Origin of the sequence: Priestia endophytica DSM 13796 (assembly GCF_900115845.1) — a bacterium.
Classification (GTDB): domain Bacteria; phylum Bacillota; class Bacilli; order Bacillales; family Bacillaceae_H; genus Bacillus_I; species Bacillus_I endophytica.
On the sequence record NZ_FOXX01000001.1, the window covers coordinates 576,715 to 634,385 of the forward strand.

Sequence of the window (57,671 nt, forward strand, 5' to 3'; positions counted from 1 at the left end):
TGTCTGTCTTTTACCATCATCAGCTCGACTTATTCCAATTTTCAATGCTTCTTCTTCCCCACATAGAATAAGAAACTGTTTACTTCTTGTGATAGCTGTATAAATTAGATTGCGTTTTAACATTCTATAATAGCTTCTTACAACAGGCAGTACAACGATTGGAAATTCGCTTCCTTGTGATTTATGAATAGAGCAGCAATAGGCATGAGTAATTTGGTTAAAATCCGCTTTTGTATATGATACTTCATTTCCATCAAAAGAAATAACAAGCATATCTTGTTTTTCTGTATTTTCTTTTGCGTAAAAAACAGATACAATTTCTCCAATATCTCCATTAAATACATTGCTTTCTGGCTGATTAACAAGCTGCAATACTTTATCTCCAACGCGATATGAAACACTTCCATATTGAATTTCCCGTCTTTTATGGGACGAAGGATTAAAAAGCTCTTGAAGGGCCACATTGAGATGATCAATTCCTGCATTTCCTTTATACATAGGAGCTAACACTTGAATATCTCGAGCTGTAAATCCCTTCTTAATCGCATTCTGACATACTTGTTTAACAACTTCGGTAATTTGTCCTTGATGACAGGTTAGAAAGGACCGATCTCCTTGTGGCTTACGAATATCATCAGGCATTTTTCCATCTTTAATCATATGAGCAAGCTCAATAATTGAAGATCCTTCCTCTTGTCTGTAAATATCGACAAGACGAACAACGGGTACAATATCTGACGTTAGCAAGTCTGTCAATACTTGCCCAGGACCAACTGATGGAAGTTGGTCTTCATCTCCAACAAGAACTACTTGCATATCTTCTGGAAGAGCACGGAAAAGCTGGTGAGCGAGCCACGTATCTACCATTGAGACCTCATCAACAATGAGAAGACGACCTTTAATTGGATCTTCTTCATCATGATCAAATCCTTCTTGTCCATTCCATTTTAAGAGTCGATGAATCGTAACAGCAGGTAAACCTGTTGCTTCGCTCATCCGCTTTGCGGCTCTACCTGTTGGGGCTACAAGAAGAACGGGAAAAGGTTCGTCTTTTTTATAACTAGTTGGATCAAGAGAGCATCCATGAAGTTCAGCATACAGTTCAACAATCCCTTTAATAACCGTTGTTTTTCCTGTTCCAGGGCCTCCTGTGAGAACCATCATTGGTGACATCAGCGCTTTTTGAATTGCTTCACGCTGAGACGGCGCGTATTGGATGTCTAAGCGTTCTTCAAGTTCACCAAGCGCTAGTAGAAACTCCGACTCTGGGAATTGATCTTCGTACTGAGTTTGAGCTAAAAGATCCTCAATAACGTTTACTATTCCTTTTTCCGCATAGTAGAGGGATGGAATGTAGATTCTTTCTTCTTTTACAAAAAGCTTCTTTTCTTTTGTTAATGCTGCGAGACCTTGTTCTAAATCCTCTTCCTTGATTTCCTCATCTGAACGAAGAAGTTCAACAGTCCAATCAAAAAGCTGTGTTTGAGATAAATACGTATGCCCATCTTGTACACATTGTTTTTCAACTACAAAAGCAAGACCTGCTCGAATCCGGTCTGGATGAGCTCCTTTAATGCCAAGTTTTCCTCCAAGCTCATCTGCCCGTTTAAAGCCAATCCCGTCAATATCCTCCACAAGCTGATACGGATTTTCATTGATGATTTGTAGTGCTTCATGCTTATACGTTTGGAAAATTTTCATGGAAAGCTGAGGGCCAAATCCATATTGAGAAAGCTTGATCATAACATCTTCTAAACCGCGGTTTTCGACAAGCGCTTCATAGAGAGCATCGGCTTTTTCACTTGAAAGATTTGCTACATCTCGTAGATTCTCACGATCTTGAAGAATCCGTAAAATAGCTTGGTCTCCTAGTGTATCCACAATTTTTTCAGCTGTTTTCTTTCCGATTCCTTTAAATAGGTCACTTGAAAGATAAGAGATAACGCCTTCTCTTGAATGTGGAAGCTCTTTTTGAAACATATCTGCTTGAAACTGCCATCCAAAACGTGGGTGTTCTTTTAACTGTCCATAAAATGTATATCGTTCTCCCTCGTGTAAAGGAGGAAGATAACCTGTGACAGTAAGGTTGTCATCACTAATATGAACATTCGTTTCCCCAACCGAAATTTTAGCTACCGTATATAAGTTATCCTCATTATGAAAGATGGTTGCTGAAATCTTTCCTTTCACAAATGGACGGTCATCACTCTTATCTACAACATTTTTTAACTCTTCCTGCATGGCACACACCCCCTCTATTCGGACTGTGTTAAAATTCGTTTTGCATTGCCTGCAAGCAGGTGACCTTCATCAATCTTAAGCGCCTGATCTAGCATTTCTAATGCCTTTTCTCCGTCTTCTTTATAGGCATAACCAACGCCTAAGTTATAGTAAGCATCAGCATGGTTTTTGTCTTTTTCAATAACGCTTAAAAACTGTCGGATTGCCTCATCTACCATTTCAAGACGCGCTAAGCACAAACCATATTGAAATGTTGCTTCTATATCTTCTTCGTTTAATTCAACAGCTCTCTGTAAATACGGAAGCGCCAGTTTTACTTGATCTTCATTCATAAATGTTAAGCCAAGCATAAAGTGAACATCACTTGAATCTACCCCTTTTTGAAGCGCTTTTTGAAACTCAACGCGTGCTTTTTGGAACTGTTCGCCTTCGAAATAAATTGTTCCTGCCCCATAGTGCGCTGTTCCTGCTGTTTCATCAAGCTCAAGTGCTTTATCAAAAAAACGCAAAGCTCGCTCATTTTCTCCAACAGCTCCAAGCAAATTACCAAAATTAATATAAGAAACCGCGTTTCCTGGTTCTTTTTCAATTGCTTCTGTAAAAGCTTTAGCTGCTTCCTCTAGCTTGCCTTCTTGCATATATTGAATTCCTTTTGCATTTAAATCGCTCACTATTTTTCACTCCAAATAAAATTTATGTAAATACCTATAGTTTCTAAATCCATATGTCTATCATACACAATAGCCCTAGCCTTTAAAAGGCTAGGGCTTGTTGTTATACGTAAGTTAGTCGTTCACTTTCTTTGTACACTTCATCAATTGTTGCACCACCGAGACACTCGTCTCCATTGTAGAGTACAACAGCTTGTCCTGGCGTTATAGCACGAACAGGCTCATCAAACACAACGCGAATATGATTTTCATCAATCTTTTCCACTTTTACTCCATAATCGTTTTGACGATAGCGGAATTTCGCAGTGCATGTGAATTCATCACCCATTTCCTTATCACTTACCCAACTGACATTTGTTGCAATAAGAGAATGAGAGTAAAGAAGGTCATTATGAAAGCCTTGATCAACATAAAGAATATTTTTCTCAAGATCTTTTCCAACAACAAACCAAGGCTCGCCGCTTCCACCAATACCTAAACCTTGACGCTGGCCAATTGTATAATACATTAAGCCGTCATGTTTGCCTTTTACTTCCCCGCTTAACGTACGCATTTCACCAGGCTGTGCTGGTAAATATTGACCTAGAAACTCTTTAAAGTTACGCTCTCCAATGAAACAAATACCTGTGCTATCTTTCTTCGTTGCTGTTGCAAGCTCAGCTTCTTTTGCAATTTCGCGCACACGTGACTTTTCAAGTTCACCAATTGGAAATAGAACTTTTGAAAGCTGCTCTTGTGTAAGCTGATTCAAAAAGTACGTTTGGTCTTTGTTTTCATCAATGCCGCGCAGCATTTTGTATTCCCCATCACGATAAGCAACGCGCGCATAGTGACCTGTTGCTAAGTAATCTGCTCCAAGAGTCATTGCGTGATCAAGGAAAGCTTTAAATTTAATTTCCTTGTTACACATAACATCAGGGTTTGGCGTGCGTCCTGCTTTATATTCTTCTAAAAAGTACGTAAATACTTTGTCCCAATACTGTTTTTCAAAGTTAACCGCATAATATGGAATGCCAATTTGATTACAGACTCGAATGACGTCATTGTAATCTTCTGTTGCTGTGCAAACTCCAAATTCGTCTGTGTCATCCCAGTTTTTCATAAAAATGCCGATGACATCATAGCCTTGCTCTTTTAAAAGAAGAGCCGCAACAGAAGAATCAACACCACCGCTCATTCCAACGACAACACGGGTATCTTTTGGTGCTTTATTCATTTTTTCTCTTCCTCCGTTATATTTTTAATCTCTTTACTATAGCAGCTGTCTCACACGCTGCGCGAGCAATTTGCTCAGTTGTATTTCCAAGCCCAAAGCTAAATCGGACTGAAGATGTAACGCGTTCTGAACCTTTTCCAAATAGTGACACTAAAACGTGCGAAGGTTCAATTGATCCTGCCGTACATGCTGAACCACTTGAAGCTGAAATTCCTGCTAAATCAAGGTTAACAAGCAAGGACTCAATATTTACTCCTTCAAATGACACATTTAAAATATGAGGCAATGAAAATTGCGGATTTCCGTTCACTTCAAACTGTACCTCTTCTTTTACAAGCGTATCAATAAACAATCTTTTCCATTCATTATACTGCTCTGTTCGGCTTTCTAACGTGTCCATTGCAATTTTCACTGCTTCTGCAAATCCAACGATACTTGGAACATTTTCTGTACCAGCTCTTCGCTTACGCTCTTGTTCCCCACCGTATAAAAGTGGTGTAAAAGAAACGCTATTTCTGACATATAAAAAGCCAAGCCCTTTTGGCCCATTAATTTTATGAGAAGAAACCGACAGTAAATCAACACCAAGCTCATCTACTCGAAAAGGAACAACACCATAGGCTTGTACTGCATCAGTATGGAAAAAAGCTTGATGGTTTTTCAGTAGAGCTCCAATAGCTTCAATAGGCTCCATTGTCCCTACCTCATTATTCCCCATCATAATCGACACAAGAATAGTTTCATCTGTAAGCGCTGCTTTAATGTCTTCAATGCTCACTCTTCCCTTATTATCAACAGGCAAGTAAGTTACGCGAAACCCTTGCTTTTCAAGATACTCACAGGCATGAAGAACAGCATGATGCTCAATTTCTGTTGTAATAATGTGCATCCCTTTATCTTTGTTATGCAAAGCTGTACCAATAATAGCAAGGTTGTCCGCTTCCGTTCCACCGCTTGTAAAGATAATCTCATCTGGTTTTGCTCCAATGCTACTTGCCATGGTGTGGCGTGATTCATCAAGTAAATGCCTACTTTCTCTCCCAAATGAATGGATGCTTGAAGGATTCCCAAACGTTGTTTGCATAGCTTCGGTTACGACTCTAATGACAGAAGGATGAAGAGGCGATGTTGCCGCATGATCGATATAAATTTTTTCCACTCCGGTTCACTCCTTTAAAAACAGTTTCCTAAATATAAAACATATAGGCGTCATTATCGCCATCTTCGCTGTGATTCGCTAAATCTTCAAGCGTTGTGTTTTCAAGCACTTCTTTCACAGCATCACGAATTCGCAGCCATAACTCCCGCTTTGCTGGCTCTTCCTGTTCAATCCCTTCTACAGGACTAATTGGACCTTCAAGAACGGAAATAATATCTCCAGCTGTAATATCTCCTGGCTCCTTGGCAAGTAAATAGCCACCGTACGCTCCGCGAATACTTTTCACAAGTCGAGCATTGCGAAGAGGGGAAATAAGCTGCTCTAGATAGTGCTCTGATAAGTCATGTGCTTTGGCAATACTTTTTAACGAGATTGGACCTTCACCATGATTTTTTGCTAATTCAATCATAATTGTTAAGCCGTAACGTCCTTTTGTTGAAATTTTCAAATTCAGCACCCCTTCATAATTCACTAATGTATACACACATGTTCTTTTTTATCTATAAACGATTCACATCTTTAACTAGAAAACAATATAAACAAACTAATATGATTAAGCTAATGTAATATGTTAATGTAAATAATATATTTTATACTATTTCATTATAGCCTTCAACCTTTGACATTATAGCATATTATGAAGATATCGTGCATGTTTTAGACCCTTATATGAGAAGGGATCAAATTACATTTTAAATAGGAGAGATTGTTTAATGAATCACAACCCATTAGCTTACAGAATGCGCCCTTCTTCCATTGATGAAGTAATTGGACAAGAACAGCTTGTTGGAGAAGGAAAAATCATTCGCCGTATGGTTGAAGCAAATCAGCTTCGCTCCATGATTCTTTATGGTCCCCCAGGAACAGGGAAAACAACGATTGCTACAGCAATAGCTCGAAGTACTAAAAAGCCATTCCGACAGCTTAATGCCGTTGTACACGCCAAAAAAGACCTAGCTATTGTAGCAGAAGAAGCTAAAATGTCTGGAAGTGTCATCTTACTTCTTGATGAAGTCCATAGACTTGATAAAGGAAAGCAAGATTACTTACTTCCTTTTTTAGAGAACGGACAGATTATTTTAATTGGAGCAACAACAAGCAATCCATATCATGCTATAAATCCAGCAATAAGAAGCCGCTGTCAAATCTTTGAGGTTACACCGCTTTCTTCACAAGAAATTAAACTTGCCGTAACACGAGCAATTGAAGATAAAGAAAAAGGCCTTGGTAAAGAGAAAATTATGATTACTGACGAAGCATTAGAACACTTTGCAACAGCTTCAAATGGGGACGTTAGAGCAACCCTTTCAGCACTTGAACTCGCTGCCCTCTCGACGAAACAAAACGAACAAGGAGAAATTGAAATTACCCTTGATGTTGCAGAAGAGTGCCTTCAAAAAAAAGCGCTCGTTCATGATAAAGATGGTGACGCTCACTATGATGTTTTGTCTGCTTTTCAAAAATCCATTCGAGGCAGTGATGTAAACGCAGCTCTTCACTATCTTGCTCGTCTTATTGTGGCAGGTGATTTGGAAAGCCTAAACAGAAGATTGCTCGTTATTGCCTATGAAGATGTTGGACTTGCCAATCCACAGGCAGGAGCACGTACCCTTTCCGCCATTGAAGCATCTGAGCGGCTCGGTTTTCCAGAAGCACGCATTCCTCTTGCAAATGCTGTTGTTGACTTGTGTCTTTCTCCAAAATCAAACTCTGCTTACAAAGCACTTGATAAAGCGATTGAGGATGTAAAAAACGGAAAAAGCGGGGAAATCCCTCTACATCTAAAAGATGCGCATTATAAAGGAGCTGGAAACCTCGGCCGTGGCGTTGAATACAAGTATCCTCATGATGCTCAATCAGGTTGGGTAAATCAGCAATACTTGCCTGATTCACTTATTAGAGCACAGTATTATAAACCCAAGCATACCGGAAAATATGAACAAGCTTTGAGTCAAGTGTATGCTAATATTAATAATAAAATGAAGAAGTAAGAAGGAGATGGATATGAAAAGAAAGATAGCCGTTGTAACAGGTGCAAATTCTGGCATGGGACTTTCAACAACAATTGGTTTAGCAAAAGAAAACATACATGTTGTGATGGCTTGTCGCAATCAACAGCGCGGAGAAGAAGCGCTTCGACTAGCAAAGGAAAAAAGCGGCGCTTCTCATATCGAACTTTTACTTTGTGATTTGGAAGACTTTGATAGTATATCCCACTTTGTCGAACAGTTTACAAACAAATGGGATGTACTAGATGTTCTTGTAAACAATGCTGGAGTTGTTTCTCTGAAAAGGAAAGTAACAAAAGAAGGATATGAAGCACAGCTTGGTGTTAATCATCTTGGACATTTTCTGTTGACCTTTCTTCTTTTGGATTCTTTAAAAGCTGCTCAAAAAGCAAGGATTGTTAACGTCTCCTCTGGTGCTCATAAATGGGGAAGAATTCACTTTGAAGATATGAATTTAGAAACTAACTACAGTGTTATGAAAGGATACGGGCAGTCTAAACTCGCCAATATCTTATTTACAAAAGAGCTAGCTAAACGTCTTTCACACACTGATATTACAGTAAATGCTCTCCACCCAGGAGCAGTGAGCACAAATTTAGGAATTAACCGCTCTACTGGATTTGGAAAAAGTGTTTATAAAGTATTAAATCCTTTCTTTCAATCTCCTGATAAAGGAGCAGAAACAGCTCTCTATCTTGCCAAGAGTACTGAAGTTGATGACGTAACAGGTGGCTACTTTTATAAACAGAAACCTGCCCGTGTTTCAAAAAGAGCTAAAGATCCTTATCTAGCACAGCTTCTTTGGGAGTGGAGTGAAGAAGAACTCTCTAAAAAAGGATATAAAAAATAAGCCAGGGGGTCCCCTGGCTTATTCGTCACCAACGCGCTTAATTTTAATATCTTTCAAAAGATCATTAATGACATGTCCTCCCATAATGAGCCCTGCTACAGATGGAACAAAAGCGTTTGAAGAAGGTGGCATTTGAGCCTTACGAATCTTCGCGTCTTCTTTTCCTACATATTTTTTCACTTCATCACGGATGACAATCGGTCTTTCGTCTGAAAAGACAACTTTAATTCCTTTATGAATTCGTTCTTTTCGTAAACGTGTGCGAATGACTTTTGCCATAGGATCTGTATGTGTTTTTGAAATGTCTGCAATACGGAATCTTGTTGGATCTGTTTTATTTGCAGCTCCCATACTTGAAATGATGGGAATGTCTCGTTTTAAGCACTCTTTCATAAGATGAATCTTATATGAAATCGTATCAGAGGCATCAATAATATAATCCAAATTATGAGCAAAAAATTCTTCATACGTTTCCTCTGTATAAAACATTTTCAAACTCACAACTTCGCATTCTTTATTAATGTCGTGAATACGCGCCGCCATTAAGTCTACCTTTGGTTGCCCTACTGTTGACAAGAGCGCATGAATTTGGCGGTTAACGTTTGTAATGTCAACATCGTCCTTATCCACAAGCACGATTTTTCCAACGCCTGTACGTGCTAGTGCCTCAGCCGCAAATGACCCAACACCACCAACACCAAGCACAGCAACAGTGCTGTTTTTTAATGTTTCTAGTCCTTCTTTTCCAATTGCTAATTCATTACGAGAAAACTGGTGTAACATGTATTTCACACTCCGTTATTTATATTAGTCAAGTTAGCAGTGTTATTATAACATCTTGCCCAATTCATGAGAAAACCCTATGCAAATAAATTGCATAGGGTTGAATAAGTTAAGTTACATGTCCCAATCGTGCCGTCCTTAAGTTCCTAAGTTTTGAACCCGCTCTCGGCAGGTGGGTGCTCTAATCTAACATTTGTACGTCCTTATGAAAGGCATGTACGCCAGTTAAAAACTTCAAGCTCCCTAATATATAGCTGTTCGGTCAAAACAACAGGCAATGAGACGAACACATCAGGACTGTTAATGTATTAGTATATTATCACATAGAATGACCCTTTGCAAGAGTTGACGCTCACAAATTAGTCTTCTTTTTTAGCGGTACTTTTTAACGATAATTCCTCAAGCTGTGCTTCATTTACAGGGCCTGGAGCGTTTGTTAATGGACAGCTTGCACTTGTTGTTTTCGGGAAAGCAATTGTATCGCGCAAGTTTGTACGTCCTGCTAAAAGCATAACAAGACGATCAAGGCCAAGCGCAATTCCACCATGTGGAGGTGTTCCATATTCGAAAGCTTCCATCAAGAAACCAAACTGTTCTTGTGCATCTTCTTCTTTCATTCCAAGCGCCTTGAACATCTTCTCTTGAACATCTCGCTCATAAATACGAAGTGACCCTCCACCAAGCTCATATCCGTTTAGAACAAGGTCATATGCTTGTGCTTTTACTTCTTCAGGAGCTGTTTCAAGTTTCTCTACGTCTTCACGAACAGGCATTGTAAATGGATGATGCGCTGCAAAATAGCGTCCTTCTTCTTCATCGTACTCAAGAAGTGGCCAATCTGTTACCCAAAGGAAATTGAATTTGCTTTCATCGATAAGCTCAAGGTCTTTTCCTAGTTTTAGACGAAGAGCACCGAGTGCACTTGCAACAACAGATGATTTGTCAGCAACAAACAGCAGTAAATCTCCTTGTTCTGCTTCAGCTAGTTTGATGATTTGTTCTTTTTCTTCATCACTGAAGAATTTAGCAATTGGTCCTTTAATTTCATCTTCTACTTTCAGCCATGCAAGACCTTTTGCACCGTAGCGAGCTGCATATTCTGTTAAGCCGTCAATGTCTTTACGAGAATATTTAGAAGCTGCTCCTTTTACGTTAAGAGCTTTTACAGCTCCACCATTTTCAATTGCACTCTTAAATACTTTAAAACCACAATCTGCAGCAAGCTCACCCATATTGATGAACTCCATCTCAAATCGCGTATCAGGCTTGTCAGAACCAAAACGGTTCATTGCTTCTTCATATGAAAGACGAGGGAATGGTGTTGGAATATCAAGTCCTTTTACTTCCTTCATCACTTTCTTCATCATTTGTTCACCAAGCTCGATAATGTCATCGATTTCTAGGAATGACATTTCAATATCCACTTGTGTGAATTCTGGCTGACGATCTGCACGTAAGTCTTCATCTCGGAAACAGCGAGCAATTTGGTAATAGCGTTCAATGCCGCCAACCATCAGAAGCTGTTTAAAAAGCTGTGGAGACTGTGGCAATGCATAAAATTCACCAGGATGCACGCGGCTTGGAACAAGGTAGCTTCGCGCTCCTTCAGGTGTATCATTTGTAAGCATTGGTGTTTCCACATCTAAGAAGCCTTGATCATCTAAAAATGAACGAATAGCTTTTGTTGTTTGATGACGCATTTTGAACGTTTCAAACATAACAGGACGACGAAGGTCCAAATAACGATATTTTAATCGAACATCTTCTGAAACTTCCACTTTGTTATCAATTGCAAAAGGAGGTGTTTTAGATTTGTTAATAACTTCAACATTTTGAACGTGAACTTCGATTTTTCCTGTTGCAAGGTTCTCGTTTACTGTGTTGGCTACACGTGCAACAACTTCACCTTCTACATGCAGGACAAACTCGCTTCGGATGCCTTCAGCAGTTTGAAGCGCTTCTTTCGAAAGATCTGGATTAAATACAACTTGTACAATCCCCGTGCGGTCGCGTAAATCAATAAAAATTAGCCCGCCTAAGTCACGGCGCGTTTGTACCCAACCTTTTAAGTGTACTTTTTCGCCAATAGCTTTTTCAGTTACTTCTCCGCAAAAGTATGATCTTTGTGTCATCTTAATTCCCCCTATAATAATTTTTCTTTCACATATGAAACAAATGACGAAAGCGAAATTTCTTCTTGTTCACCTGTTTCCATGTTCTTTACATTGATAACATTTTGCTCGAGCTCATCGTCTCCAAGGACTGCAACATATTTTGCACTAAGTCGATCAGCTGCTTTAAATTGTGCTTTTACTTTTTTATCTTGATAGTCTTTCTCCGCTGCAATTCCGCTTAGGCGAAGATCATTTACAATTGAAACAGACTTATCTTTTGCTTTATCGCCAAGTGTAACAACGTAGCAATCAATACCTTGCTCGATTGGAAGCTCAACAGACTCTGCTTCAAGAGCTGCTAGAAGACGCTCAATACTTAGGGCAAATCCAATCCCAGGAGCTTCAGGTCCCCCAATTTGCTCGGATAAACCGTTGTAACGTCCTCCTCCACATAGCGTTGTAATAGCGCCAAAGCCTTCTGCTTCGCTCATTACTTCAAATGCTGTGTGGTTGTAATAGTCCAGGCCTCGAACAAGATTTGCATCTACCTCAAACGGAATATGTAAGTCTGTTAAGTATTGCTGCACTTTTTCAAAATATTCTTTTGAGTAATCATTTAGATAATCAAGAATAGATGGAGCTGTCTTCATAAGCTCATGATTGCGATCTTTCTTACAATCAAGAATACGAAGTGGATTTGTTTCAAGACGATTTTGACAGTCTGAACAAAACTCGTTAATTCTTGGTTTAAAGTGATTAATAAGCGCATCCCTATGAGCCATTCTACTTTCTGTATCTCCAAGGCTATTTAAAACAAGCTTCAGTTTCTTCAATCCGAGCGATTGATAGAAATTCATCACAAGCGACAATACTTCTGCGTCAATGCTTGGATCATTACTTCCGATTGCTTCTACTCCAAACTGAACGAACTGACGGAAACGACCTGCCTGTGGACGCTCATAGCGAAACATTGGACCAGTATAGAAAAGTTTAATAGGTTGCGTTGGATTTCCAAACATTTTGTTCTCTACAAATGAGCGTACAACAGCTGCTGTGCCTTCTGGTCTTAGCGTAATGCTGCGTCCACCTCTGTCTTCAAACGTATACATTTCTTTTTGAACAACATCTGTTGTATCCCCTACTCCGCGTTTAAACAGTTCTGTATGTTCAAACATTGGCGTACGAATTTCTTGATAACGAAACGCACGGCAAATTTCTCTTGCTTTCTGTTCAATATACTGCCATTTCTCAACTGTTCCTGGCAGAATATCTTGGGTTCCTCTTGGGATATCAATGCTCATTTTTGTTCCTCCTTTATAAAATCCATAAAAAAAATACCTTCAACCCCCTACATATATGTAGGGACGAAAGTATTTTCGTGGTACCACCCTAGTTGAAACCACATTGGGCTCCCACTCTATTTTATAACGCAAAAATTATGCGTTCATCTCCTACTAAGAATAACTCTTTTCAAAGTGAAACCTCAGAAGTGTTCGTTCACTATACAGCAAGTAAAAATGCTTTCAGCCCAAGGCATTTTCTCTCTTTTCTTGTGGGATTATAGCTACTTTTCTCCATCAACGGCAATATATAATATTGTTTTTCGTAAACTAGCAATTGTCTTCTATATTACGAAGGAACAGGAAGATTGTCAAGAACCTTTCAATTTTACGAACGCTCTAAATGGCTTTTTAACTTTTGAATTTCACGTGATGTGACTCCAAACTCCATTCCTACGTAAAGTGGATTATTTTCAAGTGATTTCTCATGAAAATTAATATCGTGTAATGACTGATGGTATCCAAACTTCCGCTCTCCATGTTCGCTAAATTTCATCAAACCCCTCTTTTCTATGTCGAATAAATACTCTTTCTATTTTCCCTTTTTTAACAGGAATTTATACAAATGAAAAGAATATGATGTGGAGTTTAAAAAATGGAGGCGTGTTTGATTGAGTAAATTAAGACGACTGTTTCTTTTAGCTCTTATCCTTGGTGTTTGCTCCTTAACGCTAAACGTTGAAAAGCCAATTGAGGCACAAAGTGAGTTTTTAACGGTTAATGCAAGTACCCTTAATGTTCGAAGTGGGCCAAGCACAGATCATTCCATTGTAACTGTTGTTCACAATGGAGATATCTTATCGCTTATTAAACGTGATACAAGCTGGTCATATGTTCAACTTTTGAATGGAAAGAAAGGATGGGTATCAAATGTCTATTTAAAAGAAATGACACCTCTTCTCGACGGGAAAGCTCAAGCATCAACATCACCCGCTATTCCACATGACTCTCTTTCGGGTAAAACCATTATTATCGATCCTGGTCATGGTGGAGATGACAGAGGAACAACAGGGAAATTCGGAACATATGAAAAAACGCTTAATCTCAACACAGCCCTTCTTTTAAAACAGACGCTTGAAAGTCATGGGGCTCATGTTATTCTAACTAGAACAAGCGACAAAACAGTAACTTTAAAAGAACGCGTTGCTTTAGCTAATCGAAATGAAGCAGATTTGTTTGTTAGTCTGCACTATAATAGCCATAAGAATCCTTCTATTAACGGGCTTATTACGTACTATTATGAAAGTCCAAGTGCAGCTCACACGATCCATAAAGGGATTGTAAAAAATTCCCCATTAAAAGATGGAAAGACACGCTTTGGTGATTACTTTGTACTTCGAGAAAATGAGCACCCTTCCATTCTGCTTGAACTCGGCTTTTTGAGTAATGGGAAAGAAGAAGAAACGATCACTTCCTCTGATTTTCAAAGAAAAATGGCCTCCTCTATTTCAGAAGGACTAGCAGCTTATTTTTATTAAAAAAAAAGACAAATAGGATTTTTCCTATTTGTCTTTGCTTTCTAAAATAAGTGTTACAGGTCCATCATTTGTAAATGAAACGTCCATCATTGCTCCAAACGTTCCCGTTTCGACAATGATCCCTTTTTCTCTAAGTGCTCCATTAAACTCTTCATAAAGAAGTTCGGCTTTGTCTGGTTTAGCTGCTCCCATAAAGTTTGGACGACGACCTTTTCGACAATCGCCGTAAAGCGTGAACTGCGAAACAGATAAAATAGCTCCTTCAACATCTAAAAGGGATAAATTCATTTTTCCACTTTCATCTTCAAAAATGCGAAGGTTAGGAATTTTTTCAGCTAAGTACTTTACGTCTTCTTCTGTATCTTCATGTGTAACACCAACTAAAAGAACAAGTCCTTTGCTTATTGCTCCAACTGTCGTACCTTCTACTGTTACTTTAGCATCTTTTGCTCGCTGTAATACTACTTTCATTCTGAAACTCCTTGTTTAATGCATAATCCGACGAACAGAATAGATGTCTGGAATATGCTTAATTTTTTCGACTACTTTATGAAGATGACTAATGTTTGTAATCGCTAGTGACATATGAATACTTGCCATCTTATTACGGTCAGACTTGCCAGAAACGGCGGAAATATTTGTTTTGCTATCATTTACAGTTTGAAGCACTTCATTTAATAAGCCCGCACGATCATAACCTGAAATTTCAATTTCAACATTGAATTCGCGGCCTTCTTTGATATCTGACTCCCATTCAACAGGAATAAGTCGCTCTTGTGCTTCTTCTACATGTACGTTCGGACAGTCGTCACGGTGTACAGAGACACCTCGGCCTTTTGTAATAAATCCAACAATCTCGTCCCCTGGAACAGGATTACAGCACTTTGAAATGCGGACAAGCAAATTGTCGACACCTTTTACCCGTACACCTGAATCGCGTCTTTTCTTCTTTTGAACTTTGTTCGTTCTGTTCACTTCTTCAACAGTTTCTTTCAAAGCTGCTTCTTGCTGCTCTAAATCGCGTTGTTTACGCCATTTGTCCGTGAGTCGATTAGCAACTTGTAAAGCTGTAATCCCATTATATCCAACAGCTGCGTACATATCTTCTTCATTTGAAAAATTGAATTTTTCTGTAACACGCTTTAAGTTTTCAGCTGTTAGCACTTCTTTCAAGTCAAATTCCATTTGGCGAATTTCTTTTTCAACAAGCTCGCGTCCTTTTTCAATGTTTTCTTCACGCTGCTGCTTCTTGAAAAACTGGCGAATTTTATTTTTAGCTTGTGTTGTTTTAGCAAGCTTAAGCCAGTCTTGGCTTGGCCCATAAGAATGCTTAGATGTTAAAATCTCGATAATATCGCCTGTTTTCAGCTGATAATCAAGCGTCACCATCTTGCCATTTACTTTAGCACCAATCGTTTTGTTCCCAATTTCTGAGTGAATTCGATAAGAAAAATCAATTGGAACAGACCCTGAAGGAAGCTCAATGACGTCCCCTTTTGGTGTGAAAATGTATACCATATCAGCAAAAAGGTCCAGTTTTAGAGATTCCATGAATTCTTCTGCATTTGTTGATTCATTTTGAAACTCTAAGATTTCTCTAAACCATGTTAATTTCTCTTCAAATGAAGAGCCTTCACCAACTGCTTTACCTTCCTTATACGCCCAGTGTGCGGCAATTCCGTACTCAGCAATATTATGCATTTCACTCGTACGAATTTGAACCTCAAGCGGATCACCTTTTGGTCCAATAACAGTTGTATGCAAAGACTGATACATATTTGGTTTTGGCATGGCAATATAATCTTTAAACCGTCCTGGCATTGGTTTATAACATGTATGAATAATACCTAACACAGCATAACAGTCTTTGATGCTGTTAACGATAATGCGGACAGCTAAAAGATCATATATTTCATTAAACTGTTTATTTTGAAGCGCCATTTTTCGGTAAATTGAGTAAATATGCTTTGGACGCCCAGAAATTTCAGCTTTAATCTTCACATCTTCAACTTGTGCTCGAACTTCACCAATAACTTCTTCTAAATATTCTTCACGTTCTGCACGTTTCTTTTTCATCAAATTTACAATACGATAGTACTGTTGCGGATTTAGGTAGCGAAGAGACGTATCTTCTAACTCCCATTTGATTTTTGAAATCCCTAATCGATGAGCAAGCGGTGCAAAAATCTCCAGCGTTTCATTAGAAATGCGGCGCTGTTTTTCTTGTGGAAGGTGCTTCAACGTTCTCATATTATGAAGACGGTCTGCAAGCTTAATTAAAATGACGCGGATATCCTGCGCCATTGCTACAAACATTTTGCGATGATTCTCTGCTTGCTGTTCTTCTTTTGATTTATATTTAATTTTCCCAAGCTTTGTTACGCCATCAACAAGCATTGCAACTTCTGCTGTAAAAGCTTTTTCAATTTCTTCAAGAGTAACTTCTGTATCTTCTACAACATCATGTAAGAAGCCAGCCGCTACTGTTGAGGGATCCATGTCTAAATCAACGAGAATACCCGCTACTTGAATCGGATGAATAATATAAGGCTCACCTGATTTTCGATACTGATGCTGATGAGCCTCTTTTGCAAATTGGTATGCTTTTTCAACAAATAGTAAGTCTTCACCTACTAAATATTTTGCTGCATTGTCAATGACTTGTTCCGCTGTTAGCACTTGTTCATTTGCCATGCAATCACCTTTTTATTTTAAACTTTTGACAAAGGTTAGAAGATGTTTTACGCCTTCTCTCTTTTTGAGCGCCACATTTCTACCTAAAATGACAATTTGATTAATATTGTAACTATTATCATCAAAATTTTCAAAGATGTAAAGTCATTAAAGAAAAAAAGAGCACCAAGGGGCACTCTTTTCTTATTTATTCACCAGAATATTGCATTAAAGTGAATACATCATAACCGTCTAACTTCTTACGGCCATCTAAATACGTTAACTCAATTAAGAAAGCAATCCCTGCTACAACCCCACCTAGTTGCTCAATAAGTTTGATTGTTGCCTCGATTGTACCACCTGTTGCTAAAAGGTCATCTGTAATGAGTACACGCTGTCCAGGCTTAATAGCATCTTTATGCATTGTCAAAACGTCGTTTCCGTATTCTAAGCCATAGTCAACTTTAACAACTTCACGAGGAAGTTTTCCTTCTTTACGAACAGGAACAAACCCTTTGCCCATTGCATATGACACAGGGCATCCAATGATAAAACCGCGAGCCTCAGGCCCCACGATCACATCAATTTCTTTCTCTTTTGCATATTTGACGATCTCGTCTGTTGCTGCACGATACACGTCGCCATTGTCCATAAGTGTTGTAATATCCTTAAACTGAATACCTTTCTTTGGGTAATCAGGGACAATGGTAATATATTTTTTGAAATCCATTAGCTTATTTCCTCCTCATTGATCACAGAGCTTTTTCTAAAATGCTCAAAAAGCTCCTTCAATTCACCGTAGGAACGGTAAATTAACTCTTTTTCCACTTTTAGTTGTTCTTGTTTTGTTTTATAAGTGACAGACTCTATTAAATCACGTTTTGGTGTATGTTGCACTAAAGAAATCACACCATTTTCTATTGTAGCAAATTCCAGCTCAAAAAACACCTGTGACATAAAGTCAATCGTTTCCTTTGTCCATCCTTTATGGAGGGCAAGATCTTGTTTATATCGTTTAAGATCAAACGGTCCTTTTTTAAAAAGGAAGCCGTAATACCATTTAAAATGATCTCGGGTTGGGACTGTATTTAAGAAATGATCTTCCTCTGTTAAAAATAGCATATACACTCGAGCTGGTTTACATCCGCTCATTAATGTTTTTAAAGTAGCTAATGAAGGAGGAACGTCCAATAAAACAATGTCTCCTTCATAACCTTGTAGCTCTTTAATGGTCTCTGCCGAGTTTATAAGTCTCACTTGATCAATATATGAAGCAAATTCTTCTTTTTGAACCGTATTTTCGTTAAATGCAACAAGAAGCATATCTCTTGTAATATAGTCGGCTAAAAACGTTGATACTTTCCGAACTCCTCTTACATCAAAAAGCTGCCATTCTTCCACTGAAGCATCTTCAAGCATAATTTGTGGCTTGCGACGATTGTTCCATTCATTGATGGTAAGCTCCCCTACTAGAGAAACATGAGCAAGCGGCGATATTCTGTCATGAAGATAGCCAAGTCCAAATCCAACCCCGTCAAGCGAACAGTCTGAATCTCCTACAACAACTTTCAGATGAGTTTTATCCGCCCCAATTTTGCGCATTGAAGAAATCGGTACATCCTTAATAAGAACTTTTGGTTTTGGATTGCTAATACCAAAAGGGGCAAGCTTATTTAATTCCTCAATAGATTCCGTTGTAATTTCGTTAAGGGAAGCATTCACATCAATATTCACTGCTGGAATAAAGTCTTCTTCGCTGAGGAGCTCATGACCGAATTTGTTCATTTTTTCGCGTAAAAGGGGCACATTTTCTAGCTCTAAGGTCATTCCAGCTGCCATCGGATGCCCTCCAAAATGTGGTAAAATATCACGACACTTTGATAAGTTAGCAAAAAGATCGAACCCTTCGATGCTTCTTGCAGAGCCTTTAGCGATTTTCCCCTCTTCATCTATCCCAAGCACAATTGTTGGACGATAAAACTCATTTACAAGCCTTGAAGCAACAATACCAATAACACCAGGGTTCCATCCTTCTTTTGCAAGTACAAGAACTGCATTCTCCTCTGGAGGAAACTGTGTTTTTACCATTTCAATCGCTTGATCTGTAATCTCTTTTACGATAGTTCTCCGTTCTTGATTGCATTGATCAATTTCTTCTGCGAGGCTTTCTGCTTCTTCTTGATCTGCGGTCATTAAAAGGTGCACAGCTGGATCTGCTTGGTCTAGACGTCCAATAGCATTAATACGAGGACCAATGGCAAACCCAATCGTTTCCTCTGTAATTTCCTTCTGGTTTACCCCACAAACGTTCAAAAGAGCTTTCATTCCTGGGCGATTTGTATGTCTTAGATAGTGAAGCCCCTTTTGAACGATGTAGCGATTTTCATCTTGCAAAGGAACTAAATCTGCTACAGTTCCAATTGCTGCAAGCTCTACAAGGGCAGGGCTTATTTCTCCTAAAAGAGCTTGACCAATTTTCAGGGCAACCCCTACTCCTGCTAGCTCTTTAAAAGGATACCGTTCAGAAAGTTTTGGGTGAATAATAGCAAAAGCTTTTGGAAGCTCTGGGCCTGGTTCATGATGATCTGTAATAATAAGATCAAAGCCGCACTCTTCGGCAACGTCTGCTTCGTTTACCCCTGAGATTCCTGTGTCAACCGTGATAACAAGCGTATACCCTTGCTCACCAATATGACGGAAAGCTCCTTCATTTGGACCATATCCTTCTGTAAAACGATTTGGAATATAAAAATCAACGTGAGCTCCAAGCGTTCTAAGCGCTGTTAACATAACAGATGTACTGCTTACTCCGTCCGCATCGTAATCTCCATAAATCATAATCTTCTCTTCATCCCGAATAGCTCGCTGAATGCGTTCAACAACAATGTCCATATCTTTTAAAAGATATGGATCGTGCATATTTTCATCTGTTAAATATAAAAAATTTCTTGCTTCGTCTGCTGTTGTAATATCTCTATTTATTAAAAGAGAGGCAACAAGTGGTGAAACAGCGAGCTGACTTGCTAACTCCGCTGCCTTTGCAGTATCTGTTTCCTGTACTCTCCATCGCTTTTTTGAATGTAACATTTCCTTTTCACCCCTTAACCTCATACATTATACTAAAGGAAAGAGAGTCCGGCAATGAACGACTTCGAAAGCAAAAAAAGAGCTAAGGAAAATTCCTTAGCTCTTTTTCTATTAAAGAGTATCTTCTTTTTCTATACTCTTTTTTGGACCTTTTTTCATTTCTTTTTTCTTCCACACTAACCACAGCTGAGAAGCAATAAATAATGAAGAATATGCTCCAATGATTAAGCCAATTAAAAGAGCAATTGAGAAGTTTTGAATTGATTCACTTCCAAAAATAAGAAGAGCAATAACAGTAATAACAACCGTTACGATTGTGTTAATGGACCGAGTAAACGTTTCTCGTAAACTTAAGTTCACGATATTTGCAAGCTCTTTACTTGTTTTCGGTTTGAAAATCCCCATATTTTCTCGTATTCTGTCAAACGATACGATTGTATCATTGATTGAATACCCAATAATAGTCAGAACGGCAGCGATGAATGTTATATCAACCTCCAGTTGGAATAGGCTAAAGAGCGTAATAATAACAAATGCATCATGAAGCAACGCAATGACAGCGGCAAGTGCCATTTTCCATTCGAAACGAATCGATACATAAATAATGATCCCAAGTGAAGCAATCAAAACAGCATAAAGGGCATTTTTAGCAAGTTCTCGACCAATTGTTGGAGAAACCGTACTGATGCTTGGTTCTGTTCCGTATTTCTCATCAAAATGGTCTTTAATCTTAGCAATTTCGTCTTTACTTAAAGCTCCTTTGAACTGTGCTGTGGCACGTTCATTATTTTGACCTGAAAGGGTAATATCCTCTGTTTCCATATTAATCTCAGCTAATTCTTTTGTCACTTCTTGCTGTGTTAAAGCAGAATCAGCTTTAATATCAACACGCGTACCGCTTGCAAAGTCAATTCCGAGATTCAACTTCATTGTTGAAAGCAGAATAATTCCAGCAATAGTAATCACAATAGAGAGCGTGAAAAACTTTTTACTATGTTTAACAAAGTCTACTTTATCAAACTTTGTCTTTGGAAAATGATTTCCTTTATCCTCAGATAAATCTTCAATATCTTTTGGATTAACACCAAAAATTCTTGGTTTTTTATTTAATGCACGGCTGTTCACCCATAATCCTAGGAATAAACGTGTACCATATACGCATGTAATAAAACTAATTAAAATCCCGACAATAAGCATTGTTGCAAAACCCTGAACAGAACTTGTCCCAAAATAGAAAAGAACTGCTCCTGCTAAAAGCGTCGTAATGTTTGCGTCAAAAATAGTTATAAGTGAGCGTCGGTTACCTGCTTTGTAAGCGGAAGGTATTGAACGGCCACGCTTAATTTCATCTTTAATTCGCTCATACGTAATAATGTTCGCATCAACGGCCATCCCAACGTTCAGAACAAGCGCTGCGATTCCTGGCAGCGTTAAAACAGCTCCCATCCAATCATATACGAGTAGAATAAGGAAAACGTAAATCGCTAATGTAATACAAGCAATAAATCCTGGGAAGCGATAGAACGCTAGCATGAATAAGAACACAAGCCCAATACCGATGATTCCAGCGTACACCGTTGTTTCAAGAGCTGTTTGACCAAACTGAGCTCCAACGGACGTTGAATATACTTCTTTAAGCTGAACTGGAAGAGCCCCAGCATTGATGAGCTTTGCTAAATTTTGAGCTTCCTTAATATCAAAGCCACCTTCAATCGTTACTTCCTTTTGACTTAGCTTCTGATTTACACTTGCTGCTGATAAATATTTTGGATCTTGTTTTTGGCTTTCGGCTTTATAGGAATCCTTGCCTTTTTCATAATCAAGCCAAATTACAAGCAAGTTTTCACGAGTCGCAGCTTTTTGCGATAGCTCTTGCGTAATTTCTCCAAACTTCTTCGGATCCTTCAGCGTCAGCACTACGTTAGGCTGATTGTTTTGCGTATATGCTTGCTTGGCACCTTCAATTTCCGAACCGTTAAGAAGAACTTTGTCATTCACATCTCGAAACGTTAAGTTCGCCTGCGTTGAAAGCAAATCCCGTGCTTCATTCTGATCTTTTACGCCCGCAAGCTGAACACGTATGCGATGATCTCCTTCAATTTGAATATTCGGTTCGCTAACACCGAGTGCATTAACACGCTCCTCAAGCGCACTTGCCGCACTTTCTAGGGTGTCTTTTGTCATTTTCTGACCATCAATTGGCTTGACGTCATAGAGAACTTCAAAACCACCTTGTAAATCCAATCCTAAGTTAATGCGGTTGGCAATTCCATTGACTGTCGATCCCATGGTACTAAACAACAAAATAACCAAAAGAAAGAAAGCGACAATCCGACCTCTCTTTACCATGAGTTTAAAATCCTCCTTCGTTATGTAAAAAAAACATGATGATTTTCTAATCAGTACCAAACATTACAAAAAATGAATATTTAAAGCAAAATTTACTCAACATTCCTATTATGTTCGATAGACTACAAAGTGTCAAACAAGCTTTATTTACAAAAGGTCTGAAATATCTTCAAGTCCTTTTTTAGCACGATCATTCTTGAATACTTCCATTGTCATAAAGTTCATCACTTCAGATATTTTCACAGCAAGAATGTCATTCACAAGTTCATAAAGCTTCAATTCTTCAATTTTTCGCTTCTTCCACTTCTTTTGCTGAAGAAACTGCCAAACAATTTCTTCTGTTACCTCTTCATAGCCAAAAAGTCGAAATTCTTCCATCTTGCTTCTCATAGCAGGTTCTACTATTCTTCGTGACGTTCTACTAACAGCTTGTCCCATGTTCGCATTCTCCTACCTTTACTTTATCTTTAATATCTAAAAAGATTTCCTCATACTTGTCATGCTTGGCCTATTATATTGCATATGTTTTATTGTATACAATATTAATTCGTTTGAGAAGGCAGGCGAATATATGTCGAAATTTTTACAAGGCACAATAATCCTTATCATCGCAGGCTTTATAACTAAAATATTAGGATTTGTTAACAGAATTGTCATTGCGCGACTCATTGGTGAAGAAGGCGTTGGTTTATATATGATGGCAGTGCCCACATTTATCTTAGCCATCACCATTACACAACTTGGACTACCTGTTGCGATTTCAAAACTGGTTGCAGAAGCAGAGATTAAGGGAGATAGAGCACGAATCAAGAAAGTACTTGTTGTCTCGCTCTCTATCACTCTTAGCATCAGTCTTATTTTTACAACTGCTATGCTGTTTTTTGCTCCAGCAATTGCTAAAACCCTTTTAACAGATGAAAGAACCTATTACCCACTTATGGCCATCATCCCAGTGATTCCTATTATTGCTGTCTCAGCCGTTATTCGCGGTTATTTTCAAGGAAGACAGCAAATGCGACCTGCTGCTTATTCACAAATTATTGAGCAAGTTGTGCGCATTACACTTGTAGCATTCTGCATTACTCTCTTCGCCCCATATGGAGTAGAATACGCAGCAGCAGGAGCTATGCTTTCTTCGGTATTCGGAGAACTTGCATCCCTTCTCTATATGGTATACACATTTAAAAAGAAAAAGCGAGTAAAGGTGCGGAAGCGTTTCTTTCATACTCTAAAAGGTGGAAAAGAGCCTCTTTATGATTTATTAAAAATTGCACTTCCTACAACAGGTGGTAGGATGATTGGCTCCCTTTCTTGGTTTTTAGAGCCCATTGTTGTTACGCATTCACTTGCCATTGCAGGAGTCGCCACAGCTCTCGCTACAAAACAATATGGGATGTTAGCAGGTTTTGCTCTTCCTGTTCTTATGCTTCCGTCCTTTATTACAAACTCGCTCTCAACATCACTTGTTCCTGCTATTAGTGAAGCAGCAGCAGAAAATAAAAACAGGCTTATTCAATACCGCCTTCATCAAGCACTACGCTTATCTTTTTTAACTGGTGGGCTTTCTGTTGTTGTTTTATACGTTTTCGCCCAACCGATTATGCTGCTTATGTATGGTACAGTAAACGGCGCCTTCTTTATTCAAATTATGGCCCCTTTGTTTATTTTCTATTACTTGCAAGGGCCTCTTCAAGCAACGCTTCAAGCCTTAAATTTAGCTCAAGCCGCCATGATTAACAGCCTTATTGGAGCGATTGCTAAGCTCAGCCTTATTTTTGCGCTTGCAACACAGCCTCATTTTGGCATTAAAGGAGCAGCATTAGGCATTATGGCGGGAATGACTATTGTTACATTTCTTCATCTCGCAACTGTTATAAAGGCAATCTCTTTTGTTGTATATATAAGAGATTATATAAAAAGCTTTATTGTAATGGTGATAACAGGGGTTGCAGGGCACTATATATACGAAACTATTCCCTCATCTGTTTCACTTTCATTACGAACAATCTTTTCCATCGCTGTACTTAGTTTTATCTATATTATTCTCCTAAAAGGCTTTAAACTTGTAACTCAAGAAGAATTAAGGCGATTTTCTCCGCTTCGGTTCATTAAAAAACACACTAAACGCTAAATGTTTAGTGTGTTTCTATGTCCTTTTCATCAATGTAAAACTTCCCCTGATTAAAACTGCAGTACGAAATTTTTTCAAAACTGCTATATCCTCTTTTTTTCAGCTCTTTCTGAAGCCATGGCAGATCTTTGCCTGATTGCTCTAAATGATCAAATTGAATAACCCCATCTAATATGAGGGGAAGAGTAAGTGATTTTACACCTTGATCTTTCTTAATTACGGAAAGCTTTCCTGAGGTTTCTAGAATTGCAAATTCTACATCTTCAATATTTGAAACATCTTTTTCACGAAGTTGAATAAGCAAATCGTTAAAATTATAGCGCTGTTTTTTCATCTCTCTCTCCCTAATTTGACCATTTTCAATAATAATAGAAGCTCTTCCATCTAAAAGTCTCCGGACATGTTGGTTTTTAAGAGCCAAAATGGCAAATACGATTTGAAGAACTGTCAACGTTGCCATTGGAAGAAAGCTGTGAAAAATTGGAGAGCTTGTGTCTTCAATTGCCATAACAGCTATTTCTGCGATCATTAAAAAAACCACCAAATCTAGAATGCTCAGTTCGCCGATTTCTCGCTTTCCCATTAGCCTAAAAATCAGCACGATGATGAAGTAAAGAATAACAGTTCGACCAACAAGTAAAAGAAGTTCCATCTTTTCGATCCTTTCCAACTGTTTTTTATAGTTTGTACCTTTTCTGCTGAAACATGAATTCTAAATTCCCTTTCACTTGAATATGCTCGTACTAGAATACTTTTATTAAAGGAGGCTTTACATGGAGAGGTCAGGAATACCGCAAGCCATCTTAAAAGGGGTTATTGCGATTTTTATGATTGCCTTTTTAACAAGCATTGTGTTTGCTTTTCTCCTTAAATTCACAACGATTGCAGAAGATTCACTTCAGTGGATAATCACCGCTCTTTCGTTTATCGCTTTTTTTATTGGCGGCTTTATTTCCGGAAAATCAGGAGGAGAAAAAGGCTGGCTCTTAGGAGGCGCTACTGCCCTTTTATTTTCTTGCCTCGTCTTTCTTCTTCAGTTCTTAGGCTATGATGAACAGTTTTCTCTTCTTCAACTTCTTTATCATGGAGGCTTTCTCGTTGCAGCTTGCTTTGGTGGCATCATTGGAGTAAATATTGCCACAAATAAAACATAAAAAAAACGCAGCCTTAAGGCTGCGCTTTTTTTATGAATTTGTTACTTCTTGTTTAACTTGTGTTACTTCACGAATCGCTTGACGATCAAATGTTAGTTTTGAACCGTCCAGGCTTTTCACAACAATTTTGTTCTCATCAATTGCATCAATTGAACCGTGAAGGCCTCCGATTGTGACAATACGGTCGCCTTTTTTAAGTTCAGACTGCATGTTTTGTACAGCTTTTTGGCGCTTTTGCTGAGGGCGAATCAGCAAGAAATAGAAGATAACAAACATTAATAAAAGGGGCCAAATGGTATTTAGAATTTGCATGGTGTTTCCTCCTTGAAAGTATATTCTTGAACAGGCAATCTCTAGTTATAGAAGTAACCTGCTGTTCCCTAGAAGTTTTTAGCGTTTGGCTTATTAAATCCATATTGTTCAAAGAATTCGTCCCGGAAATCTCCAAGTCTGTCTTCGCGGATTGCTTGACGAACTTGTTCCATTAATTTTAGCAGAAAATAAAGATTATGGTAAGACGTTAATCGAAGACCAAATGTTTCATTCGAACGAATTAAGTGACGAATATATGCTCTTGAGTAATTTTGGCATGTATAGCAATCACAATTTTCATCAATTGGTCTGAAGTCCTCAGCAAACTTCGCGTTACGTACAACAAGGCGACCTTCGCTTGTCATGAGAGTTCCGTTACGGGCAATACGTGTTGGTAAAACACAGTCAAACATATCAACGCCTCGAATAGCACCGTCTACAAGCGAATCAGGCGACCCTACTCCCATTAAATAACGAGGTTTATCAGTTGGAAGAAGAGGTGTTGTAAATTCAAGTACGCGATTCATTACGTCTTTCGGTTCACCAACAGACAAACCTCCTATAGCGTAACCCGGGAAATCAAGAGAAATCAAATCTTTCGCACTTTGTTTACGAAGTTCTTCATATTCTCCACCTTGAACAATTCCAAATAACCCTTGATCATTTGGTCTAGCATGAGCCTCAAGACAACGCTCAGCCCAACGGCTTGTACGTTCAACAGACTTCTTCATATATTCATATGAAGCCGGGTATGGAGGACATTCATCAAAAGCCATCATAATATCAGAACCTAAAGCATTTTGAATCTCCATCGCACCTTCTGGTGATAAGAAAAGCTTTTCACCACTTAGATGATTACGGAAATGAACTCCTTCTTCTTGAATCTTGCGGAATTCACTTAAACTAAATACTTGGAAACCACCTGAATCTGTCAAAATTGGACGATCCCAGTTCATGAACTTATGAAGACCACCTGCTTTTTTGACAATTTCATGTCCAGGACGAAGCCAAAGGTGGTACGTATTACTTAAAATGATACCTGCTCCCATTTGTTTTAACTCTTCAGGTGACATTGTTTTTACAGTTGCAAGTGTTCCAACAGGCATAAAAGTTGGCGTCTCGAAAGTTCCGTGTGGCGTGTGCACACGGCCAAGACGCGCTCCTGTTTGCTTACATGTTTTTATATGTTCATATCTTATTGCTGTCATTGCTGTTTTCCTTTCTCATCAAAAGTTCCCTTTTTAAGTTTTATCGAATAAACATTGCGTCGCCAAAGCTAAAGAAACGATATTTCTCTTCAACTGCCTTATTGTAAGCATGAAGAACATTTTCTCTCCCCGCAAGCGCACTAATAAGCATAATAAGCGTTGACTTTGGAAGATGGAAGTTTGTAATCATACCATCAATTGCCTTAAATTCATAGCCTGGAAAGATGAAAATGCTCGTCCATCCAGAAGAAGCTACAAACTGACCATCGTGTTTAGAAGCAATTGTTTCAAGTGTACGAGTTGACGTTGTACCAACAGACACAATGCGTCCCCCCTGCTCTTTTACATTGTTTAAAAGAGCAGCTGTTCCTTCTGTCATCTGATAAAATTCAGCATGCATATCATGTTCTTCTAAATCTTCAGCACTTACAGGTCGGAACGTGCCAAGACCAACATGAAGCGTAATAAACGCAATATGAACTCCTTTTTCTTTCAATTGTTCAATCAAATCTTCAGTGAAATGCAAGCCAGCTGTTGGAGCCGCCGCAGAACCTTGCTCACGAGCATAAACGGTTTGATATCGTTCACGGTCTTCTAGACGTTCTTTAATATATGGAGGAAGAGGCATTTCTCCAAGGCTTTCTAATACTTCATAAAAAATGCCTTCATAGTGGAACTCTAGCATTCTTCCGCCTTGATCCATTTCTTCTTGGCAAATGGCCTTCAAACGACCATCCCCAAACGTAATAACTGTCCCTTTTCTTACACGTTTTGCTGGTTTTACAAGCGTTTCCCATATGTCGCCTTCTTCCTGTTTCAAAAGAAGAACTTCGATATTTGCACCTGTTTCTTCTTTCGTGCCAAAAAGCCGAGCAGGCAATACTCTTGTATCATTTAAAACAAGACAGTCTCCCTCTTGCAAGTAGTCTCCAATATTGTAAAAGTGATCATGAGCAAGCTCACCTGTTTTTTTATCTAATACCATTAAGCGTGATTTATCGCGCTCTTTCAATGGAGTTTGCGCAATTAACTCTTCTGGTAAGTGGAAATCAAATAAATCTACTTTCATCTCTTTCACCTGTTCCTATTATATTACATACTCATTTTAATCGATTAATCACGAAAAAAACGAGCGATAAAATAACGCTGACGATAATGCATGTTACAATCGGAAAATAAAATGTTGTATTTCCCTTTTTAATCAAGATATCTCCGGGAAGCTTGCCGATAAATTGTATCAGTATCCCAAGCAAAAGTAAAACTGCTCCAGCACCCATTAATAACTTTGCAATTTCGCCCACTATTCATTAACCTCAATTCCAAAATGTTCATAAACTAAGTTTGTTACAATACGTCCACGCGGAGTTCGCTGTAAAAAACCAATTTGAAGCAAGTAGGGCTCATACACATCTTCAATCGTATGAGATTCCTCTCCAACTGTAGCGGAAATGGTATCAAGACCAACAGGTCCTCCCCGGAATTTTTCAATAATCCCCATTAATAATTTATGGTCAATATTATCGAGGCCTAAACGGTCTACTTGCAGAAGCTCTAAAGACGTATCTGCCAGCTCTTTTGTGATGACACCTTCCCCTTCAACTTGGGCAAAGTCTCGAACACGTCTTAATAGACGGTTAGCAATTCGGGGTGTTCCTCTTGACCGTCTCGCAATCTCTGTAGCAGCCCGTGGATCAATTTCCACATCAAGGATTTGAGCTGTACGCACAACAATATTTTGTAAATCTTCTTCTTTATAGTATTCTAATCTGCTTAATACACCAAAACGATCACGCAAAGGTGCTGAAAGAAGACCAGCTCTTGTTGTAGCGCCAACGAGCGTAAACGGAGGTAAATCAAGCCTTACAGAACGAGCGCTTGGCCCTTTTCCAATAACGATGTCTAAACAGAAATCTTCCATCGCTGGGTAGAGAACTTCTTCAATTGAACGATGAAGACGATGAATCTCATCAATAAACAAAACATCTCCTGGCTCAAGACTCGTTAATACAGCCGCAAGATCTCCTGGTCGTTCAATTGCAGGTCCTGATGTTGTCCGCAAGTTCACGCCCATTTCGTTCGCAATAATGGCTGCAAGTGTCGTTTTACCGAGACCTGGTGGACCATATAACAAAACATGATCGAGTGTTTCTTCCCTCATTTTCGCCGCTTTAATAAAAACCGATAGATGACTTTTCACCTTATCCTGTCCAATATACTGCTGTAAAGTTTGTGGGCGTAAGCTATATTCCACGAGCGCTTCTTCGTTCAAAGCATCTCCTGTCACAATTCTTTCGTCCATTTAATCACCCTTTATTTTAAAAGCTTTTGCAATGCTTTCTTAATGTATTGATCCGTCGCTAAATTCTCGCCTGCAAGTGTTGGCAGTACTTTATTAATTTCACGTTCTGCATATCCAAGTACTTTAAGCGCTTCTTTTGCTTCTTCCATTGCTTTTTCATTTTCCGTTCTTTGCTCATGTTTTTCATGAGTAAACAGTGTAAACGTTTCGTCTGTAGCTAGATCATTTAGCTTTCCTTTTAAATCTAAAATCATCTGACGAGCCGTTTTCTTACCAACGCCAGGAAATTTCACTAAAAACTTTTCATTTTCTTCTTCAACCGCTCGGATAAGCCCTGCCGTATCACCTGAAGCAAGGACAGCAAGCGCCCCCTTCGGCCCAATTCCTGAGACGCTGAGGAGCTTCTTGAATAAATCTTTATCTTGACGCGATAAAAAACCAAAAAGCGCGCTTATATCTTCACGTACATGATGGTACGTATATACCGTAATTTCCTCCATCTCGTTAATTTGGAATAAAAACGGATTTGGGGTAAAAACCTGATATCCTATCCCTCCGTTTTCTACCGTCACATATTCAGGATTAAGGTATGTTACATATCCTTTAATATAGTCAAACAAAAAATCCCTCTCCTTTAACAAATTGAGAGCTCGTGCGTCCGTATGAGCTAACATTCACTGTGTTCTATTTTATCATAACTTCATAATATTAGCGTAGTTTCAAGCAACAAAAAACAGGGCAGCATCTTTCACTACCCTGTTTTTGTTGCTGTTGTTTTTTTGGAAAAGGTTTTATAAAAATTAAGCAATGCCGTGTATTGCTCTTTCGTTTGAATCCGAATACCATCTTCTAGCTTTTTATAATCAAAACTTTGCATCATTTCTACATCAAGTTGAAAAAACGATTGAATAACACGGGTTGATTTCTGATGTGGTTCACCTTCATAAATAGATAAAATCCCTTCTCTGTCCATCCCAATATATCCGTTCTCTTTTAAAAGCGGTGAGATATCATCCACTTCTTTTTGAAAAACCACTTGATCATCTTGCTCATCAATAAGCTCCCAGTTTTTGAATTTCTCATACATTCGTGCTCTATTTTCACTATTAACTTCTATAATCTCTTCTTCTGTTACTCCATCTACATAGATACGTTCTAATAAAATGGTCATTTTCTCATCTTCATCATTTTTGGCTAAAGCTTGTGAACCTACAAATAGAAAAAGTGACAAGCTTAAAAGAAGAAGTGCGCTTTGATAGGTTCGATTCATCGTATCTCCACCTCTTTAAAAACTTTTAAAAACAATCTAGTTATAGCTTCTCCTCTTTTAATATCTTTATCCATTTGTACAGATTCACCGAATCTGGCTAAGAAAAAACTGAATTTGTGGCATAAGCATTCTCTTCCTTTCTTGATTAAAAAACAGAGCTTTTTCTATTTTATTTCGATTGCTTTTTTGAAGAAGTTTTGGCCATGCTTTGAAAAGATCATCTTGATAGAGCAAAGCATATAAAAAGCGAGGCTCTCTAAACCATGAAAGAAGCTCATTATGTAGGAGTAAAGGGATTAGAGAAGCATTTGTATAACGTAAAAAACGCCTTGTCAATTGTAAATAATCATAGAAAACAGAACCATAGTGAACAAGGTCAAAATCAATTAAACACACCATATCTGCACTTTTTAAAAAGTTATGTGAAGCAACGTCACCATGATTAATTGCTTGTAGAGAAGGGTGAATTAATGAAGTTTCCTGTACTTTATCAAGAAGAAAAGCTCCATCATACAGAATGTCTTCTCGCTCTCTTCGATGAAGAAAAGCGGAGTTCTGCTCGAAGTAAGAGAGTCTCTTCCTCCATCTCTCTTCAAGTAATAAAGGTGCAAGTTTGTACGTATTGATTGCTTTTGTACTGTTATGAAAAGAACTTAAAAGGCTAAGTGCTTCCGTTCGCTCACTCCTCTTATAATAGTTAAGCGCTCGTCCTTCTCTATAGTTCATAAGTGCCCAATATCCTCCCTCATATGAAAAGGTGAGCGTTCCATCAGGATAAGGAATAAAATTTATACTTTGGGTGAAAGACTTTTTTGAAGCTTCTTGTAATAAGTTATAAGTACGAATAACCTTTTCCTTTTCTTTATATCTTTTCATTACATATCTTCCTGTTTTGGACTCTAATGTCAAAACATGAGGCCTAATACAATTTACTTTTTCAATTTCGATTCCTTTCTCTTTTAAAAGATAGAGAAAAAGGCGATCGTAAACGATTTCGCCTTTTTCTAATTTCCTATTATTAATCATCGTCTTCCTCATAACGAGGCATACCGAACATTTGATGGTCTGGCGATTGTGGCATTGGCTGCTCATACCCCATATTAGCAAAATTTTGTGGGTAATATCCTTGCTCACCTTGCGTCTGTGGATAATAAGGCTGTGACATACCACCACATCCGCAATCATCCTGTTGACCGTGCATCATGCCGTATTGATGCATCTGTTCGTTTGGATCATGATACGGCATTCCCATCTGTTCTCCATAGTGAGGCATTGGCATATATGGACTTTGAACAGGACTTTGTGGCATTGGCATATATGGCATTGGTGTATGTGGAATAGGATGATGATAGTACTGTGGCATAGGCATGTAATCATGCTGTGCTCCCATTACGTAATCATCGTTGTCATTATCATTTTCATCTTCCATATGATACATTCCCATATTAGGCATTTGATGTTCATATGGATATGGATTATTCTGATATGGAGCATTCATTGGCATGTGAACAGGCATCGGCGGCATGCATGGGTTATAACATGGTATATAATTAAATCCGCATCCTGGCATTACTGGTGTTAACGCCATCGGCATGCAATGTTGCATTGGCATTTGCGGCATCATTGGCATTTGTTGCTGCATCATCGGCATTTCGAAGCTTTCATTTTCCTCATAAGATTCTTCAATATCTAGCATTGGCATTGGCTCTACTTTTGGAATTTCAATCGGCTCTTCTTTTTTCGGCATTTCTTTCTTTGGCTCTTTTTTCTTCGGCTCTTCTTTTTTAGGCGCTTCTTTCTTTGGCTCTTCTTTTTTAGGCGCTTCTTTCTTTGGCTCTTCTTTTTTAGGTGCTTCTTTTTTAGGCGCTTCTTTCTTTGGCTCTTCTTTTGCTGGAAGTTGAACATTTAGATTGTAATAATTGTTGACGTCAATCTCAGGAAACATTGGTTTCATCTTTGGCATTTTCGGCAATTTCGGCATTTCCTTTTTTGGAGAAGAAGGCATCTCCTTCGGTGGCATCATTGGCATTTCTTTTTGTGGAGAAGAAGGCATCTCCTTTGGTGGCATCATTGGCATTTCTTTTTGTGGAGAAGAAGGCATCTCCTTTGGTGGCATCATTGGCATTTCTTTTTTAGGCGCCATGTTCATATTATTCGGCTGTTGTGACGTCATTGGAAATTCATTATAAGGTTGTTGCGGCATCATTGGGAATCCATTATTCGGCTGTTGCGGCATCATTGGGAATCCATTATTCGGCTGTTGCGGCATCATTGGGAATCCATTATTCGGCTGTTGCGGCATCATTGGGAGTTCATTATAAGATTGTTGTGGCATTTGTTGCTGTGGTTGCTGTGACATTTGTTCATCTGTATCAATTTCTGTCATTGGAAGTTGTTTTTGCGGCATTTCTTTATACGGATGGTCCATATTTTGCATTTCATTTTTAATTTGTACACTATTTGTTGGCACCTTAATCTTCATTCCTGGCATAATCATATCAGGGTTGCTTAACTGTGAATTGACTTCTTTAATTTCTTCAAAATTAACTCCATATTTCTTTGCAATTTTCCAAAGGGTATCCCCTTTTTGGACGATATGGATTTTCAACGTTTTTCCCCTCCTGCAACAATATCTTTACAATGTATATTCAGACTGGGTGTCTTTCTAATTCAGACTTCCTCACAACATATGCTTGTAAAAAAACATTTATTCATAAGGTGGAAAAACATTCAAAAGGATGAGCTCATTTTCTCACATAAGAGCTCATCCTTTTCTTATATTAAAGCATTCTTCCAATAGCTGCTAATGCTCCTTTTTGTACTTTTTCAGGAACTTTTATAATATTGATTGGCTTATTATCCTCAATGCTCTCAAGGGCCCACGCAAGGTGTGGTAAGTCAATTCGGTTCATTGTTAAACATGGACACATATAAGGATTCAAGGACATAATTTGTTTGTCAGGGTTGTTATCAATTAATCGTTTAACAAGGTTCATTTCCGTACCAATCGCCCACTTTGATCCTTTTTCAGCTTCATTAATTTTATCAATAATAAAAGAGGTTGAGCCCGAATAGTCTGAGGCTTGAACAACCTCATAACAACATTCAGGATGAACAAGGATATTAATATCGCTATGTGTTGCTCGCAATGCTTCAATATTTTTCACTGTGAAGTTTTGATGAACAGAGCAGTGCCCTTTCCATAAAATAACTTTGATGTCTTCATAATTACCTTCGTATTCAAGCTTTCCTTGAATTGGATCCCATAAAGCCATCTCTTCTAGCGAAATACCTAACTCGTACGCTGTATTTCGTCCAAGATGCTGATCAGGGAGAAATAAAATTCGTTCTTTTTTACCGAGCGCCCATTGCACAATTTTGGCTGCGTTTGAACTTGTTAACGTTGCTCCATCATTTTCGCCAACAAATGATTTAATTTCAGCTGTTGAGTTTACATATGTGAGCGGCACAATCGTGTTTCCAAACTGTTCAGTAAGATATGACCATGCTACTTCTGTTTGTTGAAGGTTTGCCATATCGGCCATTGAACAGCCTGCTTGCATATCAGGTAAAATTACCTGCTGGTGTGGATTTGTTAAAATATCAGCGGTTTCGGCCATAAAATGCACGCCGCAAAAAACGATGTAGTCTGCTTTTGTCTGTTCTGAAGCGACTCTTGATAGAGCAAGAGAATCTCCTGTTACATCGGCAAACTGGATAACTTCATCTTTTTGATAATGGTGACCGAGAATAAACAATCTATCACCAAGGTTTTTCTTTACTCGTTCAACAATTGCAATAAGTTCTTTCTCATCTTGTTCCTTATATTTTTGTGGAATAATCGATAGTTTCTCTTCAAAACCCGCTAAAATGCTCATTTTCCTTCCCCTTCCTTCTGCGAGGCAATATTAAAGCTAATATCAAGTCCTGAAACAGAATGTGTTAACGCACCGATTGAAATATAGTTCACGCCTGTTTCTCTATACTGATGAATATTTTCGAGCGTAATGCCCCCTGAAACCTCTGTAACAATATGGTCTGGAACATGCCTCATCCAGCTCTTAATTTCTTCTGAAGAACGATTATCAAACATAATAATATCTGCTTTCGCCTCTACTGCTTGGAGAAGTGCTTCTTCTGTTTCAATCTCTACTTCTACGCGAATCATATGACCAACTCGCTTTCGAACTTCTCTAATTGCATCTCCTGTTGATCCTACGGCAGCCACATGGTTGTCTTTTAACATCACTCCATCATAAAGGCCAAAGCGATGATTATAGCCCCCTCCACATGTCACAGCGTATTTATCAAATATTTTTAAACCTGGCATAACTTTTCTTGTATCGCAAATCCGGATTCCTGAGCCGTCAAGAATATGGACAAATTCATTTGTCATTGTCGCAATTCCACTCATCCGCTGCACAAGATTCAAAATTACTCGCTCCCCAGCCATAAGTGTTGAAAAAGTTCCTTCAACAGAAGCGATAATATCTCCCTTCACGATGCAATCACCATCATGTTTAAAAAGAATTACTTCAGTATCCTTACTAATCAACGAAAAACCTAACTTAATAATTTCTTCTCCTGCAAAAATACCGTCTTCTTTTGAAATAAAATGACCTTGAATCCACTGGTCCTTATTTCCAAGAGAGTCAGTCGTTAGGTCTCCACATCCAATATCTTCTATTAAAAATTCAGTTAACTTCTCTTTCACTTTTAACTCATTCATCATTCCGTCTCCTATCCAATAAATTCTCGCTGACTTATCTCTTTTGTATCACTCCGCATATGCACACCTAAACTTTCTCGACGTTCTGAAGCAGCCGATAAAATAAGAAAGCTTGTTCTCAGCATATTTATTTTTTCGATTGCATCTCGCTCATAAAGGTGCAGCTTTTCTTCTGATACTTTTTCTAGATATTGAGCACACCAATTTATGCATTTTTCCAGCTCTTCCCTACACCGAACAATCCCAGCTCCCTCTTCATGGTTTCTCTGAATCTCTTGAATAGATGGTAAGGTTACTTTTATTGTTTTTTTCGGTTTGAGTGATGTAAAAAAGCTTTCCTGAATATTGCCTTCTCCTTCATTGTTTAAATGAGTAGCTAAGCGACTTCCATAAACAAGAATCTCTAATAAAGAGTTACTTGCCAGTCGATTTGCTCCGTGAACACCTGTACATGCAACTTCTCCAATTGCATAAAGATTAGGAATGGATGATTCGCTATTTTCATTTACAGCAACTCCACCTAGTTGAAAATGCGCTCCAGGAGCGACAGGAAGTAAAGAAGGCTGATATCCAAATGCTTTTACACAGTTGTTATGAATGGTTGGAAAGCGTTCTGGAAAGTTTGAGATATTTGTAATATCTAAAAATACTTTGCTTCCCTTTTTCAACTTCATATCAATGGTTTGTGCAACAATATCACGAGGTGCTAAATCTTTTAGGGGATGAGTATCCATAACAGCCTTTCCTTTTTCATCTACAAGCTTTCCGCCTTCTCCTCTTACAGCTTCTGAAACTAGTCCAAATGCTTCTCCATCTCTATGAAGAAGAGTAGGATGAAACTGGATAAATTCAAGATCTTTTAATGTAGCACCTGCACGGTAAGCAAGAGCTATTCCGTCTCCTCTGTTTTCATCTGGATTTGAGCTAAAACGATAAAGACCTCCACATCCACCTGAAGCTAGTACAGTGTGGCGGCCGTAATAATGATTTTGTTCGGTGAACACACCAATACAGCGCCCATCTTCAACATGTAATGTATGAACAGGCTCGTGTTCTACGATTGTTATATTTGATTGACCATATACTTTTTTTCGAAAATGGCGAACAAGCTCTCTCCCTGTTGCATCACCACCAGCATGCAAAATACGTCGTTTACTATGCGCGCCCTCCATACCTAACGCCACTTGGCCATTCTCTTTGTCAAAGGTCATTCCTTGATTTATTAAGATGTTTATTTCGGTTTGAGCTCTTCTAACGAGCATAGAAACAGCTGCCCTATCGTTATAATAATGACCTGCTTTTAAAGTATCTTCATAGTGATATTTCCAATGATCATCAGGTGACATAACAGCAGCAATTCCACCTTGTGCAAGACTAGAACTGCTTTGTTTCAACTCATCCTTTGTGATGACAAGGATCCTTTTGTCATCTGATAGCTTCGCTGCTGTTACAAGTGTTGCAAGGCCACTTCCAATCAAAATGACATCATATATCATAATTACTACCCCTCAACTTTACATGTGTCTTGACACCTATATTTACATATTATTTAATAAAATACAAGACTTTGATTTTTATAAAGGAGAAACAAAATGATTTATTTAGACTATGCTGCAACAACACCCATAAGTAAAAACGCGCTACAGGCTTATTGTGAAAGTGCTGAAAAATTTTATGGAAATACAAATAGCCTTCATGATGAAGGAACAAAAGCGAAAGAAATGGTGAAAATGTGTCAAGCTGAACTCGCTTCTTATATCCAAGCTAACGAGGAAGAAATATATTTTACAAACGGTGGGTCTGATAGTAACCTGCTTGCTGTTAAGAGTATATTAGGGAGTTCTCCCCCTTCTAAAAAACATATTATTACTTCAAAGCTCGAACATTCGTCACTTCTGAGTCTTTGGGATACACTAGAAGAAGAAGGATATGATATCTCTTATGTATCCATTATGGAAGATGGCACGATTAATCTTGAAAACTTGCGTGAATGTATTACAGATGAGACGTGTCTTATCGCCATTCAACACGTCAATCATGAGCTTGGAACGGTTCATCCTGTAAAAGAAATTGGAGAGATTGCTAAGATATATAACATCCCGTTCCACTGTGATGGAGTTCAATCTTTCTTAAAGCTTCCTATTAATGTAAGAGATATGCACATTACGAGCTTATCCATCGCAAGTCATAAAATATATGGACCAAAAGGAACTGGCGCTCTTTATCTTTCTAAAGAAATCCCTAAAGTGAAGCAGCATGGTACGATTGATGTGCCAAGTATTGTTGCGTTTACTGTTGCTGCGCAGGAACAAAAGAAAATATTGACGGATACCTATAACAGTCATGTAAACTTAAGAAGAAAGCTTATCCATCATATCCCTGTATCAGCTGAAATTATAAGCCCTCCTGACGCTCTTCCTTCTATCGTTGGAATGAAGATGGACAGCTTAGAAGGTCAGTATGTTATGCTATGGTGCAATAAGTACAATATTGCCATTTCAACAGGAAGCGCTTGTCTTGTTGGACAGCAGGAACCTTCCCCATATATGATAGCAATGGGAAAAAACGTTCATGAAAGTAAACAGCTTTTTCGCATTTCATTTGGCACTTCAACAACGATTGAAGACATTAAAGCTTTTACAGACTGCTTAAAATTATTAACAACCTCATAAAGGAGTTCAAAAATGAAGGATGAACAAAAAAAGATTTTAGGGGAAAAAAGACGAGACCTTTTGCTTCAATGGTTAAAAGATTCGAACGCTCCGTTAACAGGCAGTGACCTATCAAAACGTACAAATGTGAGTAGACAAGTTATCGTACAAGACATCTCGCTATTAAAAGCGCGAAACGAGCCTATTATGGCCACAAGTCAAGGCTATCTTTATATGTCGAGAACACAAGCAGAGCAAAAACAAACTCGCATTATTGCTTGTAAACACGGCCCAGACGAATCGGAACGCGAGCTTCTTCTCCTTGTTGACCATGGTGTCACAGTAAAAGATGTAATCGTCGAACATTCTGTTTATGGAGAGCTTACTGCTTCGCTTGGTCTTCGCAATCGCAAAGATGTCGCGAACTTTATTGATAAAATCCGCTCAGCGAAAGCTGCTTTCTTGCTTGAACTAACAAAAGGCGGTCACCTTCACACAGTTGAAGCTGATTCCTCAAAACAGCTTGATGAAGCGTGTGAAGCTTTGCGTGAGGCAGGAATTTTAGTCGAAGAATAAAATACTTTTAGAACAAAGAAAAGAACGCTTGGAACTACAAGCGTTCTTTTCTTTGTTCTAAAAAGGCTCCTAAGCTGTACTAGAGCCGTTCCTATTTGATAATGTAGTAAGGATAGCTTCCTAAAAGGGTTACTCCGCACCCTAATGCTTCGATTTCAGCAATTGCTCCAGGGATCAATACATCATCAAGCTTTTGCTCGATATCGATAATAAAGAAGTAATTCCCAAGTCCTGTTTTCATTGGACGTGATTCAATTTTTGATAAGTTAAGATTGCGCCAAGAAAAAGCAGACAACACACGGTGTAGGGCTCCTGCTGGGTTTTCGGATAGTGTAATCATCAGCGTTGTTTTATAACCGTTATGTTCTAAAAGCGTTTGCTCTAGGGGGGCATTTTCTTGATTTAAGATGAGAAAACGCGTTGTATTATGATCGTAGTCATGCACATCTTTTTTGACAATTTGTAATCCATATTTTTTTGCCGCAAACTCGTTTGCAATTGCCCCTATCTTCTCATCTTCTTTTTCATAAACATGTTTTGCTGCATAGGCCGTTGATGTTACTTCATGTAGAGGTTTGTTGCGAAATGTATCATGAAGAAATTTATGACATTGAGCAATTGCATGTGGATGCGAATACACGCCTTCAACATTTTGCCACTCATCTATATATTTGGGATGCACCATAAAATGTTGACGGATCGGCAACACAATCTCTCCTACAATTGGTAGACGTTTTTCATGGATTAAATAATCAAGAGTCAAGTTTACGGAGCCTTCAAGAGCATTCTCTAAGGGAACAACCGCATAATCTACTTCTCTGTCTGTTACGCCATCAATGCACGAAGGAATAGTGCGATACGGATGTGAGGTTATCTGTTTGAAAACAGATTCTACGGCAATATGTGTAAATGTTGCTTCTGGTCCTAAATATCCAACTTTCTTCACAGTTCTCTCTCCCATGTCTTTATTTTTTTATTTTTCAAAATTTAATATGTAAAGAAAACAGCTTGATTGATCGTCAAGCTGTTTTTATTAAGCTCCCGAGCCTAATACATCTACTTTATCAACAAATTCCAATGCCCGCAATCTCGAAAGAAGGTCTTCTAGATCTGTTTTTAAACCAGAAACATCTAGTGAAAGGGTTACATTTGCACGCCCTTGCAGTGGAATAGTCTGGTGAATTGTTAATACATTACACCCGCTTGAAGCAACAAGACCTAATAGATGTGAAAGAGTACCAGAGCGGTCTTCCAAGTGGAAGAAAAGCGAGATGATACGTTCTTTCACCATAGTATGAAACGGAAATACCGTTTCTCTATACTTGTAGTAAGCGCTGCGACTTAAATCAACAAGCTGTACAGCGTCAGCAATTGAGTCTGCCTTTCCACGTTCAAGCAGAAGTTTTGCATCAAGCGTCTTCTTCATTGCTTCTGGTAAGACATCCTCCCGAACTAAATAAAATTTCTGATCGATTTTCTTCAACGAGAACTCCCCTCTCTGTTCCCTTTTACCATCTACTCTAAGAATTCAAATTCATATTCAAGAAGTTTTACAATATCCCCATCTTGAGCTCCACGTTCACGTAATGCTTCATCAACACCCATGCCTCGAAGCTGACGAGCGAAACGGCGTACAGATTCATCTCTTGAGAAGTCTGTCATCTTGAATAGTTTCTCAATCTTCTCACCTGAAAGCACATAAGCTCCTTCACTATCACGTGTAAGATGGAACTCTTTATCTTCCTCTTGGAACTTGTACATAACATGTTGATTTGCAAGCTCTTCTTCACTATAAAGAGGAAACTCTGGTGTTGTTTCAAGAAGATCAGCAACTGTGAATAAAAGATCACGAAGTCCTTTACGTGCAATAGCTGAAATTGGAATAACTTTTACGTCTTTGCCGACTTTCTCCTGAAACGCTTTTAAGTTCTCCTCTGATTCCGGCACGTCCATTTTGTTTGCTACAACAACTTGAGGACGCTCTGTTAAGCGAAGATTATATTCTTTAAGCTCAGTGTTAATTGTGACGTAATCTTCATAAGGATCTCTGCCTTCCATACCAGACATATCAATCACATGAACAATAACTCTTGTACGCTCGATATGGCGAAGGAACTGATGACCAAGCCCTACTCCCTCATGTGCACCTTCAATAAGCCCCGGTAAGTCAGCCATAACAAAGCTTCGGCTATCCTCTGTTTCCACAACTCCTAAGTTTGGTGCAATTGTAGTAAAATGATACGCAGCGATTTTAGGCTTTGCTGCAGATACGATTGAAAGAAGCGTAGATTTCCCAACGCTTGGGAATCCAACAAGCCCAACGTCTGCTAGTACTTTTAATTCAAGGATAATGTAGCGTTCTTGACCTGGTTCCCCTTTCTCAGAAAGCTCAGGTGCTGGATTAGATGGCGTTGCAAATCGTGTGTTTCCACGACCGCTTCGGCCTCCTTTAGCAATAACCGCACGCTGACCGTGTTCTGTTAGATCCGCAATAACTTCTCCTGTATCATCATCTTTTACGACTGTTCCAGGCGGTACTTTGACAACAAGCGGCTCTGCATTTCGTCCGTGTTGGTTTTTCGACATGCCATTCTCACCATGTTTTGCTTTAAAATGGCGTTTATAGCGGAAATCCATTAGTGTACGAAGTCCTTCTTCAACTTCAAAGACAACGTCTGCTCCTTTACCACCGTCACCACCTGCTGGTCCTCCATTTGGTACATACTTCTCACGACGGAAAGCAACCATTCCATTTCCGCCGTCTCCACCTCTTACGTAGACTTTGACCTGATCGACAAACATTTAATTTTCACTCCGTTCCCTATATCACGTTCTTACTTTTTATGAATTACTGTGTTGCTTTTCATTCATAACAAGCTGAACCGTCAATTCATCTTTTGCTATTTTGTAGCAAGCTATACTAAACATGTTTAACGTTTCTTTTGATAACCATTCTTCTATCTTTTTTTCATTCTCTATTATGCCACTGAAATCAAAAAACAATGATGGACCTTCTTCAAGATAAAAAGAAACATCAAGGTGATGATTACTTTCTTTATTTGCTACATTTTCTAGTACATAAAAAAGCGATTCACACCAATCTGCAAGCTCTTCATCATAAGGAGATAAATCACACACTTCGCCGTTCACTTCGATATCGAGCTTTAAAACCGTTTCTCTAAATCCATATGTTAAAAGAAACGCAGTCAGCTTATGTGCCCCTGTACTCGTTAGCTTTGATTCATTTTTAGAGATGGCAATAATCTCTTCAATCGTTTGTTGGACACGGTCAAGACGATTCAATGATAAATTTCCCTTAATGAGCTGCAGCCTATTTAGCCAGTCATGGCGTGCATGCTTTAAAAGTTCAACAACATCCCACTCTTTACTCATTTTCCAACCCCTTACCTTAAAACATGCTTTGTTCTTCTTTCAATAGCAAAGAAGACAAAACAGACCATATATGCATTATAGCAAATTATCTAGGCTATGAGCACAACCCTAGCAATTGTCCCAACAAAAAGAAAAACTCTAACCAATCTTGGTTAGAGTTTTCTTTTTGTGTACGATTACGTTTTAAGCTTCTTGCGCTACTGGATAAACGCTCACTTTTTTACGGTCACGTCCATAACGCTCGAATTTTACGATACCATCGATTTTCGCGAAAAGAGTATCGTCTCCACCACGAGAAACGTTTGCACCTGGATAGATTTTTGTACCGCGTTGACGGTAAAGGATAGAACCACCAGTTACAAATTGACCATCTGCACGTTTAGCACCAAGGCGTTTAGAGATAGAGTCACGACCGTTCTTTGTACTACCTACCCCTTTTTTCGATGCGAAAAACTGAAGATCTAATCTTAGCATATGTTCCACCTCCTCTTTATTGAGATACAATGTTTATATATTGTCCATAATCACGCTCGATTGTTTCAAGTGAAACAACCATTCCTTCGAGAAGGAGCTGAACGTTGCGAGCAACATCCTCTTCTAAGTCTTCAGGAATGAGGCAGTTAAAATAACCGCCGTCCTCACCTTGTTCAAGGCCTGGCATTGTATCACATAAAGAAATAATCGCGTTTACTGTCCCAAATGACACAGCTGTAACAGCGGCGCATACTAAATCTTTACCGTGTTCCGCAAAGTCTGCGTGTCCACTTATTTCAAAAGAAGTAATATGACCTGCTTCATTACGAGAAAGAACTACTTTAACCATGCAACCATTCCTTATGCATTGATTTTATCAATAACAACTTTTGTGTAAGGTTGACGGTGACCTTGTTTACGGCTGTAGTTTTTCTTAGCTTTGTATTTGAATACAGTAATCTTTTTAGCGCGACCTTGTTTTTCAACTTTAGCGCTAACTGTTGCACCATCAACGTAAGGAGCTCCAACTTTAACGTTGTCCCCACCTACTAATAGTACTTTGTCGAAAGTTACTGTTTCGTCTTGCTCTACGTTAAGTTTTTCGATGTAGATAGCTTGACCTTCTTCAACTTTAACTTGTTTACCACCAGTTTCAATAATAGCGTACATTCTCTGCACCTCCCTGTAAGACTCAGACTCGCCATCCCAGGTGTCACAATGGACTTTAAAACCTGTTCTGCGCGGTTGTAGCACGGGTGCTACAATAATCACATAGAAAATAATACTATATTTCTTCCCCCTATGTCAATCATATTCTCTAATGAAGTCATTCCAAATTTTACACAAAAAAAACTACAGCATCTGCTGCAGTTTTTTTAGAAGGTGATGATCCCCGTAACAATAGCTACAGCGATCATCACAAGACAGGAACCTAGTGCCCATTTAAAGTAAAACTTTTGGTGATCTCCAAATTCTACTTTCGCCATTCCTACTAATAAATATGCAGAAGCCATAAGTGGACTCATCGCATGAATTGGTTGCCCTAAAACAGAAGCACGAGCCATTTCAACAGGATCTACACCGTAAGCTGAAGCCGTTTCTGCTAAAATCGGTAATACTCCGTAGTAGTATGGATCGTTTGCCATAAAATACGTAAACGGCAAACTAGTTAGTGCTGTAATAACAGGGAAAAATGAACCTAATGATTCAGGAATAACAGAAACAAGGGCATTTGCCATTGCATCAACCATCTCTGTTCCTGAAAGGATTCCTGTAAAAATCCCTGAAGCAAATACTAAGCCAACAACTGCAAGGACGTTTCCTGCATGATTTGAAATCCGCTCTTTTTGCTCATCAAATTTTGGATAGTTAATCATAAGCGCAATAACAAAGGCAATCATAAATAAAGTTGCAAGTGGAAGTACACCTATCACTAAACATACTAATAGAGCAATCGTTAAAGCTAAGTTTACATATAGAAGCTTTGGACGTTTAATAGAAGTGTCATCCGCCCCAATATCTACAGCAGCACTCTGCTGGTTAAAAGCTAGATTTTGTGAATAGTCGATGTCGATAACACCTAAGCGTTTTTTCTCTTTCTTTCCTAAAATATAAGCTGTAAATAGTGTCCATAGCGCTGCTGAAATCATTACTGGAACAAGTGGTAAAAAGACGTCTGCAACATCAAGCTGAAGGGCACTTACTGCACGAGCTGTAGGCCCACCCCATGGAGACATATTCATAAAGCTAAATGAAAGCATAGCAATACACGTTAGGATTAACGGATTCATTCCAAGTCTTGTATAAAGCGGCAGCATTGCTGAAACTGTAATCATATATGTTGTTGTTCCATCTCCATCTAGAGCAATAAGCATGGAAAGAATAGCTGTTCCCATGACAATCTTTATTGGATCTCCCTTTACAATTTTCAGGATTGTAGATACAAGCGGATCAAACAAACCAGCATCAATCATAATTCCAAAGTATAAAATAGCAAACATCAGCATAACACCTGTTGGCGCTACCTGCTCTACCCCTGCAAGCATCATATCCCCTAACCCCGCTGCAAATCCCCCAATTATTGCAAACAAGATTGGAATAATAATAAGTGCAACCATAGCTGACATTCGTTTCGTAATAATCAGATACATAAAGACGGCGATCATTAAAAATCCAAGCGTAGCTAACATATTTTCTCCCCCTTTGTCTCTCGAAAATTTCCCCTAAAAAACGATAGTCCATCACTAAAAATATTATAAATTAAAAAATTCTGAATGTAACCGTTTACAAATTATTGAGCTTTAAATTCTTAATATCCTTTTTGTTCATTTTGTTCACGAGAATATACTAAGTAAAAAAAAGAAGGTTTTACCCTTCTTTTTTAAAATAGAAATTCAGCCTTATTTTCTTTTATTCTCTTCTCCACTTCTTCTCTTGAACCAATATGACGGAGGCGGTAAAATGGCGTAAGTTCTCCTCCTTCTGTTAGGTAAAGTTCTATCCCTTGCTCTTCTTTCCATTTTTCCATCTCTTCCCTGTTAAATGAAAGCAGAGGAGAAAGTTCTATCCATGCTGCCTCTTCTTTATATGAAAGCAGTTCCCCTTCTATATCATCCAACGTTTTCTTCTCATTTTTATATTTTCCCATTGTTTTACAAACACCACAATCTTTTAGAAGAAGATGCTGCAAGCTGTCTCGCTCTTTTTTACGTGTTACCTCTACTAACCCAAGTCTTGTAAAACCAAAAATAAGCGTCCTTACTGGATCTTGTTCTGTTTCTGTTTTTAGCTTTTGTAACACTTTTTCTCCATCTTCTTTGTTTTTCATGTTAATAAAATCAATCATAATAATGCCTCCAAGATTGCGGAGGCGAAGTTGTCGAGCCACTTCTTTCGCTGCTTCAAGATTTGTCTCTAGAACAGTCTGCGCTTGAGAAGTTTTTCCTACAAACCTGCTTGTATTTACATCAATAACCGTCATCGCCTCTGTTTCTTCAATAACTAATGAACCACCGCTCGGAAGCCAAACCGTTTTTTGCAATGCTTTTTCAAGCTCTTTTTGAAGATGATATATGTCAAAAAGGCTCTCTTTCTCACGTTGAAAAATAACCGTTGCTTCTGGAAAAGAAGCTTGAAGCTTTTTTTTCGTTTCAAACGAATCAACAATAAGCTCAAGCTTGTCCATTTTTGCTTTTTTTATCATATTTGTAATAAAATCTTCCCTTTGATAAACAACTCGAGGTACTGTACCTTCCGCTTGGAGCTCCCCAATAACCCCCTCTGCTTCTTTTCTAAGGGTAACAATTTCTTGTTCTACTTTGCTAGGAGACATTCCTTCAATGGCGCTTCGTAAGAGAAGCCCTTCCGTTCCTTCTACAATGCTCTCCCCAAAGCTCTTCCACTTTTCTTTTTCCGCTATCTTTTTTGAAACAGCTACGTATCCGCTATAAGGAAAATAAACAACGTACGAGCTTGAAAATTCAATAAACGTTGTCAATTTAGGTCCCTTTGTTCCTCTTTCTTCTTTGCTTACTTGTACGAGAATTTTTTGTCCTTCTTTTATACGTTCTGTAAACATCTCGTGCTCGTCAAGAAATACTTCACTTTTATGTAAATATCCGTTTTTGTCTCCTCCAATATCTACAAAAGCAGCGTCCATTCCTTTTACAACTTTTTTCACACGTCCAACATAAATATTGCCAACATAGTGGATAGCTTTTTGTTCTTCAATATAAAAAGCCTGTACTTGGCTATCCTGTAAATGGGCTATCTTATGAAGATTTGTTGCAGTTTCGATTATCAATTTTGCTGTCATATGTCCAAATCCCTTTCGTTATCTTTTATGTAGTTGGATTTTACCATAACAAAAAGGAAAGTAACATGTTTGTCTGTTACTTTCCTTTTCACCTTCTTTTTAATAAAAGGCAACAAGCTCATCAATAGAATCATTGATACGCTTATCTACAAAATAAGCATGGAGAAGCTCATTTTCATCAAGCTGCTTCCTTCCTTCTTTTTCCTCCACAATAATGATATGTTTTTGTCCTCTTTTAAACTTACGAATAATATGATAAATCTTTTCTCCCCCATTTACGGCAAGTGGGGAAAGGTCAAGGATTGTTTCTCCTTTGCCGTAGTATCGATCAAGAAGGAAACGAATATAAAGATAGTCCCTTTGTTTCCATTCATAATAAAGGCTATAACATAGATAGCACAACACCATCCAAAGATGCAGATGAGTAGAATAAAGAAAAAGAGCGACTACCGCAATGCACAATAGAAAAACGGCTGAAATACGAAGTGTTTTTTCAAAGGACTTTTGAAAAGAATCAAAAAGACTAAAAGAGACAAACATGAGTTTTCCCCCGTCAAGCGGATAAATCGGAAGCAAATTAAAACAAAGTAAAAGAACGTTATGAAACATAAACTGTTCATAAAATTCATGTGTAATAAGAGAAGACGAGAGGGCAATAAAAGATCCTAACATTAAAATAAGGTGAACAAACGGCCCGCTCAGAATAACAACCACTTCTTGATAAAGCGGTCTGTTTCCGTATTCATCAATTTCAGCTACTCCTCCAAATGGAAAGAGCATAATTTTTTTGATTTTCCATGAAAAAAAGCTAGCGGCAAAAACGTGCCCAAGCTCATGTAATAACACTAATGAAAATAAAAGGATAAGGTCATAGATATGACCTGTCATGATCCCTATTGCTAAAATAGCCCAAAGAAGCGGATGGATATGCGTTGATCGAAAAAGATGAAAAAAGTTATTCAAAGGAGATCACCTTACTAGGGTCCATAAATTTACCATCTTTATAAAGAGCAAATCCATAGCTTCCTTTTTTATCGTTCCCTTCCGCCTTCACTTTTCCAATAACCTGTCCTTTTTCAATAAAATCAAATGTTTTTATATCAATATTTGCAAGCCCGCTATACCATGACTCTGATCCGTCAGCATGCTGAATTGAAACTGTCTTTCCAAATCCTTTTTTCTCTTCAATGCTTTTAACAAATCCTGCATCCATAGCTTGCACTGCTGTTTGACTTCCTGTTTCAACGGTTACCCCTTTTTTCGAGCTCGCAAATGTTTCAACAACATTCCCTGATGCTGGCACAACATACTGCGAGTTTGCTTCTTCTGTCGGTTCTTCTCCTACAGATTTTGGAATGAGAGCAAGAGGTTCACCAAACTTCTCTTCATACCAAGCAGACATTTTAGCAAACTGAAAACTTTCCTCCATCGTATCTTCTACAAAAGCTCTTGCTCCGTCGAGCTGTACTGCTGGATTTCTAAAAAGAATAGCAACAATTAAAACAAGACAGAAAGAAGTTAACAGCTTAAATAGAAACCACTGAGGAGAGAATAACGGATGATGTTCTTTGCTTTCTGGATTGTATTCATAAGTCGGGAATCGTTCTCCACTATAGTTTTCCTCATCTGAAATTAAATCATCGTATGAAAACTTCCTTTGCGGCTTCTCTTCTTTTCCTCCATTTTTTCGCCGATCGGCTATTCGCTTACGAACTTCTTGGACACGTCGATTCATCGCTTCTCACCAATCCTTCAAGTCATTTGTAACAAATGTATGACTTGTCCTGTAAGGTTATGACAAAATAAAAAAGCTAGAGCTTTTGGAAGGGCTCTAGCTTTTTGAACATATATTATATAAACTAACGCACGCCGAAGAATTTCTTAATTTTAGAAAAAACACCTTGTTTGGTTTCGTCTAGAGATTGAAGCGGTACAGACTCTCCTAAAATACGTCTTGCGATATTACGATAAGAAATCGCTGCTTTGCTTGATGGGTCCATTGCAATTGGTTCACCATTATTAGATGCTTTGATAACATCATCATCATCCGCAATAATGCCAATTAAATCAATAGCCAACAATGAAACAATTTCATCAACATCTAACGTATCTCCATTTTTCATCATATGACTGCGAATACGGTTAATTACGAGCTTTGGAGATTCGATGTCTTCTTTCTCTAACAATCCAATAATACGATCCGCATCACGAACAGACGAAATTTCAGGGGTTGTAACAACAAGAGCCTTATCTGCTCCAGAAACGGCATTTTTATATCCTTGTTCAATTCCAGCAGGACAGTCAATAATAATATAATCATAGTCTTGCTTTAGTTCTGTAATAAGATCTTTCATCTGCTCTGGAGTTACGGCCGTTTTATCACTCGTTTGAGCAGCAGGCAACAAATATAAACATTCAAAACGCTTATCTTTAATAAGCGCCTTTTGAGGCGTACAGCGACCGTTCACAACATCTACTAAATCATAGATGATGCGGTTCTCTAACCCCATAATAACGTCTAAATTGCGCAAACCGATATCTGTATCGACTAGGCAAACCCGCTTACCAGTTAGGGCGAGTGCGGTTCCTAAGTTAGCAGACGTCGTTGTTTTTCCAACGCCGCCTTTTCCTGACGTAACAACAATAGCCTCTCCCAATGTCAACTTCTCCTTTCTAAGCGTGTCAAATTAGGGCGAAGATGAGACATAAGCTGTGAGCGTTCAATGACAATGCGCTTGTCTTCATCAAGATACGCACACTCCATATCATGTTCTTCATTTTTATCGGCTTCCTCTGCCCGACTAAAAGCTTCACAAATGCGGAGCTGTGTTGGTTCCATTTTAGAAGCTGCAATAACAGCTTGATCATTTCCATAATAGCCGGCATGTGCAATGCCTTTTAATGCGCCAAGCACAAAAATATTTCCTCCAGCAATGACTGTTCCACCAGGATTAACATCTCCAATTAAAAGAAGATCTCCTTCAACGTGCAAGACTTGTCCTGAGCGTACGACTCTTGCCACTGAAACAATTTCATTTTGCTGCTTAATTTTTAATGCTTCTTCTTTTGACACGACGTTTGACTCAATGCTCTCTACTACAAGATGATTTTTACTTCGAACGAGTGACTTTATTTGTTCTTCTTGATCGGGCGTTAAATATCTGTTTCCTACTCTTAATTGAACAGACACAAGTTGATTGTGTCCTCCGTATTGATTCGAAGACAGTTTTCGCTCCAATTCATTTAGCACATCGTGAAACGAACACGTATCATCGAGATGCAACGTTAATCCATCTTTTGTTCCTTTTATAATTACATTTTGTTTCTTCACAACGTTCACCTCAACGAATGTTTATTTCGACAAGGGCTAGTTAAATTCCTCTTTATACGCAACTGTTAATCTGTTAGCTTATAAGCTACTTTTTCAAACTGTTTTCTTAATGGGTACGCTAGAAGAACCACAAAAACAAGGTTTAAGATTAGTGTCGGATAAAGGCGATATGTTAGGAAGCGGTCCATAGACATATGCGTCAAACCAATCATACTGTTAATCTCGTAAACGTAAAACTCTAACAGCGTAATCCCCACAATTGTTAAAATTGTAATGATGACAACATTTGTTTGAAGAACTTTTAACAGCTTGGATACAATATAGCAAATTGCAGGCATCCCGAACATATAAACACCTAACAAGTCTGTATACACGATGTCATACAAAAGACCGAAAAAGAACGCATACTGAATTCCTTTTTTCGGATTTATGTAAATCGTCGCTAAAAGCAACACAATAAGCGTCAGTTTCGGTGATAAAATCCACTGATGAAACCAAGATTGATTAGCAAAAAAGTTCACGAATAAACTATCAGCAATAAACACTACAGAAACAATGATGGGAAGGAAGTAACGAATCACTTTTCTTCCTCCTCATCAAGTGATTTCTGTGGAGAAGGTTCTACTCGTTTTAATACGGTCACATCTTGGATATCTTTAAAATCAGCTGCAGGTTTTACATATGCTGTTTTTGTTAGCCCATAATTATCTGATTCAATATCGCTAATTTCTCCAACAATACGTCCTTGAGGGAAAACACCTGAATACCCAGACGTAATGACTTTTTGCTTTTCTTTTATCTTCGCGCTATGAGGAATACCTGTTAGAATCAATGCTTCACGTTTTTGATCGTATCCTGAAATAAGACCATTTACATTTTTAGATCCTTGGATTGTAACAGAAGCACGGTTTGTTCGATCTTGAGAACTTAGTAGTTGTACTGTTGATGTAAACTGTGAGGCATCTACCACTCGTCCAATTAAACCGCTTGATGTCATAACAGCCATATCATTTTCGACTCCATGAACTTTTCCGCGATCAATTGAAATCGCTTCATTCCATCGATCAGGACTTCTTGCAATGACCGTAGCATTAATTGGATCGTAATCACGTAGTGTCGAATCTTTATCAAGTCGCTCATTAAGCTCTTTGTTCTTCCGCTCTAAATCTTTCACATCTGCTTCGAGCTGCATATATTTATCAAGATTCTTTTTTAGTACTTTGTTTTCCTCATATGTATTTTTGAGATCTTCGATGCTTCCAAAGAAATCGGCAACATACTGAGCCGGCTTATGTGCCGTTGACTGTACCAGTCCAACTGTATCCTTAACAAATTGCTCTGGCCATGTGATCGTTTTACGTCCGTTTAAAGAAAAACCAATCAATGCCACGAGAATAATGATACTTACTAGTAACACAATCAATCTTTTATTGAAGAAAAATTGTGGCATGACGTTACACCTCTAATCTTATCGCTTGGACTCTGCTCTGTTTTTAAATAGATCAATATGTTCTAAAGCTTTTCCTGTTCCGATAGCTACACAGTCAAGTGGATCTTCTGCAATAACAACAGGCATGCTTGTTTCATCACTAATCATTTTATCTAGGTTACGAAGAAGCGCTCCACCACCTGTTAGAACAATTCCACGATCCATGATATCTGCTGCAAGCTCTGGAGGCGTTTGCTCAAGCGTACTTTTTACAGAATCAATAATTGCTTGCACAGTATCTTTAAGAGCGTCTGCAATTTCGTCTGCAGAAATCTCAATTGTTTTTGGTAATCCTGTTAAAAGATCTCGACCGCGAATTTCCATATTTTCTACATCTTGTGGTGTACTTGCAGAGCCGATTTCTACTTTCATTGCTTCTGCTGTGCGTTCCCCAATCATAAGATTGTAGTTTTTGCGAATATACTGAATAATAGCTTCGTCCATCTCATCACCAGCGATGCGAATAGATTGACTTGTTACAATCCCACCAAGTGAAATGATAGCAACTTCTGTTGTACCTCCACCGATATCTACTACCATACTACCTGTTGGCTCCCATACTGGTAAATTAGCTCCAATTGCAGCAGCAAATGGCTCTTCAATTGTGTAAGCATCACGTGCACCTGCTTGACGAGTTGCATCAATAACAGCACGTTTTTCAACTGCTGTAATCCCAGAAGGAACGCAAATCATGACATATGGCTTACCTGAAAAGACACTCTTATTTTTCTGTGCTTGTTTGATATAATACTTCATCATTGTTGCTGTTGTTTCATAATCAGCAATAACGCCGTCTTTCATTGGACGAAGAGCAATGACATTTCCAGGTGTACGTCCAATCATATTTTTAGCATCGTTACCAACTGCAACGATGTCTCTTGAATCTGTTTGTAGCGCTACAACCGATGGTTCACGAACAACAATTCCTTTTCCTTTTACATATACTAATGTGTTAGCCGTACCTAAATCGATTCCAAGGTCACGTGTACCAATTCCAAACATAATGTGTATCTCCCTTTCTCTCTCAAATATCACAAAGTTTTATCTATTATTTTTAATTGATATAGGACTTTTTGTTTTTATTCACTAAAAGTCTAGTTCTATTGTTACTCATACAAAGAATGTTATAAAAAACCAACAATCTTTATTGTGTCGAGTCCAAGAGCATATGTCAATGTAAAAATGGATTCTGTCATCAAAAGGTAATCTTCGACAAAAACAGTATTTTTTCAAGACTTTCTCAAAAAATCCATGCCTTTTATTATAACGTAATCATAATAAAAAAGGTAGAGTAATCTTGTCCCTGTTTTTCTAGTTTTGATTGCTAATAATAACAAAAAAACCCTGCTTCCTTACTATTAACGTATGAAACAGAATTTTGTTACACATAACCTTTCTCTCTTAAACTTACAAATTTACGATCACCGATAATAATATGATCAAGAATGTCGATTCCCATTAAAATTCCGCATTCTTTAAGCCTTTTGGTTACTTCTATATCTTCTTTACTTGGTTCAGGACTTCCTGATGGATGATTGTGAATACAAATAATTGAAGCTGCAGAGCGGCGTAACGCCTCTCTGAAGATGTCACGTGGATGAACAATTGAGGAGTTCAAACTACCAATGAAGATGGTCTTTTTTAGAAGAACTTGATTTTTCGTATTTAAAAAGAGGCAAACAAAATGCTCCTGTGATAAATGACGCATTTCCTCCATAACGTAGTTTGCGCCATCTTCAGGGCTTCTTACAACATATCGGTCTGTCACATGAAGATTTGCTACTCTTCTTCCAATTTCAAGTGCTGCCATAATCTGAATTGCTTTAGCCATCCCAATACCTTTAATACTTGTAAGTTCTTCAACAGTAGCTTGATTCATAAGATGCAATCCGTCATATTTGTGTAAAATTCGATTGGCAAGTTGAAGCACAGATTCCTCTTTTGTTCCTGTGCGAAGCAAGATTGCCAAAAGTTCGTTGTTAGATAAATGACTCGCCCCAAACGATAAAAGGCGTTCTCTAGGCCTTTCATCATCCGGAAAGTCTTGAATCATAATCCATTCTTTTTTCACTTGTATTCCCTCCTTTTTATTGTGGAAGGGAAACCCCAAGTTTCTTTAATTCTCGCACCGTCTTTGAGAGCGGCAAACCAACTACAGCATAATAATCACCGCTAATTTCTTTAACAAACAAAGCTCCTTTTCCTTGAATACCATATGACCCTGCTTTGTCCATTGGTTCTCCTGTCCCAATGTAGCGCGTTATCTCTTCATCTGTTAACTCATAAAAAGTTACCTCTGTACGACTATAAAAAGTTGACGTCTCTTTTCCTTTTACAAGCGCAACTCCTGTAAAAACTTCATGAGTTCTTCCAGAGAGAAAACGAAGCGTCTTAAAAGCTTCTTCTTCATTAGACGGCTTACCGAGAATTTTTCCGTCCACAGTTACAATGGTATCTGCACCAAGAACAACTTCCTCATCATTCTTTGGAACAGATTCAGCTTTTTGAGCTGCAAGATCTGTAACAACCTTTGAAGGAGGAAGCTTTTGATCCATATGCTCTTCAATTGTACTTGGGCGAATAGTAAATGTAAGGCCTGCTTCTTGTAGAAGCTGACGACGACGCGGAGAATTAGAAGCTAATACCAATGCTGTTTTCATTGTGGAAACTCCTTTGCGTTTATGATTGAGTAGAGAGATACATTCTCATTTTAACAAAGAGAGGGAGCAATCACAATTTGTTCCCAATAAAAAGACCCCTTTTAATTCAAAGAGATCTTTACGAAAGTTTAGCAATCACTTTTAAAAGGTTTTTTTGCATCCCTTCTCCACCTTCTTTTGTTAACGGTACTTCAATACTTTTTTCAAGGCTACTAAGAGAAGTCGTATATTCTTTCAAGTCATCTTTCTTTGAAAGCGTACCAAGCTGTGTTTTGAGCTCCTTTAAAGCTTCTTGTTCCACTTTCTCTCCCTCAACTGCTTTTGAAGATTGAACAATGGCTGTCTGCAGAAGCGTTGTAAGATGCTCTCCATCTTTATCAGCAACATCTTTCGCTTGCAAAGACCCTTCGTACTTTTTAGCATATACAGATACGCCCTGTTCTTCTATGCTTTTACCAAGTGCTCTCGCTTCGCTCAAAGTTGGTGAAATTCCTGCTATAAGAGTGAATTTATCATTTTGTTTTATAACTTCAACAGGTACAGACAGCTTTCTACCTTCTTTTTCAGCAGCCTCTTTTGTAGAGAAAACACCTGCTTGCACAATAAAAGCATCAAGCTTAATTGTAAAAGAAGATTTCTTTTCCTCTTTCTGTTCTGTCTCTTTTTTCTCACTATTTGAACTGACCGCTTCTTTTGGTTCAGAATCTTTTCCTTCTTTTGCTTGTGCTGTCTTCTCTTGTTTAGGCGTCTTCTCTTCCGTTTCTGTCAGCATATTTACGCTAAACAAACCAAGAGCTATTCCTACTAGACAAGCACATGCCACAATTCCTATTATCTTAAACCAGAACGGTTTTTTCCCTGGTGGAAGAGAAGATTTCCTTTTAATAAGCTTCTTGTTTCTTTCCTGTTTATAGCGATCTACCTTCTTGAGCGGAACAATGTTTGATTCCTCCGCAGATGCTGATATTTCCTTTTCTGTTTCTGTAAGCACCCATGAAAACGTCTTTTTATTGTTCTGTTTTTTGCTTAACGTTGCTTCTTGTTTCTTTCCATTAATTTTAACTAATATTTTATCTGAGGATTGCTTGTCCACCATTTCACCACCCTGTTATTCCATCATTTACGTTAGAATAGTATCGTCTCCTTAAAACCTACACCAACCCTATCACATTAAAATAAAAAAAGAACAAGACATTTGTCGCCTTGCTCGTAGTTTCTTTCGACAATATGTGTTGTTCTTCTTTGTATTATTCATTTTTAAAAGGCGTTGTTTTCCCTTCACCATCAGGAGTACTTAATTCACTCGGTTTAGTTGGCATATTAGCTAATGACGGATAATAAAAAGCTGTAAAGCTAAGCACATACTGTGGCACCTGCTCAGTTGTACTTTCACTTTCCTCATCTGAAAGCTCGACGTTCTCCTCACTTTTAGCAGGTTGAAATGATAGCCCTTCAACCGCAACTCCATGCTCACTTTTATTAAATTCATTTAGAAAGCTTAGCGCTTCTTCATATGTTGAAGCTTCGAATGTCACTTCAATGCTTTGACCCTTTAGATTTCCTGGCATATGAAGCGGCATATTTTCAATATCTCGCTTATGCTCATTCCATCTTTCATAGTCTTCTAAGCTTTGATTTTTCTCGCGCTGTTTCTTTATGATTTCATCTTTTCCAAAAGCCATATCAACGATTGTTATGTTCGCTTTTAGCTCTGCTTTTTCTATCGAAAGTAAAATGTCTTGTAAGTTCAAGTCAATTGGGATAGTTTTTTGTAAATTATAGGCATCTTTTGCGGTAACTTCTTTTCCTTCACTTTCTATTTTCAGCTTGTTAGTATATGCTTGCTCTTTCTTTAACGTCTCTGCCTTTACTTCTTCTTTAAGTTCAAGAGGAGCATAGTAGTGATGATAAAGCCAAAAAATGAGGAAGAATAAAACAAGAAAACAAATACTTAATATCAATACGTGTTTTTTCTTTATAGACCATACCATTTATTCTGTCTCCTCTTGCTTCTCACTCTGTTTTTTAAGCTTCTCTAAGTCTATGATGAGAGAATATGTTGCTTGATATGTTGATAGTTCCCCATCTTGTCTTTCTACTTCTTCTGTAACATTAGATGTATTAATAGACAAAAGGCTCGCTTTCTCAACAAGTGATGAATCTTTTAGGTTTTGTAAATAAAAAGCTGCATCACGATGATTCTCAAGCTGTATTTCTAATGAAAGCACGTTGTAGTCATCTAGATAAAATTGCTCGATATAACCATTTTGAGGAAGCTCTTCAACTAAACTTGTTAATAGAAGGTTAAGGTCTCCTTTTCTACTTTCACTCCAATTGACTGCGTTTTTCAAATCATGATACTCTCCGATCCAGCTTGGCACATTTAAAGATTCTCTCGTTTCTTTTACTTTTGTGATTTTCGCTTCTGTACGGCTAATATTTTCTTTCTTATCTTGATATTGAATATATCCATAAAGAAGAACTCCAATAGCAAGAACGATGAGTATTATAAAAAGAAGCCATGGAGCTATGTTACGCGGTTCTTTCTCAGGTAAGAAATTCACATCTCCTATCATAAGTGCACCTCTCTAAGTGCAAGACCAAATGGAACATAGCCACTCTCAGGCACACCAACTCGGTCATGAAGAAATAAAGCGTCTTTTTGAATATGAGATACCTTCACATGTAATGCTTGCTGAATCTTTTTTTGAAGGGAACTAAAAGCTGGGTGATGCCCACTAATCAGTACACCATTTATTTTCTTCTGAAGCGTTGTTTCACTTGATGTATACACACTAATCAATCCTTCTATTAACCGATTCATATAGTCGTTAAACTCACTATCAGTGCCTTTCCAAATAAAACCGTTCTCTTCATTCTTCCAATACTCCATCCATTCATAAAAAGATAAAAACTTCAAAAATACAGGTTGATGTTTTTCAAAAGTCGCAATTTGTACCCCTTCTAAATCAATATTCATAAGCATAAAAACTCCATCACCTGCTAAATCGAGGTGATAAAAAAGCCTGTACAAAGCAATGGATGAAACGCTAGCTCCAATTGGTTTTAAATTTGTTTCTTCTAAGAGTGCTACATAATCAATAAGCTCTTTTTCAGGTGTTGCAAAAACAATAGCTTTTTTTTCTTCTTCCATTTCTCCTTTATAAAAATAGTCAATCATAGGATCTTCAAAGGGGATATCGTCTTTTAATTCTTGCAATATGTACTCTTTTTCTTCGTTCTTATCCATCTCAAAGGGAAGAATAACTTCCTTTAGGACAACAAGATCATCAGGAACTGTAAAATGAACAAGCTGTTTTTGCATTTTCCACTCTTTTAAATGTTTTTGTAAAATCGCTTGTAGCTTTACATAATCCTTAATTCTCCCTTTTTCTACAATTCCCCTTTTCAAAGCAATCGTATGATAGATTGGCTGTTCAAAGGCATTTTCTTTGTTTGTCTGAAGCACTCTTATTTCATAATCCTTGATTACAATGTTAACCAGCTTGTTTTTTTGAAAAAAACGAAATTTCATGCTGTTCACACACCTATTCCTACAAAAGTCATTATGCAAAGGCCTAGAGTAATATGATTCTAGCTCCTTGTATATTAAACAATTATCACTCCATCTATCATTAAATGAAAAATCCCATATACCAACTAAATAACTGATCGCCTTTCATATATACAATAAACGTTCCAAATGCAATATAGGGGCCAAAAGGAAATGGCTTACCCTTTTGAACTCTTCCAATTATCATCCCAATAACTGCACCACATGCTCCAAACAAGACAGCAAGAAATAAAGAAAGAAATACCCCTTTTATCCCTAGAACAAGACCAATAACACCAAATAATTTCACATCCCCTCCCCCCATACCACCTCTGCTAAGGAGAAGAATAGCAAGCAGAACAAGATAACCAAGTATTCCTCCTATTGCCATATGTGAAAAGGAAGCAAGAGAAAAATACCATTGTTCCAAAATGAGGATAGGTAAGAAAAATAAAAGAAGTGAATTAGGTATAACCATATAAGAAAGGTCTGACACAATAACCATTATTAATAAAGAAGAGAGCGTTATATATAACAAACCTTCTCCGAATCCATTTGTTATAAAAGGAGCAATGGAAAAAAGAACAGCAGTACTGAGCTCAATAGTTGGATAAAGAGCTGATACCTTATATTTACACACTCTGCAGCTTCCTTTTT

58 protein-coding genes, 1 other RNA gene and 2 other annotated features (2 of these 61 only partly in view) are annotated in these 57,671 nt (G+C 38.2%); of the genes, 7 read left to right on the plus strand and 52 right to left on the minus strand.

The genetic code is table 11. From position 1 onward, the window contains the following. From recD2 to cymR, 5 genes are all read right to left on the minus strand, one after another. Positions 1–2,241: the 5' portion of an SF1B family DNA helicase RecD2 gene (gene recD2, locus BM012_RS03000; RefSeq protein WP_061802069.1), read on the minus strand. 123 nt of this gene lie to the left of the window's left edge; 2,241 of the gene's 2,364 nt are visible here — the first part of the coding sequence; it begins with the start codon at positions 2,239–2,241; its stop codon lies off the left edge, out of view. Between the two features lie 14 nt (positions 2,242–2,255). After that, entirely contained in the window at positions 2,256–2,912 is a 657-nt protein-coding gene (locus BM012_RS03005) for a tetratricopeptide repeat protein (RefSeq protein ID WP_061802070.1), read from the minus strand. A 103-nt stretch (positions 2,913–3,015) separates the two neighbouring features. Beyond that, positions 3,016–4,128, minus strand: a complete 1,113-nt coding sequence (gene mnmA / locus BM012_RS03010) for a tRNA 2-thiouridine(34) synthase MnmA (RefSeq protein WP_061802071.1) — start codon at positions 4,126–4,128, stop codon at positions 3,016–3,018. A gap of 16 nt (positions 4,129–4,144) precedes the next feature. Then, positions 4,145–5,287 carry a cysteine desulfurase family protein gene (locus BM012_RS03015; RefSeq protein WP_061802072.1) on the minus strand — a complete coding sequence of 381 codons (1,143 nt, stop codon included), beginning with the start codon at positions 5,285–5,287 and terminating at the stop codon, positions 4,145–4,147. Positions 5,288–5,315: 28 nt separating this feature from the next. Further along, the gene (gene cymR / locus BM012_RS03020) at positions 5,316–5,735 is read right to left on the minus strand and encodes a cysteine metabolism transcriptional regulator CymR (protein WP_019391373.1); all 420 of its coding nucleotides are present in this window, start codon (positions 5,733–5,735) and stop codon (positions 5,316–5,318) included. 265 nt (positions 5,736–6,000) lie between these two features. Between cymR and BM012_RS03025 the strand changes: the two genes are divergently transcribed. Together BM012_RS03025 and BM012_RS03030 are read left to right on the plus strand one after the other, a co-directional pair. After that, complete coding sequence (locus BM012_RS03025; protein ID WP_061802073.1) at positions 6,001–7,278, plus strand: replication-associated recombination protein A; 1,278 nt, start codon at positions 6,001–6,003, stop codon at positions 7,276–7,278. Between the two features lie 13 nt (positions 7,279–7,291). Next, complete coding sequence (locus BM012_RS03030; RefSeq protein WP_061802074.1) at positions 7,292–8,146, plus strand: SDR family oxidoreductase; 855 nt, start codon at positions 7,292–7,294, stop codon at positions 8,144–8,146. Between the two features lie 18 nt (positions 8,147–8,164). On the opposite strand, the gene BM012_RS03035 is transcribed toward BM012_RS03030, so the two are convergent. The 5 genes from BM012_RS03035 to BM012_RS26260 all read right to left on the minus strand — a co-directional run bounded on the left by BM012_RS03035 (position 8,165) and on the right by BM012_RS26260 (position 12,879). Next, entirely contained in the window at positions 8,165–8,929 is a 765-nt protein-coding gene (locus BM012_RS03035) for a tRNA threonylcarbamoyladenosine dehydratase (RefSeq protein WP_061802075.1), read from the minus strand. Positions 8,930–9,045: 116 nt separating this feature from the next. Further along, a non-coding RNA gene (gene ssrS, locus BM012_RS03040) (6S RNA) lies at positions 9,046–9,230 on the minus strand. Positions 9,231–9,288: 58 nt separating this feature from the next. Further along, positions 9,289–11,061, minus strand: a complete 1,773-nt coding sequence (gene aspS / locus BM012_RS03045) for an aspartate--tRNA ligase (protein ID WP_061802076.1) — start codon at positions 11,059–11,061, stop codon at positions 9,289–9,291. Positions 11,062–11,072: 11 nt separating this feature from the next. Then, positions 11,073–12,344 (minus strand): histidine--tRNA ligase, encoded by a 1,272-nt coding sequence (gene hisS, locus BM012_RS03050; RefSeq protein WP_061802077.1) that lies wholly within the window; start codon positions 12,342–12,344, stop codon positions 11,073–11,075. A 56-nt stretch (positions 12,345–12,400) separates the two neighbouring features. After that, positions 12,401–12,633, minus strand: a binding site (T-box leader). Between the two features lie 78 nt (positions 12,634–12,711). Then, complete coding sequence (locus tag BM012_RS26260; RefSeq protein ID WP_161939270.1) at positions 12,712–12,879, minus strand: hypothetical protein; 168 nt, start codon at positions 12,877–12,879, stop codon at positions 12,712–12,714. A gap of 115 nt (positions 12,880–12,994) precedes the next feature. Between BM012_RS26260 and BM012_RS03055 the strand changes: the two genes are divergently transcribed. After that, positions 12,995–13,861 carry an N-acetylmuramoyl-L-alanine amidase family protein gene (locus BM012_RS03055; RefSeq protein ID WP_082802462.1) on the plus strand — a complete coding sequence of 289 codons (867 nt, stop codon included), beginning with the start codon at positions 12,995–12,997 and terminating at the stop codon, positions 13,859–13,861. A gap of 24 nt (positions 13,862–13,885) precedes the next feature. On the opposite strand, the gene dtd is transcribed toward BM012_RS03055, so the two are convergent. The 6 genes from dtd to BM012_RS03085 all read right to left on the minus strand — a co-directional run bounded on the left by dtd (position 13,886) and on the right by BM012_RS03085 (position 22,408). After that, positions 13,886–14,332 (minus strand): D-aminoacyl-tRNA deacylase, encoded by a 447-nt coding sequence (gene dtd, locus BM012_RS03060; protein WP_061802078.1) that lies wholly within the window; start codon positions 14,330–14,332, stop codon positions 13,886–13,888. Between the two features lie 15 nt (positions 14,333–14,347). Further along, positions 14,348–16,555, minus strand: a complete 2,208-nt coding sequence (locus tag BM012_RS03065) for a RelA/SpoT family protein (protein ID WP_046217875.1) — start codon at positions 16,553–16,555, stop codon at positions 14,348–14,350. Positions 16,556–16,742: 187 nt separating this feature from the next. Further along, complete coding sequence (locus BM012_RS03070) at positions 16,743–17,264, minus strand: adenine phosphoribosyltransferase (protein WP_019391363.1); 522 nt, start codon at positions 17,262–17,264, stop codon at positions 16,743–16,745. Continuing rightward, positions 17,264–19,621 (minus strand): single-stranded-DNA-specific exonuclease RecJ, encoded by a 2,358-nt coding sequence (gene recJ, locus BM012_RS03075; protein WP_061802079.1) that lies wholly within the window; start codon positions 19,619–19,621, stop codon positions 17,264–17,266. Before recJ ends, BM012_RS03070 begins: the two co-directional genes overlap by 1 nt. 111 nt (positions 19,622–19,732) lie before the next feature. Then, positions 19,733–21,970, minus strand: coding sequence for a protein translocase subunit SecDF (gene secDF / locus BM012_RS03080; protein ID WP_061802080.1), 2,238 nt, complete (start codon positions 21,968–21,970; stop codon positions 19,733–19,735). 147 nt (positions 21,971–22,117) lie between these two features. Then, positions 22,118–22,408, minus strand: coding sequence for a post-transcriptional regulator (locus tag BM012_RS03085; RefSeq protein WP_061802081.1), 291 nt, complete (start codon positions 22,406–22,408; stop codon positions 22,118–22,120). 133 nt (positions 22,409–22,541) lie between these two features. Between BM012_RS03085 and spoVB the strand changes: the two genes are divergently transcribed. Continuing rightward, entirely contained in the window at positions 22,542–24,101 is a 1,560-nt protein-coding gene (gene spoVB, locus BM012_RS03090; protein ID WP_061802082.1) for a stage V sporulation protein B, read from the plus strand. 4 nt (positions 24,102–24,105) lie between these two features. Here the strand turns inward: spoVB and BM012_RS03095 are convergent, their stop codons facing one another. Beyond that, positions 24,106–24,753, minus strand: a complete 648-nt coding sequence (locus BM012_RS03095) for a DUF421 domain-containing protein (RefSeq protein WP_061802083.1) — start codon at positions 24,751–24,753, stop codon at positions 24,106–24,108. 121 nt (positions 24,754–24,874) lie between these two features. Here BM012_RS03095 and BM012_RS03100 point away from each other — a divergent pair, with 121 nt between their 5' ends. After that, positions 24,875–25,255: a TIGR04086 family membrane protein gene (locus tag BM012_RS03100; protein ID WP_061802084.1), complete on the plus strand. Its 381-nt coding sequence runs from the start codon at positions 24,875–24,877 to the stop codon at positions 25,253–25,255. Between the two features lie 30 nt (positions 25,256–25,285). On the opposite strand, the gene yajC is transcribed toward BM012_RS03100, so the two are convergent. The 12 genes from yajC to nadB form a co-directional block, all read right to left on the minus strand. Further along, a complete protein-coding gene (yajC, locus tag BM012_RS03105; RefSeq protein WP_061802085.1) occupies positions 25,286–25,567 on the minus strand; it encodes a preprotein translocase subunit YajC in 282 nt (93 codons plus the stop codon). A gap of 68 nt (positions 25,568–25,635) precedes the next feature. Then, entirely contained in the window at positions 25,636–26,775 is a 1,140-nt protein-coding gene (gene tgt / locus BM012_RS03110; protein ID WP_040056842.1) for a tRNA guanosine(34) transglycosylase Tgt, read from the minus strand. Positions 26,776–26,815: 40 nt separating this feature from the next. Continuing rightward, the gene (queA, locus tag BM012_RS03115; RefSeq protein ID WP_061802086.1) at positions 26,816–27,844 is read right to left on the minus strand and encodes a tRNA preQ1(34) S-adenosylmethionine ribosyltransferase-isomerase QueA; all 1,029 of its coding nucleotides are present in this window, start codon (positions 27,842–27,844) and stop codon (positions 26,816–26,818) included. 31 nt (positions 27,845–27,875) lie between these two features. Continuing rightward, complete coding sequence (locus tag BM012_RS03120; RefSeq protein WP_019391353.1) at positions 27,876–28,076, minus strand: DUF2905 domain-containing protein; 201 nt, start codon at positions 28,074–28,076, stop codon at positions 27,876–27,878. Then, positions 28,076–29,074: a Holliday junction branch migration DNA helicase RuvB gene (ruvB, locus tag BM012_RS03125; protein ID WP_061802087.1), complete on the minus strand. Its 999-nt coding sequence runs from the start codon at positions 29,072–29,074 to the stop codon at positions 28,076–28,078. The genes BM012_RS03120 and ruvB overlap by 1 nt, the downstream gene beginning before the upstream one ends. An 11-nt stretch (positions 29,075–29,085) precedes the next feature. Further along, positions 29,086–29,694 (minus strand): Holliday junction branch migration protein RuvA, encoded by a 609-nt coding sequence (ruvA, locus tag BM012_RS03130; protein ID WP_061802088.1) that lies wholly within the window; start codon positions 29,692–29,694, stop codon positions 29,086–29,088. A 131-nt stretch (positions 29,695–29,825) separates the two neighbouring features. Continuing rightward, entirely contained in the window at positions 29,826–30,344 is a 519-nt protein-coding gene (locus BM012_RS03135; RefSeq protein WP_061802089.1) for a BofC C-terminal domain-containing protein, read from the minus strand. An 84-nt stretch (positions 30,345–30,428) separates the two neighbouring features. Further along, the gene (locus BM012_RS03140; protein WP_061802090.1) at positions 30,429–31,370 is read right to left on the minus strand and encodes a phosphotransferase; all 942 of its coding nucleotides are present in this window, start codon (positions 31,368–31,370) and stop codon (positions 30,429–30,431) included. Further along, positions 31,363–32,952 carry a SafA/ExsA family spore coat assembly protein gene (gene safA, locus BM012_RS25780; protein ID WP_083415630.1) on the minus strand — a complete coding sequence of 530 codons (1,590 nt, stop codon included), beginning with the start codon at positions 32,950–32,952 and terminating at the stop codon, positions 31,363–31,365. Before safA ends, BM012_RS03140 begins: the two co-directional genes overlap by 8 nt. A 172-nt stretch (positions 32,953–33,124) precedes the next feature. After that, complete coding sequence (nadA, locus tag BM012_RS03155) at positions 33,125–34,222, minus strand: quinolinate synthase NadA (RefSeq protein ID WP_061802092.1); 1,098 nt, start codon at positions 34,220–34,222, stop codon at positions 33,125–33,127. Then, positions 34,219–35,073 (minus strand): carboxylating nicotinate-nucleotide diphosphorylase, encoded by an 855-nt coding sequence (nadC, locus tag BM012_RS03160; protein WP_061802093.1) that lies wholly within the window; start codon positions 35,071–35,073, stop codon positions 34,219–34,221. Before nadC ends, nadA begins: the two co-directional genes overlap by 4 nt. An 11-nt stretch (positions 35,074–35,084) precedes the next feature. Next, complete coding sequence (gene nadB, locus BM012_RS03165) at positions 35,085–36,569, minus strand: L-aspartate oxidase (RefSeq protein ID WP_061802094.1); 1,485 nt, start codon at positions 36,567–36,569, stop codon at positions 35,085–35,087. A 96-nt stretch (positions 36,570–36,665) separates the two neighbouring features. Here nadB and BM012_RS03170 point away from each other — a divergent pair, with 96 nt between their 5' ends. Further along, a complete protein-coding gene (locus BM012_RS03170) occupies positions 36,666–37,745 on the plus strand; it encodes an IscS subfamily cysteine desulfurase (protein WP_061802095.1) in 1,080 nt (359 codons plus the stop codon). Positions 37,746–37,757: 12 nt separating this feature from the next. Next, on the plus strand, positions 37,758–38,300 hold the full coding sequence (locus tag BM012_RS03175; protein WP_061802096.1) for a transcription repressor NadR: 543 nt from the start codon (positions 37,758–37,760) through the stop codon (positions 38,298–38,300). A 91-nt stretch (positions 38,301–38,391) separates the two neighbouring features. On the opposite strand, the gene pheA is transcribed toward BM012_RS03175, so the two are convergent. From pheA to BM012_RS03290, 23 genes are all read right to left on the minus strand, one after another. After that, a complete protein-coding gene (gene pheA / locus BM012_RS03180) occupies positions 38,392–39,261 on the minus strand; it encodes a prephenate dehydratase (RefSeq protein WP_061802097.1) in 870 nt (289 codons plus the stop codon). Positions 39,262–39,333: 72 nt separating this feature from the next. Continuing rightward, on the minus strand, positions 39,334–39,783 hold the full coding sequence (locus tag BM012_RS03185) for an ACT domain-containing protein (protein WP_019391341.1): 450 nt from the start codon (positions 39,781–39,783) through the stop codon (positions 39,334–39,336). A gap of 32 nt (positions 39,784–39,815) precedes the next feature. Continuing rightward, positions 39,816–41,102, minus strand: a complete 1,287-nt coding sequence (gene obgE, locus BM012_RS03190) for a GTPase ObgE (protein ID WP_061802098.1) — start codon at positions 41,100–41,102, stop codon at positions 39,816–39,818. Between the two features lie 39 nt (positions 41,103–41,141). Next, positions 41,142–41,693 carry a Spo0B C-terminal domain-containing protein gene (locus BM012_RS03195; RefSeq protein ID WP_061802099.1) on the minus strand — a complete coding sequence of 184 codons (552 nt, stop codon included), beginning with the start codon at positions 41,691–41,693 and terminating at the stop codon, positions 41,142–41,144. Between the two features lie 183 nt (positions 41,694–41,876). Then, entirely contained in the window at positions 41,877–42,167 is a 291-nt protein-coding gene (gene rpmA / locus BM012_RS03200; protein ID WP_019391338.1) for a 50S ribosomal protein L27, read from the minus strand. A 16-nt stretch (positions 42,168–42,183) separates the two neighbouring features. Continuing rightward, positions 42,184–42,516, minus strand: coding sequence for a ribosomal-processing cysteine protease Prp (locus BM012_RS03205; protein ID WP_061802100.1), 333 nt, complete (start codon positions 42,514–42,516; stop codon positions 42,184–42,186). Between the two features lie 11 nt (positions 42,517–42,527). Further along, positions 42,528–42,836, minus strand: coding sequence for a 50S ribosomal protein L21 (gene rplU, locus BM012_RS03210; RefSeq protein WP_019391336.1), 309 nt, complete (start codon positions 42,834–42,836; stop codon positions 42,528–42,530). Positions 42,837–42,850: 14 nt separating this feature from the next. Then, positions 42,851–42,923: a sequence feature (ribosomal protein L21 leader region), on the minus strand. Positions 42,924–43,042: 119 nt separating this feature from the next. Then, on the minus strand, positions 43,043–44,356 hold the full coding sequence (locus BM012_RS03215) for a CitMHS family transporter (protein WP_061802101.1): 1,314 nt from the start codon (positions 44,354–44,356) through the stop codon (positions 43,043–43,045). 191 nt (positions 44,357–44,547) lie between these two features. After that, positions 44,548–45,981 carry an Rne/Rng family ribonuclease gene (locus tag BM012_RS03220; RefSeq protein ID WP_061802102.1) on the minus strand — a complete coding sequence of 478 codons (1,434 nt, stop codon included), beginning with the start codon at positions 45,979–45,981 and terminating at the stop codon, positions 44,548–44,550. A gap of 99 nt (positions 45,982–46,080) precedes the next feature. Next, a complete protein-coding gene (locus BM012_RS03225; RefSeq protein ID WP_061802103.1) occupies positions 46,081–46,944 on the minus strand; it encodes a site-2 protease family protein in 864 nt (287 codons plus the stop codon). Next, positions 46,937–47,716 (minus strand): M23 family metallopeptidase, encoded by a 780-nt coding sequence (locus tag BM012_RS03230; RefSeq protein ID WP_061802104.1) that lies wholly within the window; start codon positions 47,714–47,716, stop codon positions 46,937–46,939. Before BM012_RS03230 ends, BM012_RS03225 begins: the two co-directional genes overlap by 8 nt. Positions 47,717–47,840: 124 nt before the next feature. After that, positions 47,841–48,638, minus strand: coding sequence for a septum site-determining protein MinD (gene minD, locus BM012_RS03235; protein WP_061802105.1), 798 nt, complete (start codon positions 48,636–48,638; stop codon positions 47,841–47,843). Positions 48,639–48,640: 2 nt separating this feature from the next. Then, positions 48,641–49,321 carry a septum site-determining protein MinC gene (minC, locus tag BM012_RS03240; RefSeq protein WP_061802106.1) on the minus strand — a complete coding sequence of 227 codons (681 nt, stop codon included), beginning with the start codon at positions 49,319–49,321 and terminating at the stop codon, positions 48,641–48,643. Positions 49,322–49,377: 56 nt separating this feature from the next. Beyond that, positions 49,378–49,893 (minus strand): rod shape-determining protein MreD, encoded by a 516-nt coding sequence (mreD, locus tag BM012_RS03245; RefSeq protein WP_061802107.1) that lies wholly within the window; start codon positions 49,891–49,893, stop codon positions 49,378–49,380. Then, on the minus strand, positions 49,890–50,762 hold the full coding sequence (mreC, locus tag BM012_RS03250) for a rod shape-determining protein MreC (RefSeq protein WP_061802108.1): 873 nt from the start codon (positions 50,760–50,762) through the stop codon (positions 49,890–49,892). Before mreC ends, mreD begins: the two co-directional genes overlap by 4 nt. Before the next feature lie 18 nt (positions 50,763–50,780). Next, positions 50,781–51,803, minus strand: a complete 1,023-nt coding sequence (locus tag BM012_RS03255; protein ID WP_061802109.1) for a rod shape-determining protein — start codon at positions 51,801–51,803, stop codon at positions 50,781–50,783. A 379-nt stretch (positions 51,804–52,182) separates the two neighbouring features. Beyond that, positions 52,183–52,854 carry a RadC family protein gene (radC, locus tag BM012_RS03260; protein ID WP_061802331.1) on the minus strand — a complete coding sequence of 224 codons (672 nt, stop codon included), beginning with the start codon at positions 52,852–52,854 and terminating at the stop codon, positions 52,183–52,185. A gap of 34 nt (positions 52,855–52,888) precedes the next feature. Continuing rightward, the gene (locus tag BM012_RS03265; RefSeq protein WP_061802110.1) at positions 52,889–53,461 is read right to left on the minus strand and encodes a Maf family protein; all 573 of its coding nucleotides are present in this window, start codon (positions 53,459–53,461) and stop codon (positions 52,889–52,891) included. 118 nt (positions 53,462–53,579) lie between these two features. Continuing rightward, positions 53,580–54,554, minus strand: a complete 975-nt coding sequence (locus BM012_RS03270) for an SPOR domain-containing protein (RefSeq protein WP_061802111.1) — start codon at positions 54,552–54,554, stop codon at positions 53,580–53,582. 154 nt (positions 54,555–54,708) lie between these two features. Further along, a complete protein-coding gene (locus BM012_RS03275) occupies positions 54,709–55,452 on the minus strand; it encodes a hypothetical protein (protein ID WP_061802112.1) in 744 nt (247 codons plus the stop codon). After that, on the minus strand, positions 55,453–56,037 hold the full coding sequence (locus tag BM012_RS03280) for a hypothetical protein (RefSeq protein ID WP_061802113.1): 585 nt from the start codon (positions 56,035–56,037) through the stop codon (positions 55,453–55,455). It lies immediately after the preceding gene. After that, the gene (gene pilM / locus BM012_RS03285; RefSeq protein ID WP_061802114.1) at positions 56,034–56,996 is read right to left on the minus strand and encodes a type IV pilus biogenesis protein PilM; all 963 of its coding nucleotides are present in this window, start codon (positions 56,994–56,996) and stop codon (positions 56,034–56,036) included. The genes BM012_RS03280 and pilM overlap by 4 nt, the downstream gene beginning before the upstream one ends. Positions 56,997–57,096: 100 nt before the next feature. Beyond that, a protein-coding gene (locus BM012_RS03290; protein WP_061802332.1) for a prepilin peptidase crosses the window boundary here: on the minus strand, positions 57,097–57,671 show its 3' portion. It continues 178 nt past the right edge of the window; only the last 575 of its 753 coding nucleotides appear in the window; its start codon lies beyond the right edge, outside the window; the stop codon is at positions 57,097–57,099.

Coding starts and splice junctions, on each gene's coding strand:
- mnmA (WP_061802071.1), bottom strand. CDS start 4,128: ATGAATAAAGCACCAAAAGATACCCGTGTTGTCGTTGGAATGAGCGGT.
- BM012_RS03025 (WP_061802073.1), top strand. CDS start 6,001: ATGAATCACAACCCATTAGCTTACAGAATGCGCCCTTCTTCCATTGAT.
- BM012_RS03030 (WP_061802074.1), top strand. CDS start 7,292: ATGAAAAGAAAGATAGCCGTTGTAACAGGTGCAAATTCTGGCATGGGA.
- BM012_RS03035 (WP_061802075.1), bottom strand. CDS start 8,929: ATGTTACACCAGTTTTCTCGTAATGAATTAGCAATTGGAAAAGAAGGA.
- aspS (WP_061802076.1), bottom strand. CDS start 11,061: ATGACACAAAGATCATACTTTTGCGGAGAAGTAACTGAAAAAGCTATT.
- hisS (WP_061802077.1), bottom strand. CDS start 12,344: ATGAGCATTGATATCCCAAGAGGAACCCAAGATATTCTGCCAGGAACA.
- BM012_RS26260 (WP_161939270.1), bottom strand. CDS start 12,879: ATGAAATTTAGCGAACATGGAGAGCGGAAGTTTGGATACCATCAGTCA.
- dtd (WP_061802078.1), bottom strand. CDS start 14,332: ATGAAAGTAGTATTACAGCGAGCAAAAGATGCTAAAGTAACAGTAGAA.
- BM012_RS03065 (WP_046217875.1), bottom strand. CDS start 16,555: ATGGCAAATGAACAAGTGCTAACAGCGGAACAAGTCATTGACAATGCA.
- BM012_RS03070 (WP_019391363.1), bottom strand. CDS start 17,264: ATGGATTTCAAAAAATATATTACCATTGTCCCTGATTACCCAAAGAAA.
- recJ (WP_061802079.1), bottom strand. CDS start 19,621: ATGTTACATTCAAAAAAGCGATGGAGAGTACAGGAAACAGATACTGCA.
- secDF (WP_061802080.1), bottom strand. CDS start 21,970: ATGGTAAAGAGAGGTCGGATTGTCGCTTTCTTTCTTTTGGTTATTTTG.
- BM012_RS03085 (WP_061802081.1), bottom strand. CDS start 22,408: ATGGGACAAGCTGTTAGTAGAACGTCACGAAGAATAGTAGAACCTGCT.
- spoVB (WP_061802082.1), top strand. CDS start 22,542: ATGTCGAAATTTTTACAAGGCACAATAATCCTTATCATCGCAGGCTTT.
- BM012_RS03095 (WP_061802083.1), bottom strand. CDS start 24,753: ATGGAACTTCTTTTACTTGTTGGTCGAACTGTTATTCTTTACTTCATC.
- BM012_RS03100 (WP_061802084.1), top strand. CDS start 24,875: ATGGAGAGGTCAGGAATACCGCAAGCCATCTTAAAAGGGGTTATTGCG.
- yajC (WP_061802085.1), bottom strand. CDS start 25,567: ATGCAAATTCTAAATACCATTTGGCCCCTTTTATTAATGTTTGTTATC.
- tgt (WP_040056842.1), bottom strand. CDS start 26,775: ATGACAGCAATAAGATATGAACATATAAAAACATGTAAGCAAACAGGA.
- queA (WP_061802086.1), bottom strand. CDS start 27,844: ATGAAAGTAGATTTATTTGATTTCCACTTACCAGAAGAGTTAATTGCG.
- ruvB (WP_061802087.1), bottom strand. CDS start 29,074: ATGGACGAAAGAATTGTGACAGGAGATGCTTTGAACGAAGAAGCGCTC.
- BM012_RS03135 (WP_061802089.1), bottom strand. CDS start 30,344: ATGAATCGAACCTATCAAAGCGCACTTCTTCTTTTAAGCTTGTCACTT.
- BM012_RS03140 (WP_061802090.1), bottom strand. CDS start 31,370: ATGATTAATAATAGGAAATTAGAAAAAGGCGAAATCGTTTACGATCGC.
- nadA (WP_061802092.1), bottom strand. CDS start 34,222: ATGAGCATTTTAGCGGGTTTTGAAGAGAAACTATCGATTATTCCACAA.
- nadC (WP_061802093.1), bottom strand. CDS start 35,073: ATGAATGAGTTAAAAGTGAAAGAGAAGTTAACTGAATTTTTAATAGAA.
- nadB (WP_061802094.1), bottom strand. CDS start 36,569: ATGATATATGATGTCATTTTGATTGGAAGTGGCCTTGCAACACTTGTA.
- BM012_RS03170 (WP_061802095.1), top strand. CDS start 36,666: ATGATTTATTTAGACTATGCTGCAACAACACCCATAAGTAAAAACGCG.
- BM012_RS03175 (WP_061802096.1), top strand. CDS start 37,758: ATGAAGGATGAACAAAAAAAGATTTTAGGGGAAAAAAGACGAGACCTT.
- pheA (WP_061802097.1), bottom strand. CDS start 39,261: ATGGGAGAGAGAACTGTGAAGAAAGTTGGATATTTAGGACCAGAAGCA.
- obgE (WP_061802098.1), bottom strand. CDS start 41,102: ATGTTTGTCGATCAGGTCAAAGTCTACGTAAGAGGTGGAGACGGCGGA.
- BM012_RS03195 (WP_061802099.1), bottom strand. CDS start 41,693: ATGAGTAAAGAGTGGGATGTTGTTGAACTTTTAAAGCATGCACGCCAT.
- rpmA (WP_019391338.1), bottom strand. CDS start 42,167: ATGCTAAGATTAGATCTTCAGTTTTTCGCATCGAAAAAAGGGGTAGGT.
- BM012_RS03205 (WP_061802100.1), bottom strand. CDS start 42,516: ATGGTTAAAGTAGTTCTTTCTCGTAATGAAGCAGGTCATATTACTTCT.
- rplU (WP_019391336.1), bottom strand. CDS start 42,836: ATGTACGCTATTATTGAAACTGGTGGTAAACAAGTTAAAGTTGAAGAA.
- BM012_RS03215 (WP_061802101.1), bottom strand. CDS start 44,356: ATGTTAGCTACGCTTGGATTTTTAATGATCGCCGTCTTTATGTATCTG.
- BM012_RS03220 (WP_061802102.1), bottom strand. CDS start 45,981: ATGACAGCAAAATTGATAATCGAAACTGCAACAAATCTTCATAAGATA.
- BM012_RS03230 (WP_061802104.1), bottom strand. CDS start 47,716: ATGAATCGACGTGTCCAAGAAGTTCGTAAGCGAATAGCCGATCGGCGA.
- mreC (WP_061802108.1), bottom strand. CDS start 50,762: ATGCCACAATTTTTCTTCAATAAAAGATTGATTGTGTTACTAGTAAGT.
- BM012_RS03255 (WP_061802109.1), bottom strand. CDS start 51,803: ATGTTTGGAATTGGTACACGTGACCTTGGAATCGATTTAGGTACGGCT.
- radC (WP_061802331.1), bottom strand. CDS start 52,854: ATGATTCAAGACTTTCCGGATGATGAAAGGCCTAGAGAACGCCTTTTA.
- BM012_RS03265 (WP_061802110.1), bottom strand. CDS start 53,461: ATGAAAACAGCATTGGTATTAGCTTCTAATTCTCCGCGTCGTCGTCAG.
- BM012_RS03275 (WP_061802112.1), bottom strand. CDS start 55,452: ATGGTATGGTCTATAAAGAAAAAACACGTATTGATATTAAGTATTTGT.
- BM012_RS03280 (WP_061802113.1), bottom strand. CDS start 56,037: ATGATAGGAGATGTGAATTTCTTACCTGAGAAAGAACCGCGTAACATA.
- pilM (WP_061802114.1), bottom strand. CDS start 56,996: ATGAAATTTCGTTTTTTTCAAAAAAACAAGCTGGTTAACATTGTAATC.